Raw genomic sequence first — 50,023 nt, 5'->3', positions numbered from 1 at the left:
TGATCCAGGAAGGCAACATCGGCCTGATGAAGGCGGTCAAGCGCTTCGACCCGGACATGGGCGTGCGCCTGGTGTCCTTCGCCGTGCACTGGATCCGTGCCGAAATGCACGAGTTCATCCTGAAGAACTGGCGCATCGTCAAGGTCGCCACGACCAAGGCGCAGCGCAAGCTGTTCTTCAACCTGCGCAAGTCCAAGACCCGCCTGGGCTGGATGAACGCCGCTGAAGTCAGCGCCGTGGCCAAGGACCTGAACGTCTCCGAGCGTGAAGTGATGGAGATGGAGGCGCGCCTGTCCGGCCGTGATGTCGGTTTTGATGCGCCCGATGACGACGACGACCGTGCGCCGCCGGCCCCGGCGGCCTATCTGGTGGCCCAGGACGAGGACCCGTCGCAGGCCTACGAGCGTGCCGACAGCGAGGACAACCAGCTGCAGTTGCTGCGTGATGGCCTGGCCGGGCTGGACCAGCGCTCGCGCGACATCATCGCCCGCCGCTGGCTGGATGCCGACAGCAAGGTGACCCTGCAGGAACTGGCTGACGAATACGGCGTGTCGGCCGAGCGCATCCGCCAGATCGAGGCCAACGCGCTGAAGAAGATGAAGGCCCTGTTCGCCGCCTGATTGCGGCGCGGCAGGTACTGGCAAGGGCCCGGTCATTGACCGGGCCTTTTGCGTTGTGGGCTTCAGGCATCCGGCGGGGATGGCGTACCCGGCCCGGTCGGATCCTGGTAGGGATCGCCGAGGATGATGCGCGCGCTGCGCTGGTAGCTCCAGTAGGCCACGCCCCAGTTGAGCAGGACCACGAAACGGTTGCGGAAGCCGATCAGGAACAGCACGTGCACGGCCAGCCAGAACCACCAGGCCAGCACCCCGGACAGCTGCAGCCGGCCCATGTGGACGATGGCGGCCATGCGTCCGATCGTGGCCAGGTTGCCTTGGTCGTTGTAGGCAAACGGCGCCGGTGCCGGTTTGCCGTCCAGCCGGGCCCGGATCACGTTGGCGATGTAACGGCCCATCTGTTTGGCCGCCGGGGCCACCCCCGGCACCGGGCGGCCGTCGGCCTGGGCGATGGCGGCCAGGTCGCCGGCGACGAAGATCTCCGGATGCCCGGGCACGCTCAGGTCCGGGGCCACCTGGACCCGGCCGGCCCGGTCCAGCGGGGTGTCCAAGCAGCGGCCCAGTGGCGAGGCCGCCACCCCGGCAGCCCAGATCACCGTGCGTGCGGGCAGGCGCTGGTCGCCCAGGGCAATGCCGTCGGCATCGATGGCGCTGACCGGGGTGCCGGTCAGTACCTCCACCCCCAGCCGCTGCAACTGCGCCCGGGCCTTGGCCGAGAGGGCTTCGGGGAAGCTGGACAGTACCCGCGGCCCGGCTTCGACCAGGCGCACCCGGGCCGCGCCGGGATCGATGTGCTGGAACTGGTCCTTGAGCGTATGCCGGGCGATTTCGGCCAGGGTGCCGGCCAGCTCGACCCCGGTTGGCCCGGCGCCGACCACCACAAAGCTCAGCCAGGCCGCCCGGCGTGCCGGGTCGGGCTCGCGTTCGGCCCGCTCGAAGGCCAGCAGCAGCTTGCGCCGCAGCAGCAGGGCATCGTCCAAGGTCTTCAGGCCGGGCGCATGGGTGGCCCAGGCATCGTTGCCGAAATAGGCATGGGTGGCGCCGCTGGCCACCAGCAGCAGGTCGTAATCGAGCACGCTGCCATCGCCCAGCTGCAGCTGGCGGGCGCTCCTGTCGATGGCGCTGACCTCATCCAGTCGCACGCTGACATTGGCCTGGCGGCGCAGGATGTGGCGCAGCGGGGCGGCGATGTCCGGTGAGGACAGCCCGGCAGTGGCCACCTGGTAGAGCAGGGGCTGGAACAGATGGTGGTTGCGGCGGTCGATCAGGGTGATGCGCAGCGGGGCGCGGGCCAGGGCCCGGGCGGTGGCCAGGCCGGCAAAACCACCGCCGATGATGACCAGATGCGGGTGGGAGCGGGAGACAGGCATACAACCTCGTGGTGCAGGCAAGCATCAATGCTTGCCCGGCGATGTTCGCACGTGCCACGGTGCAGGCCTGTGGATGGCTGTCCCGGCCATCCGGCGACAGGATGATGGAGTGCGCTGTGTCTGAAACCGAAAAGCGGATTGCGGTGTTGATCGATGCCGACAACGCCCCGGCCTCGAAGATCGACGAGGTCCTGGCCGAGGTGGCACGCCACGGGGTGGCCAATGTGCGGCGTGCCTACGGCAACTGGAAAAGCCCGAACCTGAAACAGTGGGAGGCGGTGCTGCACGAGTTTGCGATCCGGCCGATGCAGCAGTTCGCTTATTCCAAGGGCAAGAACGCCTCGGACATGGCCATGGTGGTCGATGCGATGGACCTGCTCTATGGCGGGCGCCTGGATGGCTTTGCCCTGGTGTCTTCGGATGCCGACTTCACCCCGCTGGTGATGCGCCTGCTCAACGAGGGGGTCAAGGTCTACGGATTTGGCGAGCGCAAGACGCCGACCCCGTTCGTCAATGCCTGTTCCCAGTTCACCTACCTGGAAGGGCTGGGCGAGGACCCGGAAGCGGTGGTGGTAGCGGCTTCCGGTGGTGTCAGCGAGGCCGCCAGCGGCCCTGTGGCCACGGCCGGCAGCCAGCGCAGCGGGCCGCTGCCCGGGGCACAGCTGCGTGGCGACACCAAGCTGGTCAACCTGCTGCGTGGGCCGGTGGAGGCCTGCGCCGATGATGCCGGCTGGGCCTCGCTGGCAGCGGTGGGCAAGCAGATTGCCAACCGGGCCTCGCTGGACCCGCGCAATTACGGTTACCGCAAGCTGGTGGACCTGATCACCGCCAGTGGCCTGTTCGAGATCCGCCGCCAGGAGCTGGCGGTGTATGTGCGCGACCGCCGTCACCCGGAGGCACGCAGCAGCGCGGCACCGGCGCGCAGCGGTCAGTAAAGGTCAATCGGGTCCACGTCCAGTGACCAGCGCACCCGCCGGGCCGCCGGCAGGGCGTGGATGCCCGGCACCAAGCTGTCGAGCAGGCGGTGCAGGGGCGCGCGCTGGGTGCTGGACAGCAGCAGCTGGCTGCGCTGGTAGCCGGCCCGGCGTGGCATCGGTGCCGGCATCGGCCCGTAGCACTCCACCGCGGTACCGGCCGGCAGCAGGGCACGCACGGCAGTGAGGAAATCATTGGCCTGTTCCTGCTGCTGGGCTTCGGCACGCAGCAGGGCCAGGTGGGCGAAGGGCGGGAAACCGGCGGCCTGGCGCTGCTCCATCTCGCTGGCGGCAAAGGCGTGGTAGCCGCCATTGACCAGGGTCTGCAGCAGGGGATGGGCCGGATGGTGGGTCTGCAGCCAGACCTCGCCCGGACGTTGCGCGCGCCCGGCCCGGCCGGCCACCTGGATCAGCTGCTGGGCCAGTTTTTCACTGGCGCGGAAATCGGCCGAGAACAGCCCTTCATCGATGCCCACCACCACCACCAGGGTCAGCTGCGGCAGGTCATGGCCCTTGGCCAGGATCTGGGTACCGATCAGGATGCCCGGCTGCTGGCCCAGTTCGGCCAGGGCCTGCTCCAGAGCATCGCGGCGGCTGGTGGTGCCGCGGTCGATGCGCACCACCGGCACCTCCGGGAAATGGCTCTGCAGGCGTTCTTCCAGGCGTTCGGTGCCGATGCCCTGCGGCTGCAGGGCCAGCCCGGCGCACTGCGGGCAGGCCAGCGGTGCGGCCTGGCGCGCGCCGCAATGATGGCATTGCAGGCGGCGGCCACCGGCATGCACGGTCAGCGGGCTGTCGCAGCGCTGGCAGGGGGCGGTCCAGCCACAGTCGTGGCAGAGCAGGGCCGGGGCATAACCACGGCGGTTCTTGAACACCAGCACCTGGCCGCCGGCGGCCACATGGCTGGCAATGCCCTGCAGGGCTTCTTCGGACAGGCCGTCATGCAGGCGGCGCTTGCGCATGTCCATGATCCGCACCCGCGGCGGGGCGGCGGCCGCCGCGCGCTTGCGCAGGCGCAGGTGGACATAGCGGCCGGCTGCGGCGTTGTTGAGCGTTTCCAGGGCCGGGGTGGCGCTGCCCAGCACCACCGGTACATCCAGGGCCTTGGCCCGGACCAGGGCGAAATCGCGGGCGTGGTAGCGAAAGCCGTCCTGCTGCTTGTAACTGGCGTCGTGTTCCTCGTCCACGATGATCAGCCCGGCCTCGGGCAGCGGGGTGAACACCGCCGAGCGGGTGCCGAGGATGACCCGGGCCTGGCCACGGGCGGCGGCCAGCCAGCTGCGTGCCCGTGCACCGTCGGCCATGCCCGAGTGCAGGGTGTGCACCGGCACCCCGAGGCGCTGGCGGAAGCGGGCCAGGGTCTGCGGGGTCAGGCCGATTTCCGGGACCAGCACCAGGGCCTGGCGGCCGGCGGCCAGGCAGGCGCTGATGGCCTGCAGGTAGACCTCGGTCTTGCCGCTGCCGGTGACCCCGTCCAGCAGGAAGGGCTGGAAACCGGTGGCGGCCTGGATGGCGGCCACGGCAGCGGCCTGCTCGGCATTGGGCACCGGGCCTGCGGCCGCAACGGGGATGGGGGCCGCGGCCAGGGCAACGCGCTCGGCCAGGCCACGTTTGCCCAGATCACGGGCGGCGCTGCGCCAATCCTCCAGTTGCTGGTCCAGGGCCTCTTCGCTTGTGGCCCGGGGGGCCAGCAGTTCGGCCAGCCGGCGTGGCCGGCCGCCGGCGCGCAGGCTGGCCACACCGGCCTGTCCGGCGGGGGTCAGTTGCCAGCCCCAGGCGCGGGTGTCAGGCAGGGGCTGGTCCTGGCGCAGGGCCGAGGGCAGGGCCGCGCTGATCACCTCGCCGGGCGGGGCATGGGTGTAACGGCTCAGCCAGTGCAGGCTGTCAAGCAGTTCGCCGGCCAGTACCGGGTCCGGATCCAGCCAGCGGCTGATCGGCTTCAGGGTGCTGTCGGCCGCACTGCCGGCAGGGTCGGTGGCGACCACGATGCCGGTCAGCTCACGCGGCCCGAACGGCACCCGCACACGGCAGCCGAGGGCTTGTGAGGGTTGGTTTTCAGGCGTATTCAGGTAGTCGAACAGGCGGGGTAGCGGGACCGGTACGGCGACCCGGAGGCGGGTGATCGGCAAGGGCATGATGCGGTCAGTGTAGTGCCTGTGGCCGGGTCAGAGCGTGGCGTTTTCGTATGAATGCTTTGTAAACCTTGGCGTGTATTGGAGTTTTTCGGTTATCCACATCATCTGTGGATAAGTCTGTGGGCCAGTGCGAGGCTCCACGCCGTAACGGCGGTGGCTGGGGGCTTTGAGTCAAAATGGATAAAAAATAGCCATGCGATAAAGTATTTATAAAACAGGCACTTGGGCGTGGAACATCGGTGGCGCGCACGACGATGGAGCAGATTGGGCAAGGTCGCTGGCCGCTCAGCCTGCTTGTGTACAACCTTGACGCAAGGCCCCGCTTCAGGCTAGCCAGGGGGCAATCTTGGTTTGTGTACGGCATGTGTTGTGGCAGCGCCGGTATGATGAGCGCCTGTTTGCAAGCAAAGTCAGCCGTGACTGCCCCAACCCCTTTGAATTCTCCGGCGCTTGCCGCCTTCATCCGCGGTGTCGAACGCCGCGCCCTGGTCGTTGCTGAATTCCAGAGTGGCGAAGTGCTGGTGGCCGAGCGTGCGGTCGCCGTGGCCATGCGTGCCTTCGTGCCGGTGGCGGCCGAGCTGCCGATGAACGAGTGGCCCGAACATTTCTGGCGGCTGCTGGGCAGTACCCCGCAGTTGCGCCAACCGGCAGATGACGGAGCCTGGCCGCAGGACCTGGCCCACCTGATGCAGCTGGGCGAGGGCGAGCGTCTGGCCCTGCTGCTGCGCATCGGTGCCGGCCTGGACGAGGCCCAGGCGGCGCTGGCGTTGGGGGTGGACACCCAGGTCTATTGCCAGTGGCTGGCCCAGGCCTGCCCGCGCGATGGCGCCGGCCAGCCCGATGCACTGGCCTGGCGCAGCCTGGCCGAGGCCGTCCAGGCCCGGGTGCGCGAGCTTTCGCCCGAGCGCCAGGCCCAGCTGGAGCGCCTGCGCGAGAGTCTGGTCAGCAGCGGCCCGCAGGCGCCGGTGCGTGAGCAGGCCATGCCGGTGATGCAGGCCGAGCGCCGCGAGCGGGTCAAGCCGGCGCCGCGCAAGTCCCGGCTCGGCCAGTGGCTGTGGTTGCTCAGTGGTGCGGTGCTGCTGGCCGGGATCGGCTGGGCCTGGCTTGGCGGTTCTGCTGACCAGACAACCGCCGGGCAGGAGCAGCAGGCACCGGGCACCGGGCTGGATGTGGAAAATCCGGTGGAAACTGAAACCCTGCAGGAACTGGAGCTGCCGCCGGCAGCACCGCCGGCCAGTGTCGAACCGGTGGTTGACCCGGCCCAGGCGGCGTTGCTGGAACAGGCCGATTTCCTGGCCTGGGTGGCCGCCGGTGGCCCGTTGCCGGTGGATGAATCAAGCGAGCAGCCGCGCAGCCCGGCGCCGCAGGCATTGGCCCTGGCCTCCGGGGCCGGGCAGGCGCACTGAGCCATGCCGGCATTGAACTTGCGCACGGCCTGGCTGGGCGTGTTGCTGTGGCTGCCATTGTCCCACGCGCTGGCGGCAACCCCGGCCGGCGCGGTGCATGCCCATCAGCTGCAGGCCTGGCAGCAGCAGTTCCAGCGCCTGCCGCTGGTGGAACAGCAGCGCATCCGCGAGGCCTGGCAGCAGTACCGGCAGTTGCCGCCCGAACAACAGCAGCAGCTGCAGCGCAGCTTTGCCGGCCTGGACCGTTTCCACCGCGATGGCTGGCGTCTGGGGCCGCGCCTGGGCAGGCACTGGCCCGGCCTGCAGCCGTTGTTTGCCTATGTCGAGCCCGGCCAGCAGGCGACCCTGCTGGCCCTGCTGCACGAACTGGATGAGGCCGCGCTGGAGCGGCTGGTACGGCTGGCCCAGCGCACCGCACCGGAACAGCGGCAGAGCCTGCGCGAAGCATTGCTGGCCTTGCCGGCGGCCCAGCGGGCCAGCTGGCTGCGCCAGCAGGCTGGAGCCTGAGGCGGCAGCACGGCATTTGCCGGTGCTGTCATGGCGGGCGGTTACCATAGGGGCCGCCGTGACCCGGTAGACGCGCATCTTCAGCGTGGCCCGCAGTCCGCTTTCGGCCTCCATGTCTTCTCCTGCTGCTTCCCCTGTGCGGTTTTCCTCTGAAATCCGCGCCACCGGTTTTCTCGCCCTGCCGCTGGTACTGGGCCATGTCTCCACCGGCCTGATCTCCTTCGTCGACAATGTCATCGCCGGCCACCACGGCACCGATACGCTGGGCGCGGTGACCGTGGGCACGGCCCTGTTGTGGCTGCCGATGCTGGTGCCGATCGGCACCCTGATCTCGCTGACCGCCTCGGTCTCGCAGCTGCATGGCGCCGGCGCGCACGAGCGCATCGCACCGTTGTTCCGCCAGGCCTTGTGGTTGTCGGCGCTGCTGTCGGTGGTGATGTTTGCCTTCCTCAGTGTGGTGCCGGCGCTGTTGCCGATGATGGGCATTGCCGCGGAGATCATTCCCGGGGCCACTGGCTTCCTGCATGCGGTGCGCTGGGGCGTACCGGCGCTGACCTTCTTCTTCTGCATGCGCTACCTCACCGAGGGCATGCACTGGACCCTGCCGACCATGCTGCTGGGCTTTGGTGGCCTGCTGGTGCTGGCACCGCTGGGCTGGGCCCTGGCCAATGGCCGCCTGGGCATGCCCGAGCTGGGTGCCACCGGCCTGGGCATGGCCTCGGCGGTGACCATGTGGCTGCAGGCGCTGTGCTTTGCCGGCTACCTGTGGTGGACCCGGCGCTTTGCCCACCTGGGCCTGTTCGCACGTTTCGAGGGGCCGGACTGGCGGGCCATCGGCGAGTTGCTGCGTACCGGTCTGCCGATCGGCATCACCGTGCTGATGGAAGGTGGGTTGTTCATCGTCACCGCGCTGCTGATCGGCCGCATCGGGGCGGTGGAGGCCAGTGCCCACCAGATCGCCATCAACGTGGCCCAGCTGTGCTTCATGATCCCGATGGGCGTGGCCGAGGCCACCACTGTGCGGGTCGGTACCGCGGTGGGCCGCAATGACCCGTTGGGTGTGCGCCGCGCGGTATGGGCCGGCATTGCCATCGTGCTGGCCACCCAGGCGCTGTCGGCGCTGGTGCTGTTGTTTGGCCACAACGCGGTGGTCGGGCTGTATACCGAAGACCTGGCCGTGGCCAGCCTGGCCGCGACCCTGCTGCTGTTCGCCGCCGCCTTCCAGTTTCCCGATGGCCTGCAGGTGCTCAGTGCCGGTGCCCTGCGCGGGATGAAGGACACCCAGGTGCCGATGTTCATCGCCATGGCCGCCTACTGGGGCATCGGCATGCCGCTGGGCGCCGGTCTGGGCCTGGGCCTGGGCTGGGGGCCGCAGGGCATGTGGCTGGGGCTGATCGGTGGCCTGACCGCCGCTGCCATCCTGATGGGCCTGCGCCTGCGCTGGCAGGGCCGCCGCCTGCAGGCCTTGGCATGCCAGCCAGCACCCTGACCTTCGGCGGTTGGACTGGTCAAACGCCGCGCCTACCCTGATCCTGTGTCATTCCCGTTCTGGAGACGTTGATGAACCCTCCTCCCCTGCGTTCCCCGCGTTCCCCGGTGGCCGGCTTTTTTGTCGGCTTGTGGGATCTGATGAATTTCACCCGCCGCCTGATCTTCAACCTGGTCTTCTTCGGTGGCCTGTTGCTGCTGGCGGTGCTGTTTCTGGCCGGCTCGCTGCTCGGCTCGCGCTCCGGCCCCAAGCCGCTGGGCCAGGACACCACCCTGGTGATCGCGCCGGAAGGGCGCCTGGTGGAGCAGTACACCAGTGACCCGGTGACCCGCGCGCTGTCCAAGGCGATGGGCGATGGCGGCCACAGCGAAGTGCAGCTGCGTGACCTGATGAGCGTGCTGCGCGCGGCCGGCAAGGACGACAAGATCACCCGCGTGGTGCTGGAGCTGGACAAGTTCTCGCCCTCCGGCTTTGCCTCGCTGCGCGAGCTGGGCCGTGCGGTGGACGAGCTGCGTGGGCAGGGCAAGCAGGTGGTGGCGTACAGCCAGTCGATGGGCCAGGGCCAGTACCTGCTGGCCGCCCATGCCGACGAGGTCTACCTGGACCCGATGGGCGGGCTGATGCTCGAAGGCCTGTCCGGCTACCGCCAGTACTACCGCACCCTGCTGGCCGACAAGCTCGGCGTGGACATGCAGCTGTTCAAGGTCGGCGAGTACAAGTCGGCGGCCGAGCCGTATGTGCTCGATGCCGCCTCGGCCGAGTCCAAGGAAGCAGACCTGTACTGGATGGGTGACATCTGGCAGCGCTACGTGGCCGAAGTGGCTGCCGCGCGCAAGCTGGACGTGGCCGCCCTGAATGCCGGCATCGACACCCTGCCTGAAGGGGTGATTGCCGCTGGTGGCGACCTGGCCCGGCATGCCCTGCAGCTCAAGCTGGTGGACGGGCTGAAGACCCGCGCCGAGTTCGATGCCCTGATTGCCGAGCGCGGCAAGGCCGACGAGGACGAGGACCGCGGCTACCGCTGGGTCGGCGTCGAGGGTTACCAGGCCCACCTGGCCCGTTCGCACAACCCGCTGGACAGCCGTGACCAGGTGGCCATCGTGGTGGCCGAAGGCGCGATCAGCGGCGGCAAGCAGCCGGCCGGCAGTGTCGGTGGTGATTCGACTTCGGCCCTGCTGCGCGCCGCGCGCGAGGATGACAAGGTCAAGGCGGTGGTGCTGCGCGTGGATTCGCCCGGCGGCGAGGTATTTGCCTCCGAGCAGATCCGCCGCGAGGTGGTCGCGCTGAAGGCCGCCGGCAAGCCGGTGGTGGCCTCGATGGGCGATGTGGCCGCTTCCGGCGGCTACTGGATCAGCATGGATACCGATGCGATCTGGGCCGATGAATCCACCATCACCGGCTCGATCGGCATCTTCGGCATGATCCCCAACCTGAGCCGCGCGCTGGGCAAGGTCGGGGTGAGCACCGACGGTGTGGCCACCACCCGCTTTGCCGGTGCCTTCGACCCGACCCGGCCGATGGACCCGGGCGTGGCCCAGGTCATCCAGGCGGTGATCGAGAAGGGTTACAACGACTTCATCGGCGGCGTTGCTGCCGGCCGTGGCAAGAGCGTGGAAGAGATTGACCAGGTGGCCCGTGGCCGGGTCTGGAGCGGTGTGCAGGCGCACGAGCGTGGCCTGGTGGACAGCTTCGGCGGCCTGCGCGAGGCGGTGGCCGATGCTGCGGCCCGGGCCAAGCTGGGCAGCGATGACCGCTGGCGTATCCGCTACATCGAAAAGGAAGGCACCCCGTTCGAGCAGTTCCTTGCACAGCTGGGCAACAGCCCGGTCGGTGCTGCCCTGCTGGGGCGCAGTGGCCTGGCCGATGTGCTGATGCTGGGCCGGGTGCTGCCGCAGGCCGATGCCGACCTGCGCTTTGTCCAGGACCAGCTGCAGCAGGCCGGCCCGGGGCAGCCGCCCAAGGCGCTGGCACACTGCTTCTGCGAGCTTTGATACGGGGCTTTGCCACCGTATGAGCTGACAACGCCGGCCTGAGTGCCGGCGTTGTTTTTTGTGCGGGTTATCCTAGGCACTGATTTGATTGCTGCCGCCGCGTCGGTACAGGAGTTGGGGCCATGAGTGGCACACGTTGGGGTCTTGCCGGGCAGACCGCCCTGATCACCGGAGCCAGTGCCGGCATCGGCCTGGCCATCAGCCGCGAGCTGCTGGGCCTGGGCGCCGATGTGCTGCTGGTGGCGCGCGATGCCGACATGCTCGAAGGCGTGCGCGACGAGCTGGCCGAGCAGTACCCGCAGCAGTCGGTGCAGGCGATGGCCGCCGATGTCTCGCTGGATTCGGAGCGCCAGGAAATCATGGACTGGGTCGAGGACAGTGCCGATGGCCTGCACCTGCTGGTCAACAACGCCGGCGGCAACATCTCGCTGCCGGCCAATGACTACAGCGAGGCGCAGTGGCGGCAGATCTTCGAGACCAACCTGTTCTCGGCCTTCGAGATGTGCCGCTATGCCCACCCGCTGCTGTCACGCCATGGCGCCTCGGCCATCGTCAATGTCGGCAGCGTGTCCGGCCTGACCCATGTGCGCAGTGGCGTGGTCTACGGCATGACCAAGGCGGCCATGCACCAGATGACCAAGAACCTGGCCTGTGAGTGGGCCGGCGACGGCATCCGGGTCAATGCGGTGGCGCCGTGGTACATCCGTACCCGGCGCACATCCGGGCCGCTGTCCGACCCGGATTACTACGACGAGGTGATCGCGCGCACGCCGATGGGGCGCATCGGCGAGCCGGAGGAAGTGGCCGCCGCAGTGGCCTTTTTGTGCCTGCCGGCGGCCAGCTATGTCACCGGCGAGTGCATCGCGGTGGACGGCGGTTTCCTGCGTTACGGCTTCTGAGCCGGGCTGCCGGCACAGTGGCTGGCAGCGAGCAGGGCGGCGATCTGCGCCGACTGGGTGTCGGTTTCGCTGCTGGAGCGGCTGGGCGCGTTGGCAAAGCGCTCGCGGCTCTGTGACAGGTACTCCCCCCATGCGCTGCACGCATCGGCCTCAGGCACGCCCTGGCAGCGGTCCCGCTGCACTTCGCAGGCCTCGCCAGCACCGGTGGCGGGGTTGCCGTCCAGGCCGGTGACGCGCATCGGCAGGCAGCGCACGGTGTCTTCCAGGCGGTCGGTGTAATAGGCCGCGCCGCTGCGCGGCTGGCAGTGGTGCAGGGCAGGCAGCGGCAGGACCGCCCGCAGTGCCGGCGCGGCGGGCGCTGGCGCAGGCTCAGGTGCGGCCACAGGCGTGGGGCTCGCGGCAGGCACGGGAGTGGGCGCGGGCAGGTTGAGCACCGGCGGGGCGTAGTCGGCACTGAGCCGGCGCACCTCGCTGCGGCTGCCGGCCGGGCACGGCATCGATTGCAGGGCAACGCCCCCATCGCTGCCGGTGCAGCGGTAGATCACCGTGTCGCCGGCGTGGGCGCTGGCCGCGAGCAGGCCCAGACCAAGCAGGATCAACCCTCGCATGGCTGCTGCTGCATGCGTTGCTCGACCCGGCGCTGTTCGCGCACCAGCTGCTCGCGCTCGCTGCTCAGGGCGCTGTTGTAGCGGCTGATCAGGGCCCAGCGCTGTTCCCCCAGCACGCTGCAGGCCTCTTGCCGGCCCAGCTGCTGGCACGTGTCACGTACCCACTGCCCACCGCTGGCCACATAGGTGCCGACCACGGGCCGGCCCGGGCCGGGGCCATGCCCGTGTCCGGGACGGCCAGCCGACGGGCGATGCGGCGGCGGACCGGCGTGGTGGGTGGGGGCGGCAATGAAGACCGGCACCAGCGGGCCTTCCACCCAGCGTGGGTTGCCCTGGCCGTCATCGGCGGTATAACGCTCGCCTTCGGGGGTGGTGCACTCGAACAGGGGCTGGCTGTGGACCACGATCACCCGTGGCGGCGGGGCAGCATCGGCGGCGGCAGGCGTGGGCCTGACGGTCAGCAGCGGTTCGCGCGGGGGCGGATCCTTGGGCCGGACCATGTCCAGCACCTGCTGCCTGCCTTGAAGGCAGGGCGCATCGCGCAGGGCGATCTGGCCATTGCTGTCGGCGCAGCGGTAGATGCGTACGGACGGGCTGGGCGCGGCGCTGCCGCCGGCAGTGGCCGGTTCGGCCGCTGCCAGTGTCAACAGGCTGGCCAACAGGGAGGTGGTGGAGATCAGCATGGCCTGATCATGCCGCAACTTGCCCGTGGCCGGGTGAGGGCATCGTCAGGCGCGCAGGGTGGCGCCACTCAGTGCATCGCGGATGGTGGTGGGCTGGGCGTTGCTGCCGACCTGGCCATCGACGATCCCGTCCAGCTGGGCCAGCAGGCGCGGATCGAGTCCGCTGCGGCGGCGTGCCGGCTCCTCGCCGGCCAGGTTGGCGCTGGTCGATACCAACGGCCCCCCCCAGGCCTGGCACAGGGCGGCCACCAGCGGGTGGGCCGAGACCCGCACGGCGATGCCTTCATGCTCGCCGGTGATCCAACGCGGGGCCTTGGGGCCGGCCGGCACGATCCATGTATTGGGGCCGGGCCAGCTGGCCAGGACCGCGGCCCGGCGCTGTTCGGGCACCGCATCCAGGCGCACCCAGCCATCGAGCTGGGCCGGGTCGGCGGCGACCAGGATCATGCCCTTCTCGATCGGGCGTTGCTTGAGCATCAGCACCTTGTGCACGGCCGCCTCGTTGGACGGATCGCAGCCCAGGCCCCAGACCGCTTCGGTGGGGTAGGTGATCACGCCACCGGCCTGCAGCAGGCCGCTCACGCTGTCCAGGGTCATCTCGTGCATCACAGGTGTCCGTCGTCAGTGGGAAGTTCAGGGAGGAAAACGCAACAGGCCCCGCAAGCGGGGCCTGTGCTGGGGCAATTATCCGCCGCCGGCTCTGAACCGTGTGGCTCAGAACGGCGGGGCGTCGTCGGTGGCCACGGCGGCCTTCTTGGCCACCGCCTTCTTGACCGCCTTTTTCACCGCTTTCTTGGTGGCGCTCTTGGTGGCCTTCTTGGCGGCCTTTTTCGCCGCCTTCTTGACCACGGCCTTCTTGGCAGCCGGTTCCTTCTTGGCGGCTACCTTCTTGGTCGCCTTCTTGGCACCAAAGCCCTTGCGCACCGGCTTGCCGGTTTCCTCCAGCCACTGCACCGCTTCGGCTTCGGTCACCGAGGCCGGTTCGCGGTCCTTGGGGATCTTGCCGTTGAGCTTGCCGTCGCTGATGTACGGGCCGAAGCGGCCGTTGAGCACCTGGATGCCGCTGGCGGCGAACTCCTTGATGATGCGGTTGCGCGCGATTTCTTCCTTTTCCTCGATCAGGAAGATCGCCCGGGCCAGGTCGATGGTGTAGGGGTCATCTTCCTTCTTCAGCGAGGCATAGGTGCTGCCGCGCTTGGCGAACGGGCCGAAGCGGCCGATGCCCACGCTGACCGGGGTGCCATCGGTGTCCTCGCCCAGGGCACGCGGCATCAGGAACAGTTCCAGCGCCTGCTCCAGGGAGATGGTGTGCATGGACTGGCCCGGACGCAGCGAGGCGAATTTGGGCTTTTCCTCGGCATCCTCGGCGGTGGAGCCAATGGCCGCGTACGGCCCGAAACGGCCCAGGCGCACGCTGACCGGCTTGCCGCTGGCCGGGTCGATGCCCAGCTCGCGCGCACCGGTGGCCTCGGAGCGGTCCACCGATTCCTTCTTTTCCTCCACCAGTTCCTTGAACGGGCCCCAGAACTTCTCCATCAGCGGGATCCATTCCTCCTCGCCACGGGAGACGGCATCCAGCTCGTCCTCCAGCTTGGCGGTGAAGTCGTAGTCCACGTAGCGGGTGAAGTGGCTGGACAGGAAGTGGGAGACGGCGCGGCCGACATCGGTCGGCTTGAAGCTGCGGCCTTCCATTTCCACGTACTTGCGGAACAGCAGGGTCTGGATGATCGAGGCGTAGGTGGACGGACGGCCGATGCCGAACTCTTCCAGCGCCTTGACCAGGGCCGCTTCGGTGAAGCGCGGCGGCGGCTGGGTGAAGTGCTGGTCGGCAACGATCTGCTCCAGCGGCACGCGGTCGCCGGTCTGCATGGCCGGCAGCTTGCGGCCTTCGTCCTCGTCCTCGGCGCTCTTGGTGTCCTTGCCTTCCTCGTACACGGCCAAAAAGCCCGGTACCACCACGGTGGTGCCGCTGGCGCGGAACACATGCTCGCTCCCGGCGGCCAGGTCCACCGAGACGGTGTTCAGGGTGGCCGGGATCATCTGGCTGGCGACGGCGCGCTTCCAGATCAGCTCGTACAGCTTGCGCTCGTCATCGCTGAGGTACTTGGCGACCTGGGCCGGGGTGCGCAAGGCCGAGGTCGGGCGCACCGCTTCGTGCGCTTCCTGGGCGTTCTTGCTCTTGGTGTTGTAGACCACCGGCTTGTCCGGCACCGATGCGGTGCCGTAGTCGCGGGCGATCACATCGCGGATCTCGGCCACCGCATCCACCGACAGGTGCACCGAGTCGGTACGCATGTAGGAGATCAGGCCGACCGTGCCTTCCTCGCCAATGGCCACGCCTTCATACAGCTTCTGCGCCACCTGCATGGTCTTGCGGGTGGTGAAACCGAGCTTGCGCGAGGCTTCCTGCTGCAGGGTGGAGGTGGTGAACGGCGCCGACGGACGGCGCTTGCGCTCCTTGCTGGCCACGTCGGTGACATGCAGGAAACCGGCGGCCGCCTTGATGATGCGGGCGCGGGCGGCCTCGGCGGTGTCGCCCTCGGTGATGGTGAACTGCTCGAACTTCTGCCCGTCCAGCTTGACCAGCTTGGCCGCGAAGGGCTGGCGCGGATGCGCGCAGTCGGCATTGATGGACCAGTATTCGCGGGCGATGAAGGCCTCGATCTCGGCCTCGCGCTCGACAATCATGCGCAGCGCCGGGCTCTGCACGCGGCCGGCGGACAGGCCGCGCTGGACCTTGCGCCACAGCACCGGGGACAGGTTGAAGCCGACCAGGTAGTCCAGGGCGCGGCGGGCCTGCTGGGCATCGACCAGGTCGCCGGCGATTTCACGCGGCTGGGTCATCGCCTCGCCGATCGCGCGCGGGGTGATTTCGGTGAACACCACCCGCTGCATCGGCTTGTCGCCGACCAGCTTGCGCTCGCGCAGGATCTCGGCGATGTGCCAGCTGATGGCCTCACCCTCGCGGTCCGGGTCGGTTGCCAAATAGATATGGTCAGCACTCTTGGCGGCCTTGGCGATGGCGTCGACGTGCTTTTCGTTCTTGTCGATCAGGTCATAGCGCATCGCAAACCCGTTGTCCGGATCGACGGCACCTTCCTTGGGGACCAGATCGCGGACATGGCCGTATGAGGCCAGGACGGTGAAGTCCTTGCCGAGGTATTTGTTGATCGTCTTGGCCTTGGCGGGCGATTCGACGATGAGCAGGTTTTTGGCCATGGTGTGGGTAGGTCTGCCTGCAGGGGCTGGACGCGGGTCAGGGTCGCCAGCGAACTGCGATAACGGGGTGAACAGCGGGGTGGGATCGGGTTTTCAGATAGCGCGACGCCCGGGGGAGACCCGGGCGTCGGCTTGAGATTTGCCTACCAGTGAACCCACCCGGGGTGGGCCTGTCAAGCATTGGTGCAAATCAACCGCCCATCGAGGCCAGTGCGGCGCCGGCCACCACGGCCAGCACGATGCCGCCGACGATGAGCAGGGCAAACAGCGACAGGATCACGATGGTGGCCGTGCCCAGACCCTCACGCTGCAGTTCCGGCTGGTCGGTGAAGGCCCAGCGGTCCACCACGATGGTGTCGCAGATCATGTCGTGCAGGGCCTGCTTGTTCTGGCTGAAGGCCACCATCAGGCCGGAGATCAGCGCGCCCAGGCCACAGGTGAACAGGACAAACAGGGTGTAGGCAAAGTAGCGGCCGATGGCGCGGGCAAAGCTGATGCCCTCGCCATTGGTGCGGCAGACCTTGATGCCCACGGCCATCTTGCCCAGCGAGGCCATCGAGGTGGAGGAGTGCATCCAGCCGAAATAGGCTGCCGGGATACCGATGCCCAGCGCGTACTGGGCCAGCATGAAGAGGACCGAGGCGCCGGAGCTTTCCGTACCCATGATCTCGCCCATGCCCATGCCCAGGATCAGGGCCAGCGGGATCAGCACGATGTAGCTGGCCACCGAGGTGATCAAGCTGTCGATGATGGAGGCGGCAAAACGGCGCCACAGGCCGGCATGCACGATCGGGCCGTCGCCATGGACCACACCATGGCCGCTGCCCATCGCCGTGCTGGAGGCGGCATACGGCGAATGGGTGCCGCCACCGGTGCCGGGCAGCGGAGCGGTGCCGTTGGCAATGGCGGCCAGGTCGGCGCGCAGGTCAATGCCGCCGCTGGCAGCCGGCGCGGTGCGCTGCAGTTCCAGCTCTTCGGCCAGGCTTTCCAGTGGCGCCCACTCGGACAGGCCCTCACGCCAGACCAGGCTCTGACCATTGAGCTCGCCACGCTGGTAGAGCGCACGGATGTCTCGGTCTTCAACCGGCCCATGGCGTTGACGCTGCTCATCGGCGTAGTACCACTGAATCATTTGTATTTCCTTCACAAAAGGGATGGAGGACAGCCTTGATGGCAGGCACGGGGCATCCATGCACGGCAAACAATGCCATTGGTTCAGCTTTTGTCAATATTTGTGGCGCCGATCACGGCGCGTCTGCCTGATCAACGCTGGCAATGGGCCGGCAGCTGGGCATCGCGCAGGGTGCTGCGGCAGATCCAGCCGTTGTCGGCCGGGGTGTGCTCCAGCCACAGCCAGGCCTGGCGTTTGTCGGCATCCCGGTGCAGGCCGTGCAGGCGCGCCGCCAGGCCGCAGTGGCCGTTGGCGGCGGTGATCACGCTCACTTCGGCCAGGTAGGCCTGTGCATCGGCATAGGCATCGGCGGCCTTGAAGCCGGGGCTGTCCTGGGCCGGGCAGTGGCCGTTGGCCTGGTGGAAGGCGATGACCTGGGCCTGCAGCGGGGCCAGGGCGGCCAGGGTGGCTGCGGCCTTGGCGCGCTCGGTATAGGACTGGTAGGCGGGGATGGCAATGGCGGCCAGGATGCCCAGCAGCGGGATCGCGGCCAGCAGCAGGCCGCCCGCGACCAGGGCGATGATCAGGCCGGTACGGCGTGGTTTGGCCGTAGATGGCGACACTCTGCGCTGTTCCGGGTAGGCCGACGATGCCGGCATGGCCGGTGGCAGTTGCGGCGGCAGGATGGATGCGCTGGGTTCATCGGCCGGGCGTTGCGGGCCGAGTTCGTCGGCCAGTTCGGCGGCGCTGTGCCAGCGCGGCAGGCCCTCGCGCCAGAACAGGGCGCCGACGGGCAAGCGGCCATTGGCCAGCATCGCGCGCAAGTGATCGGTGTCGACCGGCCCGCTGGGCTGCTGGCGGTCAATGGAGTAGTACCAGTCGGACATGCCCTTCCCCGCGGCAGTGGTCGTGAAGGTGCTCAGTGCAGCGCTTCGGGCTCGTCAACGAACATCTGGGTTTCCATCCAGGCATAGGCCGCTTCGGCCCCCGGACGGTTGAACAGCACCATCAGCACCACCCACTTCAGGTCATCCAGGTCCAGTTCGTCCTGGTCCAGGGCCATCGCCCGCTCGATCACCAACTCGCGCTGGTCGGCATCCAGCACGCCGTGCTGTTCCAGGAACAGCAGGAAACCACGGCATTCCACGTCCAGACGGTCCAGCTCGGGGCCGTGGAACTGGCGCAGCGGCAGGTCCAGGCGCGGGCGGTCCAGCAGCGGACGCTCCGCTTCCAGTCCATCGAGCCAATCAAAGGCCTTGCTGATTTCGGCCGGGCTGAAGCCGGCCTGGATCAGGCCGCCCTGCAGCGAATCGCGGTCCCGGGCCAGGCTGCCGTCCTCGCTGAAATAGTGTTCAAACAGGTACAGCAGGACGTCAAGAATGCTCTCTTTCATTAACCTCAGCCTGCGTCGATCGACGCGGTGGTGGAAGGCGGCGTGGGGGCACGCTGCCATCGGCCATGCGTTTGCAGGGCCCAGCCGGCCAATTCCAAGTCCAGCAGGATGGCCGATAGCCTGGCCACCGTCAAACCGCTGCGTTGTCCCAGTTCATCCAGGTCAACGCCAATCAGGTCCAGGGCCTGCCAGACCTGTCGTTGTTCAGTTTCATCAAGGACCGGGCCGCTGACCAGGACGGGGGGCAAGGTGTCGGCGCTGGCCGGGTCCAGGGCCTGGCCGGGCAGGCTGGTGCCGAGCAGGCGCAGCAGCGGCGGCAGGGTCGGCAGCAGGTCGTCGATGGATTCCAGCAGCCCGGCGCCGTCGCGCAACAGCCGGTTGCAGCCGCGGCTCAAGGGGTTGAGCGGGCTGCCGGGCACGGCAAATACCTCGCGGCCGGCCTCGCTGGCCAGGCGGGCGGTGATCATCGCCCCGGAGCGCTGCGCCGCCTCGACCACGATCACGGCCAGGCTCAGCCCGGCCAGCAGGCGGTTGCGGGCCGGGAAGTTGCCCGCCCGCGGCGGTGTGCCGGGGGCATATTCGCTGATCACCGCGCCGTGCTGGACCAGTTGATCCTGCATATGACGATGGCCGGCCGGGTAGCAACGGTCCAGCCCGGTACCGACCACGGCCACGCTGTTGCCGGCCACCTGCAGGCTGGCCCGGTGGGCGGCGGCATCGATGCCGGCGGCCAGGCCGCTGGCCACGCACAGTTGCCGGGCGCACAACTGCCGGGCCAGGTTGCCGGCGATGGCCTGGCCGGATGGGGTCGCGCTGCGGCTGCCGACGATGGCCACCATCGGCTGCCAGAGCAGGTCGGCATCACCGGCCACGAACAGGCCCAGCGGGGGCTCGGGCGCGTGGGCGAGCAGGGCCGGGAAGGCGTCATCGACCAGGCTGATCAGCCGGTGCTGCGGGCTGGCGGCCAGCCACTGCCGGGCGTGGGCCAGGGCATCGGCGTCCGGGGCGAGCAGGGCCTGGCACTGGCGCCGGTCCAGGCCGGCGGCCTGCCAGCGGGCGCGCCCTGCCGCCAGCGCCGATACGGCATCGCCACAGTCGATGAGCAGGCGGCGCCGGGGAGCCAGGCGGCCTCCGGCCAGGATCAGGGCCAGCAGGGCCGTGGTGGGATCGTCGTGGGCAAGGGGCCGGTGCATGGGCCCACAGTGCCGCGCAAACAACAACGGCGCCCTAGGGCGCCGTTGTGCAAGCAGGTAGGAATGCGCTTATTGCGCGTCCGGGTGCTTGAGGCTGTAGCCAACCCGGGTCGGCTTGCTGCCTTCCATGATCAGCGCGTAGCTGACCTTGTCATAGGTGCGGAACACCATGGCGTGGGAGGCGTATTCATCGGGCAGGCTGATGCGGCCGCTGCCATCACGCAGGCCATCGTCCATGCGCGAGGAGCCCGGGTACTCGTGGCGGTTGGCCACGTGCGAGCCGTTGCGCCAGATCGAGAACACGGTGCCGTTGTCCACACCATCGCGCGAGCCGGCCGAAATGGCGATCACGTCGCGGCTGCCGCCGGCAGTGAACATGTCGGTGACGGCCAGCACGCGCACGTCGGTGCCCAGGGCCTGGGCGGACGGCGGGTGCGGGATGAACTGCAGGTCGTACGGCTGGGCCTGGACCGGGATCAGACGGTCGCCGGCGCGCACTTCACGGCCGCTGTCTTCCAGGGCCAGGGTTGCCACATCCACCTGGCCGCCGGGCAGGGCGGTGATGGTGCCGACATTGACCTTGGCCAGTTCGAAGCCCAGGGCTTCCTTGCGCTCGGAGGTGGGAACGTAGTTGGCCCACAGGCTGCCGGCACCGGCAACGTGCTTGCCGCGGGCATCCAGGTCAACGGTGGTTTCCGGCAGGGCGTAGCGCACGGTCGGGCGGACCACGGCGTAGCGCTGGCCGACCTGGGCACCGTCAAGACCGGTGACGTAGGCCTTCTGGCCGGCGCTGGCGCGCAGGCGGTTGTCTTCCAGCCCGGCCACACGCGGCAGGTGCTCGAAGCTGTCCACCACCTGCAGGTCCTTCAGGAACGGTTCGACCTGGGCCAGCGGGATCGCATTGATCGGTGCCTCGGCACGCGGACCCGGCTGGGCCACGACACGGTCCAGATAGGCCAGCGAGAGCACGTCACCCGGGTAGATCAGGTGCGGGTTCTGGACCTGCGGGTTGGCCTGCCAGATTTCCGGCCACAGCCACGGTTTTTTCAGAAAACGCGCAGAAATATCCCACAGCGTGTCGCCCTTCTGGACGACGTACGTGGTGGGATGCCCCTCATTCACCTGTGCTGCGGCAGCATAGGTGGCAACGGTCAGCATCGCGCAAGCGGCGACCGTACGAATTTGACTCAGCATGTTTGCGATCTGCCTGATTCCCCACAGGTTGACCCACTATAGTCCAGATATCGGGGCGCAACGCAAGCTGAGGCAGTAGAATTGCCCAATGCAGCTCACAACTTGCTGCCCGAATCATCAAAGGTTAATGCCATGGCCCTGTTGCCGATCCTCGAGTTCCCCGACCCGCGCCTGCGTACCAAGGGTGCGCTGGTAGACCCGGCCAAAGTGACCACCCCGGCCTTCCAGACCCTGATCGATGACATGTTTGAAACCATGTACGACGCCCCGGGCATCGGCCTGGCCGCCGCACAGGTGGACGTGCACCAGCGTTTCATGGTCATTGACCTGACCGAGGACCACAGCGCGCCGATGGTCTTCGTCAACCCGCAGATCGTGGACAAGCAGGGCGGCCAGGTCTACCAGGAAGGCTGCCTGTCGGTGCCGGGCATCTTTGCCGATGTGACCCGTGCCGACACCATCACCGTGCAGTACATCGACCGTGCCGGGCAGAACCAGGAACTGACCACCGACGGCCTGCTGGCGGTGTGCATCCAGCACGAGATGGACCACCTGGACGGCAAGCTGTTCGTGGACTACCTGTCCCCGCTCAAGCGCGAGATGGTGCGCAAGAAGCTGGCCAAGGCACGCAAGCACGTTGCCTGACCCGATGCCGGTGCGCGCCTTGCTGCTGCGCCGGCCCTTTGTCTTGACCCTTGCGGCGCCGGTAGTGGCGCCGCAGGTGTTTTTGGAGCCCGTATGAGAATTGTCTTCGCCGGTACCCCGGATTTTGCCGTGCCCTGCCTGGCCGCCGCCGCCCGCCACAACGAAGTGGTGGCTGTGTACACCCAGCCTGACCGCCCGGCCGGGCGTGGCCGTGGCCTGGCCGCCTCGCCGGTCAAGCAGGCCGCCCTTGCCCGTGGCCTGCCGGTGTACCAGCCGCTGAGCCTGCGCGACGAGGCGGCCCAGGCCGAGCTGGCCGCGCTCAAGCCGGACCTGATGGTGGTGGTGGCCTATGGCCTGATCCTGCCGCAGGCGGTGCTGGACATTCCCACCCATGGCTGCTGGAACGTGCACGCCTCGCTGCTGCCGCGCTGGCGCGGTGCGGCGCCGATCCAGCGCGCCATCCAGGCCGGTGATACCCACAGCGGTGTCGGCCTGATGCAGATGGAGAAGGGCCTGGATACCGGCCCGGTGCTGCTGGAGCAGGCCCTGGAACTGGCCGCCGATGAAACCGGTGGCAGCCTGCACGACAAGCTGTCGGCCATGGGCGCCCAGGTGCTGGCCGATGGCCTGGGCCTGCTGCGTGCCGGCCTGCGTCCGCTTGCCAGGCCGCAGACCGAGGCCGGCGTGGAATACGCGCACAAGCTGGACAAGGCCGAGGCCCGCCTGGACTGGAGTGCCGATGCCATCGTGCTGGAGCGCCAGGTGCGTGCCTTCAACCCGTGGCCGGTGGCCGAGGCTCAGCTGGCCGGCGAGCGCGTGCGCATCCATGCCGCCCAGGCCGTGCCGGGTGTGCCGGGGATGCCCGCCGGCAGCGTGCTGGCGGCGACCAAGGCCGGGATCGACATTGCCTGCGGCAACGGCGCCCTGCGCCTGCTGGTGGTGCAGCGCGAAGGCGGCAAGCCGGTATCGGCGGCCGATTACCTCAATGCCCGGCGTGACCTGCAGGTGGGCGCATGAACCTGTACAAGGGGCGGGGCCGTCCCGGCAACCCAGGCCAGCCGGCGGGCAACCGTCAGGGTGGCCAGGAGCGTCGTGGTCATGATCGTGCCGGTGGCAGCCGCCCGGCGCCGACCCATCTGGATGTGCCGGGTACCGAGCTGCGTGTGCTCGCTGCCGGGGTGCTGCAGGACGTGTGCGCCAACGGCCGCTCGCTCAAGGCCGTGCTCAGCCCGGCCCAGCAGCAGCTGGGCGACAGCCGCGACCGCGCCCTGCTCGAAGCCATTTGCCTGGCCGCACTGCGCCAGCGTGGCCGCTACCGGCGTGCCCTCAATGGCTGGATGCCACGCCCGCTGGGTGCGCGCGATGCCGATCTGGAAGCGCTGCTGCTGGCCGGTTTCGCCCAGCTCGATGCGTTGAAGCTGGCTGACCATGCGGCCGTGTCGGCAACCGTACAGGCCGCGCACAGGATGGGCCGCTCGCATCAGGCCGGCATGGTCAATGCGCTGCTGCGCCGGGTACAGCGCGAAGGCATCCCGCCGGCCTCGCCGATCAATGCCTTCCCGCACTGGCTGGCCGATGCCATTGCCACCGACTGGCCGCGCCTGTCTGACTCGATCTTCGCTGCCAGCCTGGAAGAGCCGCCGCTGTGGCTGCGCGTGCATGCCGGCAAGAGCACCGCGGCCGATTACCTGGCCCAGCTGCAGCAGGCCGGTGTGGTGGCCGAGCTGGCCCCTGAGCTGGCCAATGCGATCTACCTGCCGGCGGCGGTGCCGGTGACCGGGCTGCCCGGCTTTGCCGAGGGGGTGGTCTCGGTGCAGGACGGTTCGGCCCAGCAACTGGCTGACCTGCTGGCCGACCTGCCGGCTGGCGCGCGGGTGCTCGATGCCTGCGCCGCTCCCGGTGGCAAGTCCGCCCATCTGCTCGAGCGCCAGCCGCAGCTGCAGGTGCTGGCCATGGACATCGACGAGCGCCGGGCACGCCGCATGGGCGAGACCTTCGCCCGTACCGGGGTGCAGGCCCAGGTGCTGGCCGCCGATGCCAGCGCGCCGGCAACCTGGTGGGATGGCCAGTTGTTTGATGCCGTCGTGCTGGATGCGCCGTGTTCGGCCACCGGCATCATCCGCCGCCAGCCCGACGTGCTCCTGCACCGGCGCGAGCAGGACATTGCTGCCTTGCTGCAGCTGCAGGCGCGCCTGCTCGATGCGGCGTGGACGATGCTGCGCCCGGGCGGGCGTCTGGTGTATGCCACCTGCTCGATCCTGCGGGCGGAGAACACCGCGCAGGTGGCTGCCTTCCTGCAGCGTCATGCCGATGCGGTTTTCGCCGATCCGGGCGAAGCCTTCGGCCACGCCTGTGCGGCCGGCCGGCAGTGGCTGCCGGGCGAGGATGGGCGTGATGGATTCTTTTACGCAGTCGTGAACAAAATCAGCCAATAACCCTTCCGGATGTCGGGCATGCGCGCTCAAGGCTCTTCGTTGTGGCTGTTCTGGCTGGTCGCATTGTTGATCCTTGGCGCGGGCCTGGGCCTGCGTGACCCCTGGCCTTCGGACGAGCCGCGCTTCGCCCTGGTCGCGCGGCAGATGGTGGAAAGCGGCAACTGGTGGTTCCCGCACCGTGGCAGCGAGTTGTACTCGGACAAGCCGCCGATGCTGATGTGGTGGCAGGCGGCCCTGTACAGCGTGCTGGGCAACTGGCGAGTGGCCTTCCTGCTGCCCTCGCTGCTGGCTGCGCTGGTGACCCTGGGCTGCGTGTACGACCTGGGGCGGCGGTTGTGGAACCGTCAGGTCGGCCTGTATGCGGCCTGGGGCCTGCTGCTGGCGCTGCAGTTCGTGTTCCAGTCCAAGAAGGCGCAGATCGACCCCCTGGTGATGATGTTCATCACCGTGGCCAACTACGGCCTGCTGCGCCACCTGCTGCTGGGCCCGGCCTGGCGCTGGTGGGCGCTGGGCTGGTTTGCCGCCGGGCTGGGGGTGATCACCAAGGGCGTGGGGGTGCTGGCCCTGCTGATGCTGGTGCCGGCGGCGCTGGCCTCGCTGGCCGGTTGGCGCGGGGTGCGCGTGCATGCCGGCAACCCGCGTTTCTGGCTGGGGCCGGTTTGCTTCCTGCTGGCCATCGGCCTGTGGCTGGTACCGGTGGCGGTGCAGGCACTGGCCACCGGCCTGCCCGAGTACCGCGCCTACCTGGATGACATCCTGCTGCGGCAGACGGCCAAGCGCTATGCGCAGTCCTGGGACCACCACCAGCCGCTGTGGTACTTCCTCGGCACCATGGCCACGATGTGGTTGCCGACCCTGTTGCTGTTGCCGTGGGCAGTGCCGGCCTGGTGGCGGCGGCTGCGCCGGCGCGACGCGCGCTACCTGCTGCCGTTGGCCTGGTGGGCCCTGTTGCTGCTGTTTTTCTCCATCCCTGACGGCAAGCGGGATGTCTATATCCTGCCGGCCCTGCCGATGGTCTGCCTGGCCCTGGCCCCGCTGGCGGCGGGGCTGTTGCGCCGGCGCGACGTGCAGGCCCTGCTGGCGCTGGTGGCCGGCGTTGTCAGCCTGGCCCTGCTGGCGGCCGGATTGGCGGTGCTGGGTGGTGAGCCGGGGTTCGAGACCCGCCTGGTGGCCCAGCGCGGCATCTCTGCCGGCCAGGTCACTGCCCTGGCCTGGTGCGTGCTGGCGATGGGCGCAGGCGGCATGGCCGGGTTGCTGTGGTTCGGCTGGCGCAATGCGCACAAGGCCTGGGTGCTGCTGCTGGGCGTGGTCTGGGTGGTGTATGGCCTGTTGGCCTATCCCTTGCTCAATGACTCCAGCTCCGCGCGTGGAGTGATGACGCGGGCCGGGCAGCTGGTTGGGCCGCAAGCCGAGCTGGCCCTGGTGGGCTGGAAGGAGCAGAACCTGTTGATGGCCGACCGCCCGGTGCGCGATTTTGGCTTCAAGCGTGACTGGCTGCTGCAGCTGGACGATGCCCTGCAATGGCAGGACCAGCACGCCGCACGGCGCTGGCTGCTGCTGCAGCAGCCCTTGATGCTTTCCTGCATCGACCGTGAGCAGGCATTATTTGTCGGTACGGCCAACCGCCGGCAGTGGTGGCTGGTGCCCGCAGATGCGGTGCACCGGCCCTGCCAGGCCAGTGCCGCTGACCGCCAGCAAGTGCGCCAGGCCCAGGGCCCGGCCGATGATGAGCTTTGAGACCCGAAGGAACGCAAGTGATCAGCGCAGTACAGGTTCGTTCGGGGATTGCCCAGGCCATGCAGCAATGGCGTGATGCCGGCTGGGCGCAACGCGTGGCACTGCTGGCGCTGCTGGTGCTGCCGGCCATGGTGGTGGCCACGCCGGTCAACCTGTTACCGTTCGGCTGCCTGTTGCTGCTCTCCAGTGTGCTGGGGATCGGCACGCTGTGGCGCCGTCCACTGCCATGGCCGCTGCTGGCGCCGCTGCTGTTGCTGACCGTACTGCAGGTCGGGCTGGGCGTGCTGTCGCTGTGGCAGGCCGATGTGCCGCTGCGTGAGCTGGACAACCTGGTCCGCTTCCTGGTGGTGCCGTGGACCGCCTGCTGGGTGTATGCCCTGCGCCTGCCGCAGCGTCTGCTGTGGTCCGGTGCGGTGGTCGGTCTGCTGGCCAGCCTGCTGGTGGCCATGCTCCAGGTGCTGGGCGGGGCGGTGCGGGCGGAAGCCTGGACCAATGCCATCGTGCTGGCTGACGTGGCCGTGGTGCTGCTGGTGCTGGTGATCTGCTGCCGCCCGCCGGCACGCTTGCTCACCGTGCTGCTGGCCGTGCTGGCCACGGCATTGCTGGTGATGCTCACTGGCAGCCGTGGGGTCTGGCCGGCCATGGCGATGGTGTTGCTGCTGGCGGTGCTGAGTGGTGACCGTGGCTCCTGGCGGCGGCGTTTTGCGGTGCTGGCCGTGGCCGCGACCCTGTTGGCCGGTGCCCTGGTGGCCAGCCCGGACTTGCGCGAGCAGGTGCGTCTGGACGAGCTGGCCCAGGACTGGCAGCGCCTGCAGCGCGGCGATGTGGACAGCTCCGCTGGCGCGCGCTACGAGCGCCTGCATGTGGCCTGGCAGGCCTTCAAGGCGCAGCCCTGGCAGGGCGTTGGCCTGGGCCAGTTCGATACGGCGATGCAGCGCCTGCCGGTCTGCCGCCAGGCGAGCGAGGATCTGCACCGCTGCCACCTGGAGCACGCCCACAACGACCTGGCCGAATGGGCGGCCACCCGCGGCATTCCCGGCATCATCGGCCTGCTGGCCGTCTACGGCATTCCGCTGCTGCTGTTCGCGCGCCTGTGGTGGCAGGCGGGCCGGCCACAGCAGGGGCCGGCGCTGGCCGGTATCGGCGTGGTGGTGGTGTATGTGGTGTGCGGTCTGACCCAGTCGATGTTTGCCCACCAGATCACCGCCGGGTTGTATGCCTGCCTGGTCGGGGTGCTGGCCGGCCTGGGCCAGCTGGCGCGGCAGGACCGCCTGCAGGAGCAGGCGGCCAACGGATCACTCAGCGCGGCGTCTTGGCCGGGTCGCTGACCGCGGCACCGTTGTGCAGCATCCACAGCATGATGGTCTTCTGCCGCACGTAGTTGGCACGCACATAGGCGTAGACCAGGCCGTGCCAGCCATCACGCCAGCCCCCGCGCAGCAGCAGGCCGCGCCAGAAGCGCCAGGCCGGGGCCAGCACCAGCTTGGCCAGGGTGGCGCGCTTGCCGCGGGCGTATTCGTGCTCGGCCATCATCTGTGCATAGCGCTGGGTCTTGGCCAGCTGCTGCATCAGTGAGCGGTAGGGGTAATGGATCAGGTCACCGCGCAGGGTGCCGACGGCGCCATCCACACTGGCCGCCTCGTGGATCTCGCGCGTACCGCGCCAGCCGCCCTGGCGGCGGTCGAACAGGCGCATGACCCGGTCCGGGTAGGCATTGCCGTGGCGCAGGAACTTGCCGAAATACTCCGACAGGCGGGCAAAACGGTAACCGGCGTGGCCGGCAAAGCCGCCATCACGCGCGGCCAGGATGGCGCTGCGCAGCTCGGTGCTGATGCGCTCGTCGGCATCCAGGCACAGTACCCAGTCATGCCGGGCCTGGGCCACGGCAAAGTCCTTCTGGTTGCGGAAGCCGGTGAAGGGGCGGCTGTGCACGATGGCGCCGTGGGCCTGGGCGATGGCCACGGTGTCATCCGTGGAAAACGAGTCCACCACGATCAGCTCATCGCAGAAGTCCAGTGAGGCGAGGCAATCGGCAATGCGGTCAGCCTCGTTGAACGTGATAATGCAGGCCGAAATGCGAGGCCGTTCGTTGGGGGCGGTCGATGAGGACATGAGATGGCCGATTACCTGCTGTTTGCCACGGAGCGTTATGCGCTGCCTATTCTCGCCCCGTTGGCGGCCCGACTGCACGCCCGTGGCGACCGCGCCTTCAGCTGGTTCGAGGGTGGTGCGGCCGGCAGCCAGCTCGATGGGGTGAGCCCGGTGAGCCTGGAGCAGGCGCTGGCCCTGCGGCCGCGGGCGGTGTTTTCGGCCGCCAACTGGGTACCGCCGTTCATTGCCGGGGCCAAGGTGCAGGTGTTCCATGGCTTCAATGTGCGCAAGCGCGAAGACAACCGTGGACACTTCCGGGTGCGCGGCCTGTTCGATCTGTACTGTACGCAAGGCCCGGCCACCACCGCGCCGTTCGCCGCCCTGGCGCAGCAGCAGGGGCACTTCAAGGTGGTGGAAACCGGTTGGCCCAAGCTGGATCCGCTGTTCCGCGATGACGGCGGGGCGGCAGCGGCGCTGCGTGCACCGGCCGGTGGGCGGCCGGTGGTGCTGTTCGGTTCCACCTTCACCGAGCGTCTGAGCGCGGCCCCGCACCTGCTGCAGGCCATTGCGGCCGACATCGCCAGTGGTCAGCGCTACTGGCTGTTGACCCTGCATCCCAAGTGCAGCGAGGAGCTGTTCGCCCGCTACCGCGCACTGGCCGGCGACAACGCACGTTTCATCGAGCCCGAACAGGTGATGGCCGCGCAGCGTGCCGCCGATGTGCTGGTGTCCGATACCTCCTCGATCGTTTCGGAGTTCCTGGTCCAGCACAAGCCGGTGGTGACCTTCCGCAACCGGGTGCCGGAAGACTACATGCTCGACTTCGACCAGCCGGCGCTGTTGCCGGCCATGCTGGAACGGGCGCTGGCGCACGAGCCGGCGCACATGGCGCGGATTGCCGCCTATGCCGACAGCATCCACCCCTGGCGCGATGGCGACTCCTCGCAGCGGGTGATCGACGCGGCCGAGGCCCTGCTGGCTGGCCAGCTGGGCCCGCTGGGACGCAAGCCGGCCTCAGCCTGGCTGCGCCGCCTGCAGATCCGCAAGGATCTGGGCTACTGGGGCCGCAGCGTGCGTTGAAACGGTGTCCCTGGGGCGGCTGATCTGTGCGGACAGCTGCTCCAGCAACTGCTCGGCCCGGGCCAAGGGCAACAGTTGCAGGCGCAGGCGCGGCCCGCCCAGGCTGCTGCCTGCGGTATCGAGCAGCACGCTGGCGGTGCCGCACAGGCGGTCCAGTGGCGAGCGCTGCAGGCGCAGGCCCTGGACCTTGCTGGTCTGGGCCATGCGCCACCAGCGCTGGCGCCAGCCGCCGCGCACCATCACCGCCCGGGTGTCGACGTGGTAGCCCATGAAGGCCGCCGTGCGCCATGCCCGCCATGCGGTGAACGGCAGCCAGCACAGCAGCAACAGGGCCCAGCTGCCGGCCAGTTGCCACAGCGCGGTGATCAACAGCGGTTGCCAGAACAGCGCCGGCAGGCACAGCCGCCAGGCCTGGCGCGGGGCCACCGCCTGCCACTGCGGTGGCGGCCAGTGCAGTTGCCCGGCCAGGTCCTGCAGCAGGCGCTGGCAATCGGCCTGGCTGGCAATGGGGGCCAGTTCGCGCAGGCTGCGGCTGTTGCTGTCCTCGGCATTGCCGGCGGCAATGTCCACCTTCAGCTGCTGTACGCCCAGCCAGCGTTGCATGATGCCCTGATGCAGGCTCCAGGCCTGGATGCGGCGCTCACCGACGCTGGAACGCGAGCGCGAGAACAGGCCGCGTTCCACCGTCAGGCGGCCATCGCCACGGCTCAGGGTGAAACGGTAGTACTGCACAAAGGCCAGGGCGATGGAGAGCAGCCGGGTCATCACCATCACCAGCAGCACGAACAGGGTGGCGACCACCACCCAGCTGGTGGTGGAAAGGCTGACCCCGTTGGCCATGCCGGCCGCTTCGCGCACATGGGCCTTGATGAAATCGCCGACCACCTCGCGCGGCACCAGCTGGAACACCGCGCCAATGGCGGCGGCCACCAGCACCATGCCCCGGTTGGAGACCAGGCCCAAGCGGATCAGGTCGGCACTGCGCAGGGCGAGCAGGGTGTGGCTGGCGGGCAGGGCCGATGGGCCGGTCGTCGCGTGCCCGGCCAGTACATCGGCGGGGGGGGCATCGACGTCGGCCTGCGGGCGGCGGCCGTGCTGGCGTACCAGTTGCTCCAGGGCCAGTGCCTGGTCCAGGCGCAGCACCCGCATTTCTGCTTCCGGATGCTTGCTGCCGGCCGATTCCAGGCGGATCTCGGCCACCCCGAACAGACGGTGCAGCAGGTTCTGCTGGACGGCCACATTGTGGATGCGGGCAAACGGGATCTCGCGCCGGTTGCGCGAGAGCAGGCCCGAACGCACGCTCAGGCGGTCATCACCAATGGCATAGCGGTAGGTGAAGTAGCGCAGCAGCGAGATGGCCACCAGCACCGCGGCCACGATCACCATGCTCACCATCTGGTAGCTGTCATCGCGGCTGGCCGCGCGCTGGCCGAACACCAGCAGGGCCACCAGCGGAAACAGGAACTGGCGCAGCTGGGCCAGCAGCACGAACAGCCAGGACCAGGGATGCAGCAGCTGTTCGCGGTCCGGCAACGGCGGCAGGGGTGGTGGCGTGCTCACAGGCCGTCGTGTTCGTCAGGGCGCGCCAGCAGGTCGCGCAGGGTCTCGGCATCGGCCAGTTCCAGCCCGGAAAGCGACACCGCATCCAGCCGGCTGCCGGCGGTATGCACCACCAGGGTGGCCAGGCCGATGCTGCGTTCCAGCGGGCCGCGGCGCACATCCAGGTGCTGCACCCGGGCCCGCGGCACGCGGGTGTCGCTGTGCCACAGGTGGGTGCGGCGCACGGCCAGGCTGTGGTCATCCAGGCGCCAGCTGGTGCGGCGGTGGCGGCGCCAGGACAGCCAGGCGCCGAGTACGGCGCCGGCAACCAGGGCCAGCGGCAGTTTCCACAGCCAGCCATGGGCGTGGCCCAGCAGCAGGCTGAGCGGGATGGTGAGCACCGCCAGGGTGATGGCCATGCCGATCGCGCCGGCGATGGCTGCCACCCGGGCGCCACGCACCGGCAATTGCTGCCAGTGCGTCGGCACGCTGCTGCTGTGGATGGACACGTCCTCCACCACGGGTGCTTCAGGCGGCAGGGGCGGGGCGGTGCTGGCTTCGGGCAGTGGCGGAATCTGGTTCACAAAACGGCTCCAACGGTGCGCGGCGAGCCTAGCAGAGGCCCGCCCCGGCCGTCAGCGCTGGGCCGCTGCAATCAAGGCATCCACGTCCAGGTGGTGGCCGGCACGGGCGGCCTTGGTGCGCAGGTACTGCTCGTTTTCGCAGGTGACCTGGCCGGTCACCGGGCTGCACTGGACCACCTCGATGCCGGCGGCGGACAGGCGGGCGGCCTTGCTCGGGTTGTTGCTGAGCAGTTCGATGCGGGCGATGCCCAGGCCCTGCAGCATGGCCACGGCCGCATCATAGCGGCGGCCGTCGGCGCCGAAACCGAGCTGGGCGTCGGCATCGATGGTGTCCAGGCCTTCGTGCTGGTAGCCGTAGGCACGCATCTTGGCGGCGATGCCGGTGCCACGTCCTTCCTGGTCCAGGTACAGCAGCACACCGCCGCCCTTGTCCTTCAATGCGGCCAGACCGTGGCGCAGCTGGTCGCCGCAATCGCACTTGAGCGAGCCGAACAGGTCGCCGGTCAGACAGGACGAATGCACACGTACCGGCACCACACCGCCCAGATCCGGGGTGCCGACCACCACGGCCACCTGGTCACGCTGGGCAATGCCGCCGCGGAACACCACAAATTCACTCCAGCCGGCCTCGCGCAGCGGTACCGGGGTGCGTGCGACCAGCTCGTACGGCGGCTGCGGCGTGGCGCTGAGCAGCAGCTGCGCCGGCAGGGCATAACAACCGGCCCAAGCCGGTTCCGGCCCGGCCAGCGGCAGCACCACCAGGGCCGGCAGCAGCAGGGCCAGCCAGGCCAGTTCGATCGCCGCCAGATCCAGGGCCGAATGCGGCGCACTGGCTTGCAGCAGGGCGCTTGCCGGGGTGTGGGCCGGGCGCAGCCAGGCCAGTGCCGGCAGGGCATCGTGGGCGAGGCCGGCCAGCGGCAAATGCAGGTGCTGGCCACGGCCATCGCCCAGCACGGCGGCACGTTCGGCGGTGATCAGCAGCTGGTGTTGCTGGGCAGCCAGCGCAGCAAAGGCGGCGTAACTGGCCGGGGTGGCGCAGTCCAGGGCCAGCACGGCCAGCTGGCGGCCATCATCTGCCAGCAGGCGTACCGGGCGGCCGGCGCGCAGCTCGGCAACCGCACGCTCGCAGGCGACGGCGGCAGGGTCGCCGAACAGGGGAGAAGTCATGGCGGCAGGCGTGGGAGAGGTCATGGCTGTATCTGATGGGGGCGGTGTGTGGCCGGCCAAAGGGGCGGGCACGTGACACAGTGTTGCGCTGCGGGCGTTCAGCGCCTGTGGCGCAGGTCGGCATACGGGTTGGCCTGGCCGCTGCCTTCCGGGCGCAGCGTGTAGCGCTTGTAGGTCCACTGGTACTGGGTGGGGTTGCGGCGCACGATCTCTTCGATGTCGGCGTTCAGGCGTGCGGTGGCCGCCACCGGATCGGCATCGGCCAGCTGCGCCGGCGCCGGTTCCACGTGCAGGTCGAACTGCAGGCCATCGCCGCTGCGCTCGCACCAGGCGTAGAGCAGGTCGGCACCGGTGCGTGCGGCCAGCCGGTTGACCAGGGTCATGGTCAGCGCATCGATGCCGAAGAACGGCACGAACACCCCATCGCCCTGCTTGGGCTGCTGGTCGGGCAGGATGCCCACCGTGCCACCCGCTTTGAGGGTCTTGAGCATCTGCCGCACGGCCGGGCCTTCGGCCGGAATCTGGGTGATGTTCTCGCCACCGCGCGCGCGCTGCAGGAAGGCATCGCCCACCGCCGACTCGGGCGGTGCATAGACGATGGCCACCGGCCCGCGCGAGGCCAGCCACTGGTTGAGCATTTCCCAGTTGCCATGGTGCGGGGCAATCACGATCAGCCCGCGTCCACTGCGATGGGCCGCGTCGTACAGCTCCTGGCCGATGCGCTGGCGCAGGCAGCGGGCCAGGTTGGCCTCCGGGCGATGGGTCCACAGGTACAGCGTTTCCAGCGCCTGGCGGGCGGTGGCCTGCATCACCTGCTGGTGCATCCCGGCACGGCCGGCGGCATCAATGTGCGGGAAGGCCAGTTCCAGGTTGCGCCGGGTGACCTTGCTTTCGCGGGCATCCAGGCGGGTCCACAGCCAGGCCAGACCGTCGGCAAGACGGCGCAGCACGGGCCAGGGCAGGCGGGTGAACAGGGCGGTGAGCCGGTAAATCAAGCCGGCCTTGGTGTTGGCATCCATACCGCAAGTTTAGCCGCTGGAGCTGCGTGATATGGTCGCCGGCTTTGTTGCAGGAGCCGATGATGCTTGCCTTGATCCAGCGTGTGACCCAAGCCAGTGTCAGCGTCGATGATGCAGTGGTGGGCGCGATCGGTCCGGGTCTGTTGGCCCTGGTCGGCATCGAGCCCGGCGATGGCACTGCCCAGGCACGGCGTCTGGCCCAGCGCCTGCTCAGCTACCGGGTGTTCTCCGACGAGGCAGGACGCATGAACCGTTCGCTGGCCGATACCGGTGGCGGCCTGCTGCTGGTCAGCCAGTTCACCCTGGCCGCCGACACCCGTTCAGGCACCCGGCCGGGTTTTTCCACCGCCGCAGCGCCGGACGAGGCTGAACGCGTGTTCAATGAATTTGTGGCGATCTGCCGTGAAAATCATCTTCCCGGGGTGGAAACCGGGCGTTTTGGTGCCCATATGGTAGTCAGCCTGGTCAATGATGGCCCGGTGACCTTCCTGCTCCGCCCCTGACTGCCTCCCACCACCGACGGGCAATCGGAGGGCATGCTGGTATAATGCTAGGTCCTTTTTACCCACAGCCGGTGGCGCGAGCATTACATGGCCAACGAACGTCCTGCCCAGCATTCCGACATCAAGAAACTGATCAGCAAGGGCCTGGAACAGGGCTACTTGACCTATGCCGAGGTCAACGATCACCTGCCCGACGACATGGTCGACCCGGAGCAGATTGAAGACATCATCGGTCTCATCACCGGCATGGGCATCGACGTCCATGAAGTGGCGCCCGATGCCGACACCCTGTTGCTCAATGACGGCAACACCGGCAACCGCGAAGTCGACGACACCGCTGCTGAAGAAGCCGCTGCCGCACTGACCGCGCTGGACACCGAAGGTGGCCGCACCACCGACCCGGTGCGCATGTACATGCGCGAAATGGGTACCGTCGAGCTGCTGACCCGCGAAGGCGAAATCGCCATCGCCAAGCGCATCGAGGAAGGCCTGGGCCAGGTCCAGGCCGCCCTGGGTACCTTCCCGCTGACCGTGGAGGCCCTGCTGGCCGACTACGAAGCCCACAAGGAAGGCAACAAGCGCCTGGCCGAAGTGATCGTCGGCTTCAACGACCTGTCCGAAGAAGTGCCGGCCCCGGCTGCCCCGGTTGCCGATGACGCCGCCGATGACGACAGCGAAGGCGACGAGGACGGTGACGACGACGACAGCGCCGAGGAAGAAGCCGGCCCGACCGGTCCGGACCCGGCCGAAGTCGCCGCACGCATGGAAGAGCTGGCCGCTGCACATGCCAAGTTCGTCAAGGCCCAGGCCAAGGGCGCCGATGCGGCCACCCTGGGCAAGCTGCGCGAGGAAACCTCGGCCATCTTCGTCACCCTGAAGCTGCCGCTGCCGCTGACCGACGTGCTGGTCGGCCTGCTGCGCGAGACCATGAACGCGATCAAGACCCAGGAGCGCCGCGTGCTGCACCTGGCCACCGTGACCGCGCGCATGCCGCGCAAGGACTTCATCCGCTCCTGGGAAGGCAACCAGACCAACGTGGAATGGGTGGAAGACGCCCTGAAGCGCAAGCAGAAGTGGTCTTCGGCCCTGCGTGAGGTCAAGGACCAGATCATTGCCGAGCAGCTGGCTACCCAGCAGGTGGAGAAGGACACCCGTCTGACCCTGGACGAGCTGAAGGACATCTCCAAGGTCATGGCCTATGGCGAAGCCAAGGCACGCAAGGCCAAGAAGGAAATGGTCGAGGCCAACCTGCGCCTGGTCATCTCCATCGCCAAGAAGTACACCAACCGTGGCCTGCAGTTCCTGGACCTGATCCAGGAAGGCAACATCGGTCTGATGAAGGCCGTGGACAAGTTCGAATACCGCCGCGGCTACAAGTTCTCGACCTATGCCACCTGGTGGATCCGCCAGGCGATCACCCGCTCGATCGCCGACCAGGCCCGCACCATCCGTATCCCGGTGCACATGATCGAGACGATCAACAAGCTCAACCGCATTTCCCGCCAGATGCTCCAGCAGTACGGCCGCGAGGCCACGCCGGAGGAGCTGGCCAAGGAAATGGACATGCCCGAGGACAAGATCCGCAAGGTGATGAAGATCGCCAAGGAGCCGATCTCGATGGAAACCCCGATCGGCGACGACGAGGATTCCCACCTGGGCGATTTCATCGAGGACACCAACGTGATGTCCCCGGTCGATGCCACCACCGACATCAACCTGCAGGAAACCGTCCGCGACGTGCTCGCCGGGCTGACTCCGAGGGAAGCCAAGGTGCTGCGCATGCGTTTCGGCATCGACATGAACACCGACCACACCCTTGAGGAAGTGGGCAAGCAGTTCGACGTCACCCGCGAGCGCATCCGCCAGATCGAAGCCAAGGCCCTGCGCAAGCTGCGTCACCCGACCCGTTCGGAGCAGCTGCGTTCGTTCCTGGATATCGACTGATCGATACCCTGCGCGCTGCGCAAGCAACAAAAGCCCCGCTGTGCGGGGCTTTTGTTTTGTCCGGGGTGTTGGATGGGAGCATGCAAACGTGACAACGGTGTTCACGAAATCGCACGCTGCCACTACACTGTCCCGCTGCCGGGCCTATAGCTCAACGGTTAGAGCAGAGGACTCATAATCCTTTGGTTCCAGGTTCGAATCCTGGTGGGCCCACCAACTCAACTCTTTGATTTTGAAGGGATTAAGTTGGATTCTATCGTTCAAGTAGTGGTGGTTTCCTCACCCCTATGCTGGCCTTGGCATAGTCTTGCGATAGTCCAAGATCAAGTGTGGTTTTGCGCAGTCAGGTGAAGCCAAGAGGGTAAACAGAGGCTGAGTGAGGCTTCCGTTTCACTTTTGATCCACTCTGGATTGCATCAGGTGATACTTGTTCAGGCTGGTGGCACATCGGCCGTCAGGGTGGCACTTCAGCGCTTGCTGTCGATCACCGGCGCCATCATGTCCAGCTCAAATTGCGGGGCGCCCGCTCGCCTAGCAACGTCCCTCCACCCGGCAACCGCGCCGCGTACCTCCTCGATGATTCTCTCAGCCTCGTCGCGCCTGAGCCGGTAGGCCCGCGAGTCTGCAACGAGCTGCGCCGTTCCCGCTCCTGGGTCATCGCCGGCAACGCCCAGCACATGAACGTTCTTGTGCGGATTGGGGTTCACATCAAAGGCCGGGGACAGTGACCAGCCGTTGCCGTAGCGCAAGAAGCCGTGGTTGCGCAGGTGGTCATCGCGGTTAGCCACAAGCATGTTGAAGCCCACTCGGCGGAACAACTGCTCCAGGTCAGCCTCGATCCGGCCTCCCTCTCCAAACTGTTCGATGGCACAGGCAATGTTCGAATAGCTGTAGGCCTGATCCCGCCGCGCACTGAGCAACGTCCAGGCGGACGCATAGTGAATCCGCCCATGCTCATCACGATCAAAGCGTCGAACCGCAAATGTCGATCCGCGATCAGATAGCCGTAGCAGTCGAGCCTGGGGTATGTCGATGCCCGCCATGGACGCCAGCTTCCAGGTGATGTACTCCCAGCGGCTCACATCATACGAATCGTTGGCCCCCGGGAACTTCGCAAGCCACAGATTCCCATCCTCGTCTGCGAAGCCGGCTTTTGGCCTTGCACCACCCAACGAGGAGCCAGAGGTGACCAAGCTGCGCAGGCACACCTCCTCGTCGGCACGCAGGTCGCGCCCCGCATCCACTGCTCGCGCCACGCCCTCAAGCTGGACCAAGCTTGCCATCGGAGGTGCGGCCTGGGGAGTGTCGCTCAGCCATCGCCCAGTGCCCTTGTCCCTCATGCGAAGGGCGCCCATCCGGCCAGCGTCATTGACATCGAGCAGGTAATCCCATGTCCGCAGATTGCGCACAGGTCTGCCCGTTGCGCGGGCCTGGGAGGTTTGCAGGCGATCCATCAGTACCGTGCCCCACCTGTCAGGGCTGTAGTCCGAGAAAGCTGGCGCCAATGCGTGAGCACCATCAGCAGAGGACATCAGATGCGGCCCGCCAACCAAGGGCAGCGTCTCATCGAAAGCGAAGGCACCATCTGCCCCCAACCAGATTGGGCTGTACTCGAAATAGAGCTGATCCCCGGACCTTGATGGACGGCGAGTGAGTTGGCCAGCCAAAACCGGCTCACCACTGTCAGTGCCATCAAACCAGACTTCGGCCGTCACGAGTGTCTGCAAATCAACCGAGTCAGCAGGGCAGGCAGGAGGGCTCACTTCTTGATCCTTGGGGTGGGCCGGCTACGGGTTACATTCACCACGCCGGGTTTCATCTTCACCGTCGCCGGCGTGGACGGCGGTACATCAATGCCGCTCCGCTTCAGGACAGGCTTCGGGCGCGGCTTCACCCCTGATTGCGTAGCCTTGGCATCCACAGTGGACGCAGCCCCGTTATCGCCTTCCACTGCTTTAATCAGGTTCGACCGCCTGCTCGCCTTGGCGGAGGGGCGTGGCATGCGAGCGACAGCCAGCTCGTAGCCCACCTGATCCTCGGCAAGCAGCTTGTCGATGTCGTCATCCTTGCCCAGGGCCATCAGGGCGCGGAACAGGGTATCCGCGCTCACCGATGCATCGCCGCTCTCGAGCTTGGAAATGGTAGCTCGACTCACGCCGCAGCGTTCCGCCATCAGCTCTTGGCTGATCCTCCTGGCGGTTCGGGCGCGTGCGATCCGCTGGCCCAATTCGGCGATCGGGCGGCGTAGTCGGCTTGGGGTGATCTTGGTTTGACTCTTCATGCTCAGAATAGTGAGCACAACTGTACGTTTATGCTAACTATTCTTCGCATCATGTGACGCCTGCATGTAGTGGCACAGGTGCTTCATCTTGATATGGGGCATTTGCGCAGAAATCCGCACAAAAAGCTTTCATATCGTAGATTTGCGCGTAAATGCGCGCATTTTGGTATTATTGGCCTGCGCGGAAATCTGCGCAAAGATATGCCATACGGTCGATTTGAGCAGAAAAACGCACATGAACCCTTCCATCAAATCACCGGACGAACTGCTTGCCGACCTCGGCTCCCGTGTCAAAGCGCGGCGTGGCGCCATGACTCAGATGGACCTGGCTGACAAGGCTAGGGTCTCGCGCCGCGCGTTGGTCGATCTGGAGGCGGGAAAGGGCTCGTCGCTGGTCACCTACGTCCGGGTGATGAAGGCACTGGGCCTTGAGCAACAACTTTTGGACGCGGTGCCGCGCCCAACGGTCAGTCCCATGGCCATGCTGGGAAAGTCTGCCAGTAGATGAGGTGATCAAAGCTAATGGCAGGCTTCAAGCGGGTTGATGTCATCGAAGTGCGCTGTTGGGGGGAGCAGGTAGGTGCTATCGCCGCCGACCCTGTCGCTGGTGCGTATGTCTTTCAGTACAGTCCTGCCTGGATCAAGCGCCATATCCAACTGGCGCCATTGACGATGTCGATACAGCCAGGAGGCCCGGACAAGTGGCTGTTCCCGGGCCTGTCGGCGGAGACATACAGGCGCTTACCCGGGATGCTGGCTGACGCACTGCCTGACAAGTTCGGCAACGCCCTGATCGACGCATGGATGAGCGCACGCGGTATCCGCCCAGATCAGATCACCCCTCTCGATCGCTTGGTCTACATGGGCAAGCGTGGCATGGGCGCACTGGAATTCAGGCCGGCACGCAGCGGCGCTGGTCGCACATCCGCAGCCCCACTGCGGATAGCCAAGATGGTTGAGCAGGCCCGCAAAGTCTTGGATGGATCCATTCTGGATGATCAGGCTGCAGCTGAATCGTTGTCCCACATCATCTCTGTAGGTACTTCCGCCGGCGGTACACGCGCCAAGGCAGTGGTTGGCTGGAACCCTGCCACGGAAGGGCTGGTGTCCGGCCAGTTCGATCTGCCTGACGGGTACGAGCACTGGCTGTTGAAGTTTGACGGCGTCGGTGCAGGCTCGCAGCTCGGCCCGGACCGGCACGTAGGACGGACTGAGTTCGCCTACCACCTGATGGCAACCGCAGCCGGCATCAACATGCAGCCCTGCCGGCTGCTGGAGGAAAACGGACGCGCCCACTTCATGACCAAGCGGTTTGATCGCTGCGGCAATGCCAAGGTCCACATGCAGACCCTGTGTGGCATTGGGCACTACGACTTCAATCTGCGGCAGACCAATGCTTACGAGCAGCTGTTCCTGACCATCAAGGGTCTGGGCCTGCCAGATGCCGTCTTCACCGAGGCATTCCGGCGCATGGCGTTCAACGTGGCCGCCAGGAACAACGACGATCACACCAAGAATTTCAGTTTCATCTTGCCCGAGGGTGGGTCCTGGAGCCTTTCGCCGGCCTACGACGTGACCTTTGCCTGCACACCAGGCCATGTGTGGCATGGCGAGCACCTGATGTCGGTGAACGGCAAAACCAGCGACATCACCCGGGAAGACCTGCTCACCATTGCCGATCGGTTCTCCATCCCCGGTGCAATCAATGCACTGGTGCAGGTCAATGCAGCCATTGCGTGCTGGGACGAATTTGCCGCTCAGGCTGCAATCCCCGAACAATCAGCCGAACACATCAAGGTCCTGCTGCTCCCGGTTTGACGACTTGCAGTCCTATCACCCGGGCATCCAGGTCGATTTGAATCGGGTTTGACCGGCAAGCTGGCTGAATCGCCCCGGGGTGCCTAGGCCCTACTCTATTCATATAGCCTCATTTCCTGATGACAACAATATGACCTGGGAATGAGGGAGGCCTATTCTTATGACCGCGTCAAAAAAGTACCTCTTTACCGGCAGTCATGTAGGTAGGCCAGAGTGAAGTGCTTTGCGCAAAATTGCGCAAAATTGCACACCCCTGATTCGTAACGCTTTTCTCTTCATTGATGTCAGTGGCTTCTACAACGCCGGGCGATCGGGATGCTAGGCGCATATGGAGGGGCAAGGTCCCATAGCTTGCGTACCTAGCGCATCGAGCCACTAGCTGCTATTGGTGACTACGGGGTAGAACCGGTCTGCTGATGATGTATCGACCAGCCCACAACGCGCCGGTCAAACATATCCAGCATGATGCACAAATGCAGCTTGTCTGCTGGCTCTTGAGCACGGTGATGCCGATCAGCCGCTTGCCTTTAAGCTCCAGTGCACTGAAGCCACGCTGCAGCATGTTGCGCACTCTCGGCGGCATCAATACCGGCTGGCCACACCGTTTCGGACGTGCCCAGCCTTGCAGGCCGACCATAGCCATCAACCAGGCAGGCCGCACCGGACATCAGTGGTGAACCCTGTTGAGGCCCACCTCAGCGAGCGCTGGAGCGCTTCACCTTGCGTACCAGCTCATCGCGTGCGGCATCAAGGGTCTCGGCCCTGGTCTTGGCCGAAAGGTTCTCGCGCTGTTTGCGGCCCAGGAAATAAGCAATGCGCTCGGCATTGGCGCCGGACGGATGCGGCAGGCCGTCAAGCAGGCAGTCCTTCTTGATCAGCCCGCGCTCAGCGAAGTCACGCAGCACGGCGGTCGGTTCCTTGCCCAGCGGAATCCATAATGCATCGGGCAGCTGGCGGGCTTCATCGGCCAGCCACTCTTCTGCCATGGAGCGCAGGTAGGGCGTGCGCAGGATCGCCGGGTTGCCGGTGTAGTTCTGGTCACCGCTCAGCACCGGATTGCGCAGTGCGGAGGTGTAATGCACCAGATGGCTGGCATTGGTGAACAGCTCGGCGCAGCTACCCAGGCCCAGTGGCGAGTGAAGGCCAACGTAGTCGAGCATTTCGACCAGGGCAGTGCGCATCGGCCCCGAGAAACTGGCGACCTTTTTGGCCTGGCGCAACGCCTCGTCATCGCTGAGGCCGGCGACCAGGCCAGCGCGCAGCTGTTCGATCGCCTTCTGTGCCTGGAACTGGCCGGGGGTGATGCCGACCAGCACCACACGCGCTGCGGTATTCACGTGTTCGAATGGCGCGTAGTAGGTGGCCAGCTGCCCGGAGCGGGAGATCAGCAGATCCGGCGACAAGCCGTTGGTGGGGGAGGAGGCGAGGAGGGTGGAGCGGAACTGCTTCAAAAAGTTCTTCATTAGATTTTCTCAGTGATTGGTCGGGGCATTACGAGTGCTGCGGGCACGGCGGCGTTCGCCGTGGGTAGTTGTGACAACGGTGTTGTCTTCAGTTAGCACGACATAGCCATCCATCAGCTGGTCAAAACGATTGGCGAGGGCCTTGATGCGCCGATGTAGTTGTTTGGCTTCACGGCTGGGCAGGGCCAGCTTGTCCACGCCATGGCGTGAGCTGATCTCGATGCCGAAGCAGCCCAGCAATTCAACGAAGTCGGCGGGGATGGCACGTTGCTGCATACGCTTGCGCGCATGGTTGGTCAGGTTCATGTCAGTTGCTCCTTGGCGAGGGCTTCGCCGTATGCAGTGGCAATGAGCGGATAGGTGGTGCGGGCAAGTTCAACGGGTTCGACAATGTCCAGGTGTCGCATGAGCTGTTCCAGGTGGCGCGGCTGGAAGGCAGCCAGGTCCCTCGGCGGCTGGCTTCTTTCCAGCTGTGTGTAGGCATCCCGGGTGTCGGTGGACCAGGTCAGTGACTTGACCAGCTCTTCGATACTCAGGCCACGTTCTTCGCGTACCGCCAGCAAGTGAGCGGCCAGTGCCCAGAAGCTTGTCAGCTGCGGGCGGCTGCCTTCGGAGGTGAAGTAGCGGCTGGGCTTGAAATCAGGACGGCGGTTGAGCCATTCCAGTGCGGCATCTGCTTTGATGAGGGTTGCAGCGCCATCCTTGGTGGTGATCAAGGGGCGCTCGTTGTTGGGGTTGGCCGCCATGCGTACCGTCTTTTCCGAAACACCCGCCAGTGCGGCGAGCATGGGAACGGTGATGCTTTCCCCCTGGTCGATAGCCGAGCGGGTCGTAGCAGCCGTGTGCAGCTGACGCAAGATCGATGACGAGTTTTCCGAGATCAGGGAAGTCTCATTGCAGTCGATCAGGCAGGGGCCATCCTTGCCATTGAGCAGTTCGATACCAATCCGGAAGTCGGTCAGGGCATCCAGCAAGTCCATGTGACTGTCCGCCCAGACACCTTCATTGACGTAGTGGGCCATGCGGCGCGTCAGACCGACAAAGCGCGACTGGCTGGCTGCCGTGCGGAGCGGGTTCGGGGCAGGCTGACCTGCGTACATGCGATACGTGTCAGGATCGACGTTGCCGACAATCGCGCTGGCTGCCTTGATGTCGTCGGTGAAGTAGATGCTGACCTCGGCAAATGCCAGCAGGAGGTCGATGGCTGCGGATTGGGTGGCTTCGGTTTCTGTAGTCATTAGGGATATCTACCTTATCTCGTGTGGGCTCAGTCTGCCGTTGGTTCTTTCCTATGTCAAGACATCATAGATATCTTTTTTATCCTTTTTGATCGGGCGCCGGGTGGCCTCCCGGGCGCGTGCATAGCAGGAGCCTGGCGCAAGGCTGGCCATGACGGTCTTTTAGGGGTTGCCAGTGGCCACGTGACGCAGGCCAGGTGCGCTGAAGGGGGCCGGCGCTGTCGTGCTGCCGGACTGCCGGGCCTGCGGCTTCAGCAACACTGGCGGCTGCCGGGCAATCACCAATCCGGTTACAGTTGCTGTTTTGCAACAATCAGGAACTGCCCGCGTGAATACGGAAAACCACTCCCAGACGGCTGCCTTTCTGTGGTCGATTGCGGACCTGTTGCGCGGTGACTTCAAGCAGTCGCAATACGGGCGCATCATCCTGCCGTTCACCCTGCTGCGCCGCATGGAATGCGTGCTGGCACCGACCAAGGATGCCGTGCTGGCCCAGGCGCGCGAGCATCAGAACAAGCCCGATGCCGTGCGCGAGAGGCTGCTGCTGCGTGCTGCGGGCCAGCAGTTCTTCAATGCCTCGCGGCTGACGCTGGAAACCCTGTCCGACACCCAGACCGCCGCCGACCTGATGAGCTACGTGCAGGCCTTCAGCAAGGACGCACGCGAGATCTTCGAGCACTTTGAGTTCGAGAACTTTGTCCAGCAGCTGGACAACGCCAACCTGCTCTACCAGGTGGTGCAGCGCTTTGCCGTGGCACGCCTGAGCCCGGATGACATCAGCAACCGCGGCATGGGCATCATCTTCGAGGAGCTGATCCGCAAGTTCGCCGAAAGCTCCAATGAGACGGCCGGTGAGCACTTCACCCCGCGCGACATCGTCCACCTGACCACCTCGCTGGTGATGACCGGCCAGGACGACAAGCTCAAGCCCAACAGCATCGTCACCATCTATGACCCGACGGCGGGTACGGGTGGCTTCCTGTCCGAGGGCGAGGAATACATCGCCTCCATCAGCGAAAAGGTCTCCGTCTCCCTGCACGGACAGGAGCTCAACCCCGAGTCCTATGCCATCTGCAAGGCGGACATGCTGATCAAGGGCAAGGAGGTGGAGAACATCAAGCTGGGCAATACGCTCTCCGATGACCAGCTGGCCGCCAACCGCTTCGACTTCATGCTCAGCAACCCGCCGTTTGGCGTGGAGTGGAAGAAGGTGCAGGCGCAGATCACCAAGGAACACAACGAAAAGGGCTTTGATGGCCGCTTCGGCCCGGGCCTGCCGCGTGTTTCCGATGGCTCGCTGCTGTTCCTGCTGCACCTGGTCAGCAAGATGCGTGATGCCCGCGAGGGCGGCTCGCGCATCGGCATCATCCTCAACGGCTCGCCGCTGTTCACCGGTGGTGCGGGCTCGGGCGAATCGGAAATCCGCCGTTACCTGCTGGAGCAGGATCTGGTGGAAGCCATCATCGCCCTGCCCACGGACATGTTCTACAACACCGGCATTGCCACCTATGTCTGGGTGCTCAACAACAACAAACCGGCCAACCGCGTGGACAAGGTGCAGCTGATTGATGGCAGCGGGCACTGTGCCAAGATGCGCAAGTCGCTGGGCAGCAAGCGCCAGTACATCACCGAAGAGCAGATTGCCGAGCTGGTGCGCCTGTATGGCGATTTCCAGGCCACCGACAAGAGCAAGATCTTCCACTACAAGGCCTTTGGCTACCGCCGCATCACCGTGGAGCGGCCGCTGCGCCTGAACTTCCAGGCCAGTGCCGGGCGCATCGAGCGGGTGCTGGCCGAAAAGGCCATCCAGAAGATGGACAGCGACGCCCGCGAGGCCTTGATCGCCGCCCTGCAAACGCTGGACGACGGCACGCTGCACACCAACCGCGAGCAGTTCGCCAGGCTGCTCAAGAAGACCCTGGCCGCCAACGGGGTGCCACTGAGTGCGCCGGAGAACAAGGCCGTGCTGGCTGCGCTGAGCGAGCGCGACCCGCAGGCCGATATCTGCCTGGTCAAAGGCGAGCCGGAGGCCGATGCCGAACTGCGCGACAACGAGAACGTGCCGCTGGGGGAATCCATCCACGATTATTTCGAGCGCGAAGTGAAGCCGCATGTGCCCGATGCCTGGATTGACGAGGACAAGCTTGACCCGCTGGACGGGCAGGTGGGCATCGTCGGCTACGAGATCCCCTTCAACCGCCACTTCTACGTGTTCCAGCCGCCGCGCCTGCTGGAGGAGATTGACCGCGACCTGAAGGCCTGCACCGACCGCATCAAGCAGATGATCGAGGGGCTGTCGGCATGAGTTTTCCGAGGTATCCGGCGTACAAGGGCTCCTTTGAAGCCTGGGTTGGTGACGTGCCAATTGACTGGCAGATCATCCCGTTAAAGAGATCTTTCAGGATTGAAGGAGGATCTACTCCATCGCCTGATGAAAATCATTGGGATGGTGACATCGTCTGGTTAACTCCTGCAGATTTGAGTGGCTTGGAATCACTTTCAATATCTGCATCAAAAAGGACTATCACTGCTTCAGGGTTGGCATCTTGCGGGGCAAGTTTGCTCCCATCTGGATCATTGGTTCTTTCTACAAGAGCTCCGATTGGCTCGCTTGCAATCGCGGCTGTTGAGGTTTGCACGAATCAGGGTTGCAAAGGGCTTGTGCCGGTTGGTGATATATGCTCGAAGTATTATGCATATGTCCTCGGAGTTGCAAAGGTTGAGTTGAATAATCGTGGAAAAGGTACAACCTTCCTTGAGATTTCTGGTGAGGAGCTTGGGCGCTTTGCTATCCCTGTTCCGTCGATTTCAGAGCAATGGCAGATTGCTCGCTTCCTTGACCACGAAACCGCCCGTATCGATGCGCTGATCGCCGAGCAGCAGCGGCTGATCGAGCTGCTCAAGGAAAAGCGCCAGGCCGTGATCTCCCACGCCGTCACCAAAGGCCTCGACCCGACGGTGACGATGAAAGACTCCGGCGTGGAGTGGCTGGGCGAAGTGCCGGCGCATTGGGATGTCCTTCCTGTTTGGATGCTATTTCAAATGGGGCGAGGAAGAGTTATTAGTCACGACGAAATTGCTGAGAATGGTGGTGACTATCCGGTTTACTCTTCGCAGACAGAGCGCGATGGGGTTATGGGCTGCATTGATACATACGATTTTGAAGGCGATTATTTGACGTGGACGACAGACGGGGCGAATGCCGGAACCGTTTTTCGTCGATCCGGTAGATTTAACTGCACAAATGTTTGCGGGACACTGCTGCCAAAAAGCAAAAAATATGACCTGAGATATTTTGTGGATGCGGTAGGTATATCTACTGCAGCTTTTATTCGTCATGACATTAACCCTAAGTTAATGAACAACGTTATGGCATCAATTAAGATTCCTGTGCCGCCTCTTATAGAACAGTTGGAAATTGCTGGCTATGTGAGTGCATTTAAAGAAAAAGAGGCAGTATTAAGCAAAGAGGCATTTTCTGGCATTTCTCTTCTTCAAGAGCGCCGCTCTGCCCTGATCTCCGCCGCCGTCACCGGGAAGATCGATGTGCGTGGCTGGCAGCCGCCGGCTGACACCGGTACCGCTTCCACGCGGGGCGTCGGCTGAGACGGGATTGATAGGGGAAGTGGCCGTGATTGCCGAAAAAATCCGGCAAATCTGACACTATTGCCCCATACCTTGGGGTGGGTTGAGCAATGGCAGAGAGCAGGGAAGCGCAGTTCCAGCAGGACATCATCACCGCCATGACGGCGCAGGGCTGGTTGACCGGCCCTGCCAGCGGTTACGACCGCGCCCGGGCGCTGTACAGCGAGGATTTCCTGGCCTACTTCAAGGCGGCCTGGCCACAGCGCTGGGAGAAGTTTGCCAAGGCCAACCCGGTCAAGCCTGACGAAGTGCTGCTGGGCAAGCTGGTGGCCGAGCTGGACAAGCACGGCCCGCTGGAAGTGCTGCGCCACGGCTTCAAACTGCCGGCAGTGAAGATCGAGGCCTGCAGCTTCCGGCCCGACCACGGCATGAACCCGGAAACCCTGCAGCGCTATGCCTGCAACCGCCTGCGCGTGGTGCCGGAGGTGTCCTATTCGCCGCACGCCCGCGAAGGTGAATACAACCCGCGCCTGGACCTGGTGCTGTTCGTCAACGGCATTCCCGTGGCCACGCTGGAGCTGAAAAGCGAATTCAAGCAGTCGGTAGAAAACGCCAAGCGCCAGTATTGCCATGACCGCCCGCTCAAGGACCCGCTCACCCGCAAGCCCGAGCCGCTGCTCACCTTCAAGCGCGGCGCGCTGGTGCACTTTGCCGTGGGCCAGAGCGAAGTGGCCATGACCACCAAACTGGCCGGCAAGGACACTTTCTTCCTGCCCTTCAACAGGGGCAGCCTGGAAGGCGGGGCCGGCAACCCGCCGCCGGCCGATGACAGCCACTACGCCACCAGCTACCTGTGGCAGCAGGTGTTCCAGCCCGATGCCTGGCTCAAGGTGCTGGGCCGTTTCCTGCACCTGGACAAGAAGGTCAGCGAGGATTATGACGACAAGCGGATTACCAAGGAAACCCTGATCTTTCCGCGTTACCACCAGTGGGATGTGGTCAACCGGCTTATCGATACCACCCGCGCCGAAGGGCCGGGCAAGCGCTACCTGATCCAGCACAGCGCAGGTTCCGGCAAGTCCAACTCCATCGCCTGGACGGCGCACCAGCTGGCGTCGTTGTACGACGCTGAGGGGCAGCGGCTTTTCAGCTCGGTGATCGTGGTGACCGACCGCACCGTGCTCGACAGCCAGCTGCAGAACACCATCTACCAGTTCGAGCACGCCCAGGGCGTGGTGCGGCCGATCACCCGCGATATCGGCAACCAGAGCAAGTCCGCGCAGCTGGCCGAGGCCCTGCTGGCGCAGACGCGCATCATCATCGTCACCATCCAGTCCTTCCCGGCGCTGTTCGAGGCGCTGGACAAGTACCCGCAGCTGGCCAGCGGCCGCTATGCGGTGATTGCCGACGAGGCGCACTCCTCGCAGACCGGCTCCAGCGCCAGCAAGCTCAAGCAGATCCTCTCTGGCGCGGGTGTGAGCGCAGACGAGGAGGGCGAGCTCAGTGCCGAGGACCTGCTGGATGGAGCCGTGCAGGCGCGCCAGCCCAACGAGCAGATCAGCTACTACGCCTTCACCGCCACGCCCAAGGCCAAGACGCTGGAGCTGTTCGGCCGCCCGGCCGACCCCAGCCTGCCGGTGAGCAAGGACAACAAGCCCGAGCCCTTCCACCTGTATTCCATGCGCCAGGCCATCGAGGAAGGTTTCATCCTGGATGTGCTGCGCAACTACACCACCTACAGCACGGCCTGGAAGATTGCCCACCCCGACGGCCACGACGAGGAAGTGGATTCAAAGAAGGCGCGCATCAAGCTGGCCCGCTGGGTGCGCCTGCACCCGCACAACATCAGCCAGAAGGTGGAGGTGATCGTGGAGCATTTCCGCGCCAACATCCGCCACCTGCTGGGCGGGCAGGCCAAGGCGATGGTAGTGACCAGCAGCCGCCAGGAGGCGGTGCGCTACCAGCTGGCGATGAAGGCCTACGTCAAGGAAAAGGGCTACACCGATGTGCACCCGCTGGTGGCCTTCTCCGGCAGCGTGCTGCCCGATGGGGTGATTGCCGAGGAAGTGACCGAGAGCAGCCGGCTGCTCAACGACGGCCTCAATGGCCGCGACCTGGCCGAAGCCTTCGATACCGATGACTTCAACGTGATGATCGCCGCCAACAAGTACCAGACCGGCTTCGACCAGCCCAAGCTGTGCGCCATGTACGTGGACAAGAAGCTGCAGGGGGTGGACTGTGTGCAGACGCTGTCGCGCCTGAACCGCACCTTCGGGCAGAGCAAGACCACCTTCATCCTGGACTTCTTCAATGACGGCCAGGACATCCTCGATGCCTTCCTGCCGTACTACTCCAAGGCCACGCTGGAAGACGTTTCCGACCCGCAGATTGTCTACGACATCCAGAAGACCCTCGATGCCGAAGGCATTTACCACTGGGAGGAGGTGAGGGCGTTTGCCCGTGCCTTCTTTGACCCCAAGGCGCCGGCCAGCAAGCTCAGCTATCACTGCGCACCGGCCAGGGAACGCTTTGCCAAGCGTTACCAGTTCGGCGTGGAGGCGCGCGCCCAGGCGCTGGGCTTCAAGCGCACGGCAGAAGCCAATGGCGACAGCGCCGGCGTCAAGCAGGCCGAGCACGCACTGAAGCAAGCCGGCGAGCAGATCGACCAGCTCGACCTGTTCAAGAAGAACCTGCAGAGCTTCGTGCGCCTGTACGAGTTCCTTTCCCAGATCGTCCCCTACGAGGACCGCGAGCTTGAAATGCTCTGCGTCTACGCCAAGCACCTGCACCCTCTGCTGCGTGTGGACCGGCTGGACCGCGATGACATCGACGTGGGCGAGCTGCAGCTCACCCATTACCGCCTGACCAAGCGCAAGGAACAGCAGCTGCGGCTGAGCGAAGGCGAGGGCGAGTTCGGCCTCAAGCCCGGTACGGATGTGGGCAAGGGCAAGCCGCATGACCCGGAGAAGAAGCGGCTGTCGGAAATCATTGCCGTGTTGAACGAGTTGTTCGGCGCGGAAACCACGGACGACGACCAGCTGCACTTTGCCAAGGGCATCGCTCAGCGCATCAGCCGGCAGGAGGACGTCATGGCCCAGGTCAACGCACACTCCGAAGAGCAGGTCATGCACGGGCTGCTGCCAAAGCGTGTGATCGATACCGTGCTCGATGCGATGGCCGACAACGAGAAAATGTCCCTTGAGGTCTTGGACAACGAGACCAAGAGCAAATTGTTCACCATGTTGATATACAGATTGCTTAAATCCGAGCAGGATTTGAAATTGGATGGGGGTCGGTAAAGAGGTCGATTTATTTCAATTTAGCGCTCGTATGAGTATGCTGGTTTTAGTGAGGTTGGATGCTGCTTCAAGGGCTACATGTAGGTTGTATTGAATCGCTAAAATCTGCCTGCCCAGTGGCTTCATGGTTATTTCTTCGGATTTAATTAGTGCTGTGTCTAGGTGTGTGTGAGTTAAAAGACATTTTTCATGAACTCTTCGAAAGATGAGTCTCCAGTTTGGGGGATTTCCGGTGCTTCGTTATTTTCTTTTTGCTCACTGGTGAGTGAGGGGAGTAGTGCGTAAATCTTTGCTATGGTTTCGATTTTTTTTCTTACTTTTCGAGCCTGGATTTCGGTATCTTCGACTAGTGAATGCATCCACTCAGGACTCGAGCTTTTCAAGAGTCGTAGGTCGTATGAGTGGCTGCCTCTGCTTTTCTTGATGCTTGTTGTGCCAGTTCTCATGCCATTTTTGAAATGCGAAAGGTACCATTCAATTTGAATGTTATTTTCGTTTCTGGTGCGTAGCCTGAAGTTGAGGTTGCAAAAGCCCTTGTCGCTCATTTCTGCGCGCTTTGAGTTGTAGGACTCGTCAAGCATCTTGGCTTCATCCAGGACGTCTTGTTTGATTGACGCGATGCTTCTATGGCGTAACCCAATTCCCCTTGAGGTGTTGGGGTTGGCAGTGGTCTCAATGCTCTCGTGCAGAGGATGTGCTGCTTGGTGGGACGTTTGATCGGACATGGCGCTTCACCTCGGGGGATAGGTAAGCACTGTCAAAATTCGTGCCGAATTTTGAGTTAGACTGGGCCACCTGCACACTAG

At 65.9% G+C, this 50,023-nt stretch carries 41 protein-coding genes, 1 tRNA gene and 2 pseudogenes; 21 read left to right on the top strand and 23 right to left on the bottom strand.

The window, feature by feature from the left end; all coding sequences use genetic code 11:
- Positions 1-620: RNA polymerase factor sigma-32 (locus tag ABB30_RS08480; protein ID WP_057637870.1), on the top strand; the 620-nt coding region annotated here is incomplete at its 5' end.
- 62 nt (positions 621-682) lie between these two features.
- Here ABB30_RS08480 and ABB30_RS08475 read toward each other — a convergent pair.
- A complete protein-coding gene (locus tag ABB30_RS08475) occupies positions 683-1,987 on the bottom strand; it encodes an NAD(P)/FAD-dependent oxidoreductase (protein WP_057637869.1) in 1,305 nt (434 codons plus the stop codon).
- Positions 1,988-2,103: 116 nt separating this feature from the next.
- On the opposite strand from ABB30_RS08475, the gene ABB30_RS08470 reads away from it, so the two are divergent.
- On the top strand, positions 2,104-2,922 hold the full coding sequence (locus ABB30_RS08470) for an NYN domain-containing protein (protein WP_057637874.1): 819 nt from the start codon (positions 2,104-2,106) through the stop codon (positions 2,920-2,922).
- Here the strand turns inward: ABB30_RS08470 and ABB30_RS08465 are convergent.
- Positions 2,916-5,096, bottom strand: coding sequence for a primosomal protein N' (locus ABB30_RS08465; protein WP_057637868.1), 2,181 nt, complete (start codon positions 5,094-5,096; stop codon positions 2,916-2,918). The genes ABB30_RS08470 and ABB30_RS08465 overlap by 7 nt on opposite strands.
- A gap of 416 nt (positions 5,097-5,512) precedes the next feature.
- Between ABB30_RS08465 and ABB30_RS08460 the strand changes: the two genes are divergently transcribed.
- From ABB30_RS08460 to ABB30_RS08440, 5 genes are all read left to right on the top strand, one after another.
- A complete protein-coding gene (locus tag ABB30_RS08460) occupies positions 5,513-6,502 on the top strand; it encodes a hypothetical protein (protein WP_152980649.1) in 990 nt (329 codons plus the stop codon).
- Positions 6,503-6,505: 3 nt separating this feature from the next.
- On the top strand, positions 6,506-7,009 hold the full coding sequence (locus ABB30_RS08455) for a hypothetical protein (protein WP_057637866.1): 504 nt from the start codon (positions 6,506-6,508) through the stop codon (positions 7,007-7,009).
- Positions 7,010-7,121: 112 nt separating this feature from the next.
- Positions 7,122-8,498, top strand: a complete 1,377-nt coding sequence (locus ABB30_RS08450) for an MATE family efflux transporter (protein WP_057637865.1) — start codon at positions 7,122-7,124, stop codon at positions 8,496-8,498.
- A 71-nt stretch (positions 8,499-8,569) separates the two neighbouring features.
- Positions 8,570-10,489: a signal peptide peptidase SppA gene (sppA, locus tag ABB30_RS08445; protein ID WP_057637864.1), complete on the top strand. Its 1,920-nt coding sequence runs from the start codon at positions 8,570-8,572 to the stop codon at positions 10,487-10,489.
- A 122-nt stretch (positions 10,490-10,611) separates the two neighbouring features.
- Positions 10,612-11,388 (top strand): SDR family oxidoreductase, encoded by a 777-nt coding sequence (locus ABB30_RS08440; RefSeq protein ID WP_057637863.1) that lies wholly within the window; start codon positions 10,612-10,614, stop codon positions 11,386-11,388.
- On the opposite strand, the gene ABB30_RS08435 is transcribed toward ABB30_RS08440, so the two are convergent.
- The 9 genes from ABB30_RS08435 to ABB30_RS08395 form a co-directional block, all read right to left on the bottom strand.
- Positions 11,376-11,996, bottom strand: coding sequence for a hypothetical protein (locus tag ABB30_RS08435; protein WP_152980648.1), 621 nt, complete (start codon positions 11,994-11,996; stop codon positions 11,376-11,378). The two genes, ABB30_RS08440 and ABB30_RS08435, sit on opposite strands and share 13 nt — an antisense overlap.
- Positions 11,984-12,679 (bottom strand): hypothetical protein, encoded by a 696-nt coding sequence (locus tag ABB30_RS08430; protein ID WP_083489770.1) that lies wholly within the window; start codon positions 12,677-12,679, stop codon positions 11,984-11,986. Before ABB30_RS08430 ends, ABB30_RS08435 begins: the two co-directional genes overlap by 13 nt.
- A gap of 45 nt (positions 12,680-12,724) precedes the next feature.
- Positions 12,725-13,288 carry an L-threonylcarbamoyladenylate synthase type 1 TsaC gene (gene tsaC / locus ABB30_RS08425; RefSeq protein ID WP_057637860.1) on the bottom strand — a complete coding sequence of 188 codons (564 nt, stop codon included), beginning with the start codon at positions 13,286-13,288 and terminating at the stop codon, positions 12,725-12,727.
- A gap of 105 nt (positions 13,289-13,393) precedes the next feature.
- Entirely contained in the window at positions 13,394-15,898 is a 2,505-nt protein-coding gene (locus ABB30_RS08420; RefSeq protein WP_057637859.1) for a DNA topoisomerase I, read from the bottom strand.
- Positions 15,899-16,088: 190 nt separating this feature from the next.
- Positions 16,089-17,030 carry an RDD family protein gene (locus ABB30_RS08415; protein ID WP_057637858.1) on the bottom strand — a complete coding sequence of 314 codons (942 nt, stop codon included), beginning with the start codon at positions 17,028-17,030 and terminating at the stop codon, positions 16,089-16,091.
- A gap of 131 nt (positions 17,031-17,161) precedes the next feature.
- Complete coding sequence (locus ABB30_RS08410; protein ID WP_057637857.1) at positions 17,162-17,896, bottom strand: DUF4339 domain-containing protein; 735 nt, start codon at positions 17,894-17,896, stop codon at positions 17,162-17,164.
- Positions 17,897-17,928: 32 nt separating this feature from the next.
- Positions 17,929-18,402 (bottom strand): DUF494 family protein, encoded by a 474-nt coding sequence (locus ABB30_RS08405; RefSeq protein ID WP_057637856.1) that lies wholly within the window; start codon positions 18,400-18,402, stop codon positions 17,929-17,931.
- Positions 18,403-18,407: 5 nt separating this feature from the next.
- Complete coding sequence (gene dprA / locus ABB30_RS08400) at positions 18,408-19,595, bottom strand: DNA-processing protein DprA (RefSeq protein WP_057637855.1); 1,188 nt, start codon at positions 19,593-19,595, stop codon at positions 18,408-18,410.
- A 69-nt stretch (positions 19,596-19,664) separates the two neighbouring features.
- Entirely contained in the window at positions 19,665-20,789 is a 1,125-nt protein-coding gene (locus tag ABB30_RS08395; RefSeq protein WP_057637854.1) for a LysM peptidoglycan-binding domain-containing protein, read from the bottom strand.
- Positions 20,790-20,921: 132 nt separating this feature from the next.
- Between ABB30_RS08395 and def the strand changes: the two genes are divergently transcribed.
- The 5 genes from def to ABB30_RS08370 all read left to right on the top strand — a co-directional run bounded on the left by def (position 20,922) and on the right by ABB30_RS08370 (position 26,934).
- Positions 20,922-21,434 (top strand): peptide deformylase, encoded by a 513-nt coding sequence (gene def / locus ABB30_RS08390; protein ID WP_057637853.1) that lies wholly within the window; start codon positions 20,922-20,924, stop codon positions 21,432-21,434.
- Positions 21,435-21,527: 93 nt separating this feature from the next.
- Positions 21,528-22,451 (top strand): methionyl-tRNA formyltransferase, encoded by a 924-nt coding sequence (gene fmt, locus ABB30_RS08385; protein WP_057637852.1) that lies wholly within the window; start codon positions 21,528-21,530, stop codon positions 22,449-22,451.
- A complete protein-coding gene (rsmB, locus tag ABB30_RS08380; RefSeq protein ID WP_083489767.1) occupies positions 22,448-23,869 on the top strand; it encodes a 16S rRNA (cytosine(967)-C(5))-methyltransferase RsmB in 1,422 nt (473 codons plus the stop codon). Before fmt ends, rsmB begins: the two co-directional genes overlap by 4 nt.
- A gap of 18 nt (positions 23,870-23,887) precedes the next feature.
- Entirely contained in the window at positions 23,888-25,606 is a 1,719-nt protein-coding gene (locus tag ABB30_RS08375) for an ArnT family glycosyltransferase (protein WP_152980647.1), read from the top strand.
- 17 nt (positions 25,607-25,623) lie between these two features.
- A complete protein-coding gene (locus ABB30_RS08370; protein WP_245626462.1) occupies positions 25,624-26,934 on the top strand; it encodes an O-antigen ligase family protein in 1,311 nt (436 codons plus the stop codon).
- Here ABB30_RS08370 and ABB30_RS08365 read toward each other — a convergent pair.
- Positions 26,906-27,718, bottom strand: a complete 813-nt coding sequence (locus ABB30_RS08365; protein ID WP_057637849.1) for a glycosyltransferase family 2 protein — start codon at positions 27,716-27,718, stop codon at positions 26,906-26,908. The genes ABB30_RS08370 and ABB30_RS08365 overlap by 29 nt on opposite strands.
- 3 nt (positions 27,719-27,721) lie before the next feature.
- On the opposite strand from ABB30_RS08365, the gene ABB30_RS08360 reads away from it, so the two are divergent.
- A complete protein-coding gene (locus ABB30_RS08360; protein ID WP_057637848.1) occupies positions 27,722-28,777 on the top strand; it encodes a CDP-glycerol glycerophosphotransferase family protein in 1,056 nt (351 codons plus the stop codon).
- 15 nt (positions 28,778-28,792) lie between these two features.
- On the opposite strand, the pseudogene ABB30_RS08355 reads toward ABB30_RS08360, so the two are convergent.
- From ABB30_RS08355 to ABB30_RS08340, 4 genes and pseudogenes are all read right to left on the bottom strand, one after another.
- A pseudogene (locus ABB30_RS08355) lies at positions 28,793-30,337 on the bottom strand (PH domain-containing protein); the annotation flags it as partial.
- Entirely contained in the window at positions 30,334-30,900 is a 567-nt protein-coding gene (locus tag ABB30_RS08350) for a PH domain-containing protein (protein ID WP_425477388.1), read from the bottom strand. The gene ABB30_RS08350 and the pseudogene ABB30_RS08355, both read right to left, overlap by 4 nt.
- Positions 30,901-30,951: 51 nt before the next feature.
- Complete coding sequence (ribA, locus tag ABB30_RS08345; RefSeq protein WP_057637847.1) at positions 30,952-32,091, bottom strand: GTP cyclohydrolase II RibA; 1,140 nt, start codon at positions 32,089-32,091, stop codon at positions 30,952-30,954.
- Positions 32,092-32,165: 74 nt separating this feature from the next.
- Positions 32,166-33,086 carry a lauroyl acyltransferase gene (locus tag ABB30_RS08340; protein ID WP_057637846.1) on the bottom strand — a complete coding sequence of 307 codons (921 nt, stop codon included), beginning with the start codon at positions 33,084-33,086 and terminating at the stop codon, positions 32,166-32,168.
- Between the two features lie 62 nt (positions 33,087-33,148).
- On the opposite strand from ABB30_RS08340, the gene dtd reads away from it, so the two are divergent.
- From dtd to ABB30_RS08325, 3 genes are all read left to right on the top strand, one after another.
- Positions 33,149-33,589 carry a D-aminoacyl-tRNA deacylase gene (dtd, locus tag ABB30_RS08335; protein ID WP_057637871.1) on the top strand — a complete coding sequence of 147 codons (441 nt, stop codon included), beginning with the start codon at positions 33,149-33,151 and terminating at the stop codon, positions 33,587-33,589.
- 87 nt (positions 33,590-33,676) lie between these two features.
- Complete coding sequence (gene rpoD / locus ABB30_RS08330) at positions 33,677-35,533, top strand: RNA polymerase sigma factor RpoD (RefSeq protein ID WP_057637845.1); 1,857 nt, start codon at positions 33,677-33,679, stop codon at positions 35,531-35,533.
- 140 nt (positions 35,534-35,673) lie between these two features.
- Positions 35,674-35,749 (top strand) — tRNA-Ile (locus ABB30_RS08325).
- A gap of 251 nt (positions 35,750-36,000) precedes the next feature.
- Here ABB30_RS08325 and ABB30_RS08320 read toward each other — a convergent pair.
- Both ABB30_RS08320 and ABB30_RS08315 read right to left on the bottom strand, forming a co-directional pair.
- Complete coding sequence (locus ABB30_RS08320; RefSeq protein ID WP_152980646.1) at positions 36,001-37,296, bottom strand: type II toxin-antitoxin system HipA family toxin; 1,296 nt, start codon at positions 37,294-37,296, stop codon at positions 36,001-36,003.
- Positions 37,293-37,814, bottom strand: coding sequence for a helix-turn-helix domain-containing protein (locus tag ABB30_RS08315; protein ID WP_152980645.1), 522 nt, complete (start codon positions 37,812-37,814; stop codon positions 37,293-37,295). Before ABB30_RS08315 ends, ABB30_RS08320 begins: the two co-directional genes overlap by 4 nt.
- A gap of 235 nt (positions 37,815-38,049) precedes the next feature.
- On the opposite strand from ABB30_RS08315, the gene ABB30_RS08310 reads away from it, so the two are divergent.
- Both ABB30_RS08310 and ABB30_RS08305 read left to right on the top strand, forming a co-directional pair.
- Complete coding sequence (locus ABB30_RS08310) at positions 38,050-38,322, top strand: helix-turn-helix domain-containing protein (protein WP_057637842.1); 273 nt, start codon at positions 38,050-38,052, stop codon at positions 38,320-38,322.
- Positions 38,323-38,336: 14 nt separating this feature from the next.
- Positions 38,337-39,632, top strand: a complete 1,296-nt coding sequence (locus ABB30_RS08305) for a type II toxin-antitoxin system HipA family toxin (RefSeq protein ID WP_057637841.1) — start codon at positions 38,337-38,339, stop codon at positions 39,630-39,632.
- A gap of 410 nt (positions 39,633-40,042) precedes the next feature.
- Here ABB30_RS08305 and ABB30_RS16780 read toward each other — a convergent pair.
- The 4 genes and pseudogenes from ABB30_RS16780 to ABB30_RS08290 all read right to left on the bottom strand — a co-directional run.
- A pseudogene (locus ABB30_RS16780) lies at positions 40,043-40,290 on the bottom strand (IS3 family transposase); the annotation flags it as partial.
- 37 nt (positions 40,291-40,327) lie between these two features.
- Complete coding sequence (locus ABB30_RS08300; protein WP_057637840.1) at positions 40,328-41,095, bottom strand: hypothetical protein; 768 nt, start codon at positions 41,093-41,095, stop codon at positions 40,328-40,330.
- A gap of 9 nt (positions 41,096-41,104) precedes the next feature.
- The gene (locus tag ABB30_RS08295) at positions 41,105-41,401 is read right to left on the bottom strand and encodes a DUF4258 domain-containing protein (RefSeq protein WP_057637839.1); all 297 of its coding nucleotides are present in this window, start codon (positions 41,399-41,401) and stop codon (positions 41,105-41,107) included.
- The gene (locus tag ABB30_RS08290) at positions 41,398-42,333 is read right to left on the bottom strand and encodes a helix-turn-helix domain-containing protein (protein WP_057637838.1); all 936 of its coding nucleotides are present in this window, start codon (positions 42,331-42,333) and stop codon (positions 41,398-41,400) included. The genes ABB30_RS08295 and ABB30_RS08290 overlap by 4 nt, the downstream gene beginning before the upstream one ends.
- A 328-nt stretch (positions 42,334-42,661) precedes the next feature.
- Here ABB30_RS08290 and ABB30_RS08285 point away from each other — a divergent pair, with 328 nt between their 5' ends.
- From ABB30_RS08285 to ABB30_RS08275, 3 genes are all read left to right on the top strand, one after another.
- Positions 42,662-44,638: a type I restriction-modification system subunit M gene (locus tag ABB30_RS08285; RefSeq protein ID WP_057637837.1), complete on the top strand. Its 1,977-nt coding sequence runs from the start codon at positions 42,662-42,664 to the stop codon at positions 44,636-44,638.
- A complete protein-coding gene (locus ABB30_RS15745) occupies positions 44,635-45,939 on the top strand; it encodes a restriction endonuclease subunit S (RefSeq protein ID WP_083489765.1) in 1,305 nt (434 codons plus the stop codon). Before ABB30_RS08285 ends, ABB30_RS15745 begins: the two co-directional genes overlap by 4 nt.
- Positions 45,940-46,028: 89 nt before the next feature.
- Entirely contained in the window at positions 46,029-49,217 is a 3,189-nt protein-coding gene (locus ABB30_RS08275) for a type I restriction endonuclease subunit R (protein WP_057637835.1), read from the top strand.
- A 173-nt stretch (positions 49,218-49,390) separates the two neighbouring features.
- Here the strand turns inward: ABB30_RS08275 and mobI are convergent, their stop codons facing one another.
- On the bottom strand, positions 49,391-49,942 hold the full coding sequence (gene mobI, locus ABB30_RS16205) for a conjugative transfer protein MobI(A/C) (RefSeq protein ID WP_152980644.1): 552 nt from the start codon (positions 49,940-49,942) through the stop codon (positions 49,391-49,393).
- Positions 49,943-50,023 lie beyond the last annotated feature (81 nt).

Source organism: Stenotrophomonas ginsengisoli (assembly GCF_001431485.1).
Taxonomy (GTDB): Bacteria; Pseudomonadota; Gammaproteobacteria; order Xanthomonadales; family Xanthomonadaceae; genus Stenotrophomonas; species Stenotrophomonas ginsengisoli.
The sequence above is the reverse complement of the archived record's forward strand: the minus strand, read 5'-3'. Positions and strand labels throughout refer to the sequence as shown.

What these genes read in the sequence shown, in the direction of transcription:
- ABB30_RS08360 (WP_057637848.1), top strand. Translation starts at nt 27,722, where the DNA reads ATGGCCGATTACCTGCTGTTTGCCACGGAGCGTTATGCGCTGCCTATT.
- ABB30_RS08450 (WP_057637865.1), top strand. Translation starts at nt 7,122, where the DNA reads ATGTCTTCTCCTGCTGCTTCCCCTGTGCGGTTTTCCTCTGAAATCCGC.
- def (WP_057637853.1), top strand. Translation starts at nt 20,922, where the DNA reads ATGGCCCTGTTGCCGATCCTCGAGTTCCCCGACCCGCGCCTGCGTACC.
- sppA (WP_057637864.1), top strand. Translation starts at nt 8,570, where the DNA reads ATGAACCCTCCTCCCCTGCGTTCCCCGCGTTCCCCGGTGGCCGGCTTT.
- ribA (WP_057637847.1), bottom strand. Translation starts at nt 32,091, where the DNA reads ATGACCTCTCCCACGCCTGCCGCCATGACTTCTCCCCTGTTCGGCGAC.
- rpoD (WP_057637845.1), top strand. Translation starts at nt 33,677, where the DNA reads ATGGCCAACGAACGTCCTGCCCAGCATTCCGACATCAAGAAACTGATC.
- ABB30_RS08340 (WP_057637846.1), bottom strand. Translation starts at nt 33,086, where the DNA reads ATGGATGCCAACACCAAGGCCGGCTTGATTTACCGGCTCACCGCCCTG.
- ABB30_RS08305 (WP_057637841.1), top strand. Translation starts at nt 38,337, where the DNA reads ATGGCAGGCTTCAAGCGGGTTGATGTCATCGAAGTGCGCTGTTGGGGG.
- ABB30_RS08365 (WP_057637849.1), bottom strand. Translation starts at nt 27,718, where the DNA reads ATGTCCTCATCGACCGCCCCCAACGAACGGCCTCGCATTTCGGCCTGC.
- ABB30_RS08275 (WP_057637835.1), top strand. Translation starts at nt 46,029, where the DNA reads ATGGCAGAGAGCAGGGAAGCGCAGTTCCAGCAGGACATCATCACCGCC.
- dprA (WP_057637855.1), bottom strand. Translation starts at nt 19,595, where the DNA reads ATGCACCGGCCCCTTGCCCACGACGATCCCACCACGGCCCTGCTGGCC.
- ABB30_RS08430 (WP_083489770.1), bottom strand. Translation starts at nt 12,679, where the DNA reads ATGCTGATCTCCACCACCTCCCTGTTGGCCAGCCTGTTGACACTGGCA.
- ABB30_RS08440 (WP_057637863.1), top strand. Translation starts at nt 10,612, where the DNA reads ATGAGTGGCACACGTTGGGGTCTTGCCGGGCAGACCGCCCTGATCACC.
- ABB30_RS08420 (WP_057637859.1), bottom strand. Translation starts at nt 15,898, where the DNA reads ATGGCCAAAAACCTGCTCATCGTCGAATCGCCCGCCAAGGCCAAGACG.
- ABB30_RS08310 (WP_057637842.1), top strand. Translation starts at nt 38,050, where the DNA reads ATGAACCCTTCCATCAAATCACCGGACGAACTGCTTGCCGACCTCGGC.
- ABB30_RS08415 (WP_057637858.1), bottom strand. Translation starts at nt 17,030, where the DNA reads ATGATTCAGTGGTACTACGCCGATGAGCAGCGTCAACGCCATGGGCCG.
- mobI (WP_152980644.1), bottom strand. Translation starts at nt 49,942, where the DNA reads ATGTCCGATCAAACGTCCCACCAAGCAGCACATCCTCTGCACGAGAGC.
- ABB30_RS08465 (WP_057637868.1), bottom strand. Translation starts at nt 5,096, where the DNA reads ATGCCCTTGCCGATCACCCGCCTCCGGGTCGCCGTACCGGTCCCGCTA.
- fmt (WP_057637852.1), top strand. Translation starts at nt 21,528, where the DNA reads ATGAGAATTGTCTTCGCCGGTACCCCGGATTTTGCCGTGCCCTGCCTG.
- ABB30_RS08475 (WP_057637869.1), bottom strand. Translation starts at nt 1,987, where the DNA reads ATGCCTGTCTCCCGCTCCCACCCGCATCTGGTCATCATCGGCGGTGGT.
- ABB30_RS08435 (WP_152980648.1), bottom strand. Translation starts at nt 11,996, where the DNA reads ATGCGAGGGTTGATCCTGCTTGGTCTGGGCCTGCTCGCGGCCAGCGCC.
- dtd (WP_057637871.1), top strand. Translation starts at nt 33,149, where the DNA reads ATGCTTGCCTTGATCCAGCGTGTGACCCAAGCCAGTGTCAGCGTCGAT.
- ABB30_RS08395 (WP_057637854.1), bottom strand. Translation starts at nt 20,789, where the DNA reads ATGCTGAGTCAAATTCGTACGGTCGCCGCTTGCGCGATGCTGACCGTT.
- ABB30_RS08300 (WP_057637840.1), bottom strand. Translation starts at nt 41,095, where the DNA reads ATGAAGAACTTTTTGAAGCAGTTCCGCTCCACCCTCCTCGCCTCCTCC.
- rsmB (WP_083489767.1), top strand. Translation starts at nt 22,448, where the DNA reads ATGAACCTGTACAAGGGGCGGGGCCGTCCCGGCAACCCAGGCCAGCCG.
- ABB30_RS08295 (WP_057637839.1), bottom strand. Translation starts at nt 41,401, where the DNA reads ATGAACCTGACCAACCATGCGCGCAAGCGTATGCAGCAACGTGCCATC.
- ABB30_RS08410 (WP_057637857.1), bottom strand. Translation starts at nt 17,896, where the DNA reads ATGTCCGACTGGTACTACTCCATTGACCGCCAGCAGCCCAGCGGGCCG.
- ABB30_RS08290 (WP_057637838.1), bottom strand. Translation starts at nt 42,333, where the DNA reads ATGACTACAGAAACCGAAGCCACCCAATCCGCAGCCATCGACCTCCTG.
- ABB30_RS08315 (WP_152980645.1), bottom strand. Translation starts at nt 37,814, where the DNA reads ATGAAGAGTCAAACCAAGATCACCCCAAGCCGACTACGCCGCCCGATC.
- ABB30_RS08375 (WP_152980647.1), top strand. Translation starts at nt 23,888, where the DNA reads ATGCGCGCTCAAGGCTCTTCGTTGTGGCTGTTCTGGCTGGTCGCATTG.
- ABB30_RS15745 (WP_083489765.1), top strand. Translation starts at nt 44,635, where the DNA reads ATGAGTTTTCCGAGGTATCCGGCGTACAAGGGCTCCTTTGAAGCCTGG.
- ABB30_RS08405 (WP_057637856.1), bottom strand. Translation starts at nt 18,402, where the DNA reads ATGAAAGAGAGCATTCTTGACGTCCTGCTGTACCTGTTTGAACACTAT.
- ABB30_RS08455 (WP_057637866.1), top strand. Translation starts at nt 6,506, where the DNA reads ATGCCGGCATTGAACTTGCGCACGGCCTGGCTGGGCGTGTTGCTGTGG.